This is a genomic window from Nitrospiraceae bacterium (genome assembly GCA_020632595.1).
GTDB lineage: Bacteria > Nitrospirota > Nitrospiria > Nitrospirales > UBA8639 > Nitrospira_E.
This window is the reverse complement of record JACKFF010000006.1, coordinates 230686-277077: the sequence shown is the minus strand read 5'-3', so window position 1 is coordinate 277077 and position 46392 is coordinate 230686. Positions and strand designations below refer to the sequence as shown.

Annotated in this window: 35 protein-coding genes and 1 pseudogene (1 of these 36 only partly in view); 31 read left to right on the top strand and 5 right to left on the bottom strand. The window is 52.7% G+C overall.

Annotated elements, in window-relative coordinates; translation table 11 throughout:
* Positions 1 to 348: 348 nt before the first annotated feature.
* Entirely contained in the window at positions 349 to 1089 is a 741-nt protein-coding gene (locus H6750_13270; protein MCB9775274.1) for a TSUP family transporter, read from the bottom strand.
* 247 nt (positions 1090 to 1336) lie between these two features.
* On the opposite strand from H6750_13270, the gene H6750_13265 reads away from it, so the two are divergent.
* Complete coding sequence (locus tag H6750_13265) at positions 1337 to 1546, top strand: AbrB/MazE/SpoVT family DNA-binding domain-containing protein (protein MCB9775273.1); 210 nt, start codon at positions 1337 to 1339, stop codon at positions 1544 to 1546.
* Between the two features lie 8 nt (positions 1547 to 1554).
* The gene (locus H6750_13260; protein ID MCB9775272.1) at positions 1555 to 1914 is read left to right on the top strand and encodes a type II toxin-antitoxin system VapC family toxin; all 360 of its coding nucleotides are present in this window, start codon (positions 1555 to 1557) and stop codon (positions 1912 to 1914) included.
* 958 nt (positions 1915 to 2872) lie between these two features.
* On the opposite strand, the gene H6750_13255 is transcribed toward H6750_13260, so the two are convergent.
* Together H6750_13255 and H6750_13250 are read right to left on the bottom strand one after the other, a co-directional pair.
* Positions 2873 to 3505 carry a DUF3015 family protein gene (locus H6750_13255; GenBank protein MCB9775271.1) on the bottom strand — a complete coding sequence of 211 codons (633 nt, stop codon included), beginning with the start codon at positions 3503 to 3505 and terminating at the stop codon, positions 2873 to 2875.
* 362 nt (positions 3506 to 3867) lie between these two features.
* Complete coding sequence (locus tag H6750_13250; protein ID MCB9775270.1) at positions 3868 to 4287, bottom strand: DUF1499 domain-containing protein; 420 nt, start codon at positions 4285 to 4287, stop codon at positions 3868 to 3870.
* 537 nt (positions 4288 to 4824) lie between these two features.
* Between H6750_13250 and H6750_13245 the strand changes: the two genes are divergently transcribed.
* The 18 genes from H6750_13245 (at position 4825) to zwf (ending at position 29071) form a co-directional block, all read left to right on the top strand.
* Positions 4825 to 5247 (top strand): DUF4398 domain-containing protein, encoded by a 423-nt coding sequence (locus H6750_13245; protein MCB9775269.1) that lies wholly within the window; start codon positions 4825 to 4827, stop codon positions 5245 to 5247.
* Between the two features lie 272 nt (positions 5248 to 5519).
* Positions 5520 to 6383 (top strand): mechanosensitive ion channel family protein, encoded by an 864-nt coding sequence (locus H6750_13240; protein ID MCB9775268.1) that lies wholly within the window; start codon positions 5520 to 5522, stop codon positions 6381 to 6383.
* 184 nt (positions 6384 to 6567) lie between these two features.
* Positions 6568 to 9900 (top strand): maltose alpha-D-glucosyltransferase, encoded by a 3333-nt coding sequence (treS, locus tag H6750_13235; protein ID MCB9775267.1) that lies wholly within the window; start codon positions 6568 to 6570, stop codon positions 9898 to 9900.
* A gap of 141 nt (positions 9901 to 10041) precedes the next feature.
* Positions 10042 to 12030 (top strand): alpha-1,4-glucan--maltose-1-phosphate maltosyltransferase, encoded by a 1989-nt coding sequence (locus H6750_13230; protein ID MCB9775266.1) that lies wholly within the window; start codon positions 10042 to 10044, stop codon positions 12028 to 12030.
* A 551-nt stretch (positions 12031 to 12581) separates the two neighbouring features.
* Complete coding sequence (locus tag H6750_13225; protein MCB9775265.1) at positions 12582 to 12941, top strand: response regulator; 360 nt, start codon at positions 12582 to 12584, stop codon at positions 12939 to 12941.
* Positions 12942 to 13162: 221 nt separating this feature from the next.
* Positions 13163 to 14578: a Trk family potassium uptake protein gene (locus tag H6750_13220; GenBank protein ID MCB9775264.1), complete on the top strand. Its 1416-nt coding sequence runs from the start codon at positions 13163 to 13165 to the stop codon at positions 14576 to 14578.
* A gap of 1426 nt (positions 14579 to 16004) precedes the next feature.
* On the top strand, positions 16005 to 17303 hold the full coding sequence (locus H6750_13215) for a YfdX family protein (protein ID MCB9775263.1): 1299 nt from the start codon (positions 16005 to 16007) through the stop codon (positions 17301 to 17303).
* A gap of 272 nt (positions 17304 to 17575) precedes the next feature.
* Positions 17576 to 18181: a BON domain-containing protein gene (locus tag H6750_13210; GenBank protein ID MCB9775262.1), complete on the top strand. Its 606-nt coding sequence runs from the start codon at positions 17576 to 17578 to the stop codon at positions 18179 to 18181.
* A 226-nt stretch (positions 18182 to 18407) separates the two neighbouring features.
* Positions 18408 to 19019, top strand: coding sequence for a hypothetical protein (locus H6750_13205; GenBank protein ID MCB9775261.1), 612 nt, complete (start codon positions 18408 to 18410; stop codon positions 19017 to 19019).
* Positions 19020 to 19225: 206 nt separating this feature from the next.
* Positions 19226 to 19645: a CBS domain-containing protein gene (locus tag H6750_13200; GenBank protein MCB9775260.1), complete on the top strand. Its 420-nt coding sequence runs from the start codon at positions 19226 to 19228 to the stop codon at positions 19643 to 19645.
* A 121-nt stretch (positions 19646 to 19766) separates the two neighbouring features.
* Positions 19767 to 19904, top strand: a complete 138-nt coding sequence (locus H6750_13195) for a hypothetical protein (protein ID MCB9775259.1) — start codon at positions 19767 to 19769, stop codon at positions 19902 to 19904.
* Positions 19905 to 19911: 7 nt separating this feature from the next.
* Entirely contained in the window at positions 19912 to 20100 is a 189-nt protein-coding gene (locus H6750_13190; GenBank protein MCB9775258.1) for a hypothetical protein, read from the top strand.
* Between the two features lie 801 nt (positions 20101 to 20901).
* Positions 20902 to 21462: a ubiquinol-cytochrome c reductase iron-sulfur subunit gene (locus tag H6750_13185; protein ID MCB9775257.1), complete on the top strand. Its 561-nt coding sequence runs from the start codon at positions 20902 to 20904 to the stop codon at positions 21460 to 21462.
* An 87-nt stretch (positions 21463 to 21549) separates the two neighbouring features.
* On the top strand, positions 21550 to 22896 hold the full coding sequence (locus H6750_13180) for a cytochrome b N-terminal domain-containing protein (GenBank protein ID MCB9775256.1): 1347 nt from the start codon (positions 21550 to 21552) through the stop codon (positions 22894 to 22896).
* Between the two features lie 42 nt (positions 22897 to 22938).
* Positions 22939 to 24027 (top strand): nitrite reductase, copper-containing, encoded by a 1089-nt coding sequence (gene nirK, locus H6750_13175; GenBank protein MCB9775255.1) that lies wholly within the window; start codon positions 22939 to 22941, stop codon positions 24025 to 24027.
* Between the two features lie 485 nt (positions 24028 to 24512).
* A complete protein-coding gene (gene tkt / locus H6750_13170) occupies positions 24513 to 26597 on the top strand; it encodes a transketolase (GenBank protein MCB9775254.1) in 2085 nt (694 codons plus the stop codon).
* Positions 26598 to 26640: 43 nt separating this feature from the next.
* The gene (gene gnd / locus H6750_13165; GenBank protein ID MCB9775253.1) at positions 26641 to 27663 is read left to right on the top strand and encodes a decarboxylating 6-phosphogluconate dehydrogenase; all 1023 of its coding nucleotides are present in this window, start codon (positions 26641 to 26643) and stop codon (positions 27661 to 27663) included.
* On the top strand, positions 27638 to 29071 hold the full coding sequence (gene zwf, locus H6750_13160) for a glucose-6-phosphate dehydrogenase (protein MCB9775252.1): 1434 nt from the start codon (positions 27638 to 27640) through the stop codon (positions 29069 to 29071). Before gnd ends, zwf begins: the two co-directional genes overlap by 26 nt.
* A gap of 84 nt (positions 29072 to 29155) precedes the next feature.
* Here the strand turns inward: zwf and modA are convergent, their stop codons facing one another.
* Positions 29156 to 29959: a molybdate ABC transporter substrate-binding protein gene (gene modA, locus H6750_13155; protein MCB9775251.1), complete on the bottom strand. Its 804-nt coding sequence runs from the start codon at positions 29957 to 29959 to the stop codon at positions 29156 to 29158.
* Between the two features lie 761 nt (positions 29960 to 30720).
* On the opposite strand from modA, the pseudogene H6750_13150 reads away from it, so the two are divergent.
* The 8 genes and pseudogenes from H6750_13150 to H6750_13115 all read left to right on the top strand — a co-directional run bounded on the left by H6750_13150 (position 30721) and on the right by H6750_13115 (position 43371).
* Positions 30721 to 33913: pseudogene (locus H6750_13150) on the top strand (efflux RND transporter permease subunit).
* A complete protein-coding gene (locus H6750_13145) occupies positions 33906 to 35180 on the top strand; it encodes an efflux RND transporter periplasmic adaptor subunit (GenBank protein ID MCB9775250.1) in 1275 nt (424 codons plus the stop codon). The pseudogene H6750_13150 and the gene H6750_13145 overlap by 8 nt, the downstream one beginning before the upstream one ends.
* A gap of 14 nt (positions 35181 to 35194) precedes the next feature.
* Positions 35195 to 36811: an efflux transporter outer membrane subunit gene (locus H6750_13140; GenBank protein ID MCB9775249.1), complete on the top strand. Its 1617-nt coding sequence runs from the start codon at positions 35195 to 35197 to the stop codon at positions 36809 to 36811.
* A 271-nt stretch (positions 36812 to 37082) separates the two neighbouring features.
* On the top strand, positions 37083 to 38489 hold the full coding sequence (gene sthA / locus H6750_13135; GenBank protein ID MCB9775248.1) for a Si-specific NAD(P)(+) transhydrogenase: 1407 nt from the start codon (positions 37083 to 37085) through the stop codon (positions 38487 to 38489).
* 533 nt (positions 38490 to 39022) lie between these two features.
* Positions 39023 to 40366: a cytochrome ubiquinol oxidase subunit I gene (locus H6750_13130; protein ID MCB9775247.1), complete on the top strand. Its 1344-nt coding sequence runs from the start codon at positions 39023 to 39025 to the stop codon at positions 40364 to 40366.
* An 11-nt stretch (positions 40367 to 40377) separates the two neighbouring features.
* Positions 40378 to 41412, top strand: a complete 1035-nt coding sequence (gene cydB / locus H6750_13125) for a cytochrome d ubiquinol oxidase subunit II (protein MCB9775246.1) — start codon at positions 40378 to 40380, stop codon at positions 41410 to 41412.
* Positions 41413 to 41727: 315 nt separating this feature from the next.
* The gene (locus H6750_13120; GenBank protein MCB9775245.1) at positions 41728 to 42423 is read left to right on the top strand and encodes an HAD family hydrolase; all 696 of its coding nucleotides are present in this window, start codon (positions 41728 to 41730) and stop codon (positions 42421 to 42423) included.
* A gap of 579 nt (positions 42424 to 43002) precedes the next feature.
* Positions 43003 to 43371 carry a hypothetical protein gene (locus H6750_13115; GenBank protein ID MCB9775244.1) on the top strand — a complete coding sequence of 123 codons (369 nt, stop codon included), beginning with the start codon at positions 43003 to 43005 and terminating at the stop codon, positions 43369 to 43371.
* Positions 43372 to 43595: 224 nt separating this feature from the next.
* On the opposite strand, the gene H6750_13110 is transcribed toward H6750_13115, so the two are convergent.
* Positions 43596 to 43754, bottom strand: a complete 159-nt coding sequence (locus tag H6750_13110; GenBank protein MCB9775243.1) for a hypothetical protein — start codon at positions 43752 to 43754, stop codon at positions 43596 to 43598.
* Between the two features lie 847 nt (positions 43755 to 44601).
* Here H6750_13110 and H6750_13105 point away from each other — a divergent pair.
* The 3 genes in view from H6750_13105 to pgi are tightly spaced (at most 9 nt apart) and all read left to right on the top strand, a layout consistent with a single transcriptional unit that may run on beyond the window.
* Positions 44602 to 44769, top strand: a complete 168-nt coding sequence (locus tag H6750_13105; protein MCB9775242.1) for a hypothetical protein — start codon at positions 44602 to 44604, stop codon at positions 44767 to 44769.
* A gap of 9 nt (positions 44770 to 44778) precedes the next feature.
* Positions 44779 to 45879 carry a transaldolase gene (tal, locus tag H6750_13100; protein ID MCB9775241.1) on the top strand — a complete coding sequence of 367 codons (1101 nt, stop codon included), beginning with the start codon at positions 44779 to 44781 and terminating at the stop codon, positions 45877 to 45879.
* Positions 45867 to 46392, top strand: the 5' portion of a protein-coding gene (gene pgi, locus H6750_13095; protein ID MCB9775240.1) for a glucose-6-phosphate isomerase. It continues 1139 nt past the right edge of the window; 526 of the gene's 1665 nt are visible here — the first part of the coding sequence; its start codon is at positions 45867 to 45869; its stop codon lies beyond the right edge, outside the window. The genes tal and pgi overlap by 13 nt, the downstream gene beginning before the upstream one ends.

Genomic DNA, 46392 nt, shown 5'->3' with positions numbered 1-46392 from the left:
AACTCTGAAGAAGGCGGCCCAACTCGCAGAGCCTGCCCTGGGCTTTGTCGAAGGGCTCAAACAGGGTCCGCTAGCGGAGAAGAGCGTCCCTCCTTGGGGCCAGCCGGCAGGCGTCGGAATACAGACGAAATGTTCATACTTGAGTTCCGGCCTTGCATTCACACCTACTCCCAACTCCCTTCCAACCTTCCGCAAAATTTAGAATAGTTAACTTTTCTCTGCGGGTTCTTCTGGGGGAAAAGTTTGAGCCCTTCGGCATGCCTCAGGCCAGGCATCGCGAGTTTGGTCGCCCCACTTTGTTGAACCCCTAGATAATGCTCCTGGGGGGTCACCCATGAGCAGGCTGTCTTAGGCCAGATTGTTCATTAATCCCAATCCGCTGATGAGGACAAGCATGCCTCCTATGACCTGCTTGAACCACTGATCGTTTTTCAAAATCGCATCATGAAATTTGAGTCCGATCACATGGCCGATGGCTGCGATGGGAAGGAGCGTAAGGGCGGTGAGCAGATGCAGCTCGACTCCGAGTATCACGAAGGTACTCATTTTAATCGTGACGATGGTAAACCAGAGAACGTACAACGTGTTACGGAGTTGATTGGTCGCGACATTTTTCATGGTGACCGCAACCATCAGTGGTCCACCGGTCAGTGACGTTCCCGCCACATACCCACCAAGCGCAAGCAACAGCCTGTCGCTCCAACTCTTCTTGCTATTGATGGAAAGATTCAAGAGCCACATCAATCCATACGCGAGTGAGATGGCATAAATAAAGATGAGCAGCCACTCAGTCGGCAACGTAATCAGGCCGAACACACCAATCAAGGTCGTGGGGATGACAAACAGCGTGGCGTGCCGCAAATAGGGCCAATCCACATCGTGAATACCGGTATGTAAGGTCAGAGCCGAAAAAAACAGGAGATGCGATCCGATGACCGGCAACCAAAAGAGTGGTTGGTCATAGAGAAACAGCATGAGTGGTAGTCCGAGCGCCGCACCACCGAACCCAAGCCCGCTGCGTACAAACCCTGTCCAGATAAACAGGACTCCCACGAGGAGTAGCTGAGTGATCGTGAAGTCAAAGAGGATGTTCGTCATGGATCGTGCGTTTCCTGAAAAAAGCCGCCAGCCTTCGCCAAGGCTACGGCAGACAGGCCAAGGGCGTTCCCTGCCTTCTCGCTCGCCGCTGAAGCCAGTTCACGAATCAACGGCCTTAGTGCTGTAAAATTTCTATTGAGATGCGGGGGTTCGGCCCTCCAGGGCCAGAATCAACCCTTGACTGACTGGCGGTATGACGATAGCATGATCGATCATCACTTCGTAAGGAGGCAATTGGATGGCCACAACCACGATTTCACCAAAATTCCAAATTGTGATTCCCAAGGAAGTACGGGAAAAGCTTCACCTGAGTCCTCAACAACGTTTACAGGTGGTAGAAAAAGGAGGAGTCATTACCCTGGTGCCGGAAGTACCACTCAAAAATCTCAAGGGATCACTCAAGGGAATGTCCAAGACAGGCCTTCGTGAAAAGCAGGACCGGCTGTGAAAATCCTGATGGATTCCAGCGGATGGATTGAGTTCTTCACCGAAGGCCCACTCGCCGAACGTTATGCGACCTATTTTACCTCCCGGCATGACCGCATTATCCCAACCATCGTCCTCTATGAAGTGTACAAAAAAATCAAACGGGAAAAGGGAGAAGAGACGGCATTATTGCTTTCGGGACAACTCAGTGCGAGCCATGTCGTTCAGCTCACGGAATCTATCGCCTATTTGGCGGCGGATTTAAGCTTAATGCACGGCTTGGCCATGGCCGATGCCATCATCTACGCCACCGCGAAAGATCAGGACGCGCAAGTGGTTACGGGCGACGCGGACCTGAAGGACTTACCTGGAGTCATCTACGTCAAGTAGGAACACAGTGCCGGGATTCGTCTCGGAGCAGATTGATCCTGCCAAAACAAAGCGAAGAGCAGTTTTTGCATTCACCCATACTCCCAGACCCCTTCCCACAGTCCTGATTGTTCAGAATGATTCACTGTTCTCTGCGGGTTCTTGTGGGACTTGATTTTTAGAGGCCGGGGTTTCGCCCCCGAACGACGAGGTCCTTTTGTTTCGGCAAAAGGACCCAAAACCACTGACGCCCCGTCTGGCCTTATTGAAGAGGAGGGACGCGAACATTTTGAAGAGCGGACCAACTCGCAGGGCTCACACAAGGCCCGCAAGATGCGAAGAGCGTCCCTCCTTGGGGGCCAGCCGGCAGGCGTCGGATCCTTAGGAGACGAACAGTTTAGGGACTTCCAGGAAAAAGCTTGGACTGTAGGAATGTGGAGTGAAGAAGATCGATTCCGGGGTTTCGCCCCCGTACGACGAGGTCCTTTTGTTTCGGCAAAAGGACCCAAAACCATGTTGGCCGTGGCATGACCCTCCGGGTGCCCTCCGCGGTTCACCGACACCGGCGGTGGGCAAACTCGCTGCGCTCACACACTGCCCACCTATTCTCCGGTGCCGGTTGCACTGCTCGGTCATGCCACCAGGCCAGGGGAGCCCAAATGGGAAGAGCGGACCAACTCGCCAGGCTTGTCCTGAGTGTTCGAAGGGCTCAAACAAGGCCCGCTGGCTGAGAAGAACGTCCCTCCTTGAAGCCAGCCGGCAGGCGTCGAACCAAAGCGGATGTACCATTAGGAATTTTTATAACAGAGAGCGGACTTCAGAAGTGACGGAGTGGTCCGGATAATGAACGTCGAATGGTATGTCCTACCCCTTTGTGCGAAATGAAAACGAGAATCAGACGAAAACGATACCGCCGTGTTCAAGACCATGCGGAGACACGCTCAGCCTTTCTAGGCCCTCTAGATATGATCTTCCTTCCCTACGAGTAGGATGACGTCACGCGTAACGTTTTGATCAGGCGTCTAAACGATTCCGGACGGGATGGGCTCTCATCAAAAATATAGGCATGTTGGCGTTGCGCGGATTGCAGGAAACTGTCTCGAGAGTCCGGAGGGACGCCCATTAACTTAGAAAGAGAGACCAGGTATTCTCCGGATCCTCTGGCCATATCCTCTTGCAAATTATCGAAGTTGACGACCACAAACGCGATCTTTTTATGGTCAGGATTAAGCATGCCATCGGCATTGAACCACGCTCCGGGGGTCGTGCTGGAGAGAAATTCTCTGGTGGGCTCGGTGAGGTCGGTTGTCGCTTGGCTGGTTCCATCGGTCAATCTGGTAATCGATTCTGTCGAGGCGTCAGTCAGCTCGGTGGAGGCATCAAACGGGGCTTTGGTCAAATCCACCGTGGCATCGGTTATACATCCCGTGAGAAACCCGCCCATGACCATGGCGATACACAGGCCCTGGAATGCCTGGAAGGGATGCTGCTGCTTCTGGCTTTCACTGATGTCCCCTTCTGCAACAGTGACGGGCAAGAGATAGTGGCCGATTGCCGGTGCTATCCACAGCCTTATAAGAAAACGATAGAGGTGACCAAAATAGTTACTCATGCCCTATTCCCCCTTGATTAGGAAAATGAATGAATAGATGAATTATTAAAAAGTATAGCCAATCACCCTGCTCCCATTCCCTCCCCAAGTTCGCCCTGAAAAGACGGTATTTTGTATGCTTGACTCGCTCGTTGATCATGGTTTGTCAGCACACCTTTCGCAAAATAGATTGAAAGGGACTCAACCATAGACACCTGAGGTCATGGGGGCGCCTGGATGTTTAGCTCCACTGAATCGAAGAGAGGATGGGGAAGCAGATAAGGAAAACCCGGTCGTGAAGAACCTCAAGAAAAGATGATTTTGCTGACTATTTCAAACCATGTCCTGTTCCCACACCCGATCTCGCCTGCATTAGCCAAAACTTAGAGCTTACCCTCCACCATTCTTCGAACTTCTTCCATCCGACTCCGATTCACTCCAAAATCGGAATAGCCCACCCGGGATGCCGACCGGAAATGAATGGTCTTCGTGTCCTCATCAAACAGCAGCTCAACATCATCCACAAAGCGAAACAGGAAACTTCTGACTTCGTAATGAAGATAGCCCTCCTCTTCTTGAACCAACTCGGTGCGACTCATTTCACCGATGATGTGTTTCAATACCGCTTTGGCCTCAGCCATCGTCTTGTTATAACGAAACGGTGCGATCGCATGGGTTTCCGAATCACTAAGAGTGGATACGCAATTTGGACTGTCGGGGCACGGGGCGAGTCGATGATCCTGTACCGGCAATTCTCCTCCTGTTGCGCCATGGGAGAAGATGCCTATGAGGAGGAGCGACATCAGCACCTTTTTCTGAAAAATGGATTTCGTCATACGTGCATGTCCCTTATCACCAAAAATTCCTGGATAGGTCGGGTATCTGCAAATAAGAAAAACATTCTGGCAAAAGGATCTGCGGACATCTCATCAACATTCTCCAAGGTAGAGGAATGATCAAACGTTCCATCTGAGCCGCCTAGCTCAGGTCCACCGAAACAACGCCTCGCGGGTCATTCCCGGAAGGATTACCACTATACCTTGTGTTCCTTCTCCCTCAAAAACCGGACCGGGACAAAGGGTCCAACAATGAGCCAAACTGTCCGGCCCACCGGGACCCTTTCATGAAAAATAGTTGAAAAATCCGGCATCTACCAACCCTTATTTATCATTCCATATTGGCGTAGGATTTGCTTTGTCAGCCAGTGATTACAAGGAAAATCACTCCCGGCCTCCCCCAAGGAAACGTTCAAAAGCAAGGTCCCATTTTTGCGAAAAGAGACCCCCACCATATGGAAATTCATGCCGAGCATTCAGAGGCGTTCCCCTGCGGGAATATGTATGGCCTTGTTCTGCTTGAGTGTCCTGTTGACCGGCTGTCAGGACCCGCCGATCCACGAATTACAGAAAGCCCGTCAAGCGGTGGAACATGCCAGGAGAGAAGGCGCCTTGACCTTCGCACCTGATCTCTACAGTTTAGCGGAAAGTGAGCTGACGATCGGAGAAGAAGAATTTCATGAACAATCCAGAAAAATGTTCTGGGCTCGAGATTATTCTATGGCCACCAGATTAATCATGTTGGCTCAAACGGATGCCCAGCAAGCCCTCTCTCTGACCCAGGAAGAAAAACAGAAATCTTCGAAGTCAGACAGAGATTCTCCACTCCTTCTTTCAGTCCACCGCCACCTCGAGGAGCTTCGTCTGACCAACGGGGGCCTCTTCTTCCAGGGCCGTGAAAGGAGAAATGGTCCTGAAGCACCGTGAATCCTGCCAACCCCTTTGATTAGGAGAACAAATACAGTATGATTTGAGAAGGTTGGTTGTCATTTCTAAACTGATCTGTCTAGTGACGATTCGTGCTCATTCGTTTTTACCCTGAACCGTGAGATTGTGATCCTCTTTCTCCTTCATCTGCCAATTCCTGGCCATACGCCTTTTTCTCAATCGGTCAGATTCCGGATGATGGCTGAGACTCTCAAGCTTCCCCCGTTGATATCAACGCATCTCATTTACACAATGGTCAGAGGGAAATACACGTGGAACCAATTGTAGGTACGACCGGCGACATGGTCATCCGGTATGGCCTGAGTACGTTCTTTCTCTTTTTAATCATTCTGATCGTCAGGATGGGGATCCACCACAGTCTTTTCCGGTCAACCGAGCTTTCCGTGGAAACACGGAGACGGTGGGCGGTCAACCTCAGAAATGGTCTGCTCTTTCTGTTTATCCTTGGGATGATTTTCATTTGGGCGCCGCAACTCCAGACGTTTGCTGTCTCCGTGTTTGCCGTCGCTGTCGCCTTTGTCCTGGCCACCAAGGAAATCATTGACTGCTTGAGCGGATCAGGGCTCCGGGTGCTGACCAAAGCCTATTCGTTGGGGGATCGTATTGAAATCGGGGGCATTCGGGGAAATGTGGTCGACCACAACGCCCTGACCACCACGGTGTTGGAAATCGGACCCGGCCAGACCTCTCACCAATATACCGGCCGGGCCATGGTCATACCCAACAGCTTTATTTTCGATCACCCCTTAACCAATGAAACCTATACCAAAAAATACCGCCTTCATATTGTGACTGTCCCCCTAAGTACCGATGATGATTGGAAAACTGCCGAACGTCTCCTGCTGCAGGCCGGAGAAGAAGAGGCCGCCCCGTTTATCGATGAGGCGAGGACATATCTCAAAAAACTTGAAGGCAAATTATGGCTGGATGCGCCCTCCGTTGAACCACGGGTCACCATTCAGTTGCCTGAGCCAGGCCGCATTAATTTATTACTCCGCGTCCCCTGCCCGACTCAATATCCCTCACGCCTGGAACAAGCGATCCTTCGAAGATTTCTGGCTGAATTTTCCTTTGCTCCCCGCCTGGTTATACAGGAATCTCATTCCTCCCATTAGCAGTGAATTGGCCTTTCCACCGGTTTTTATGGTAAACCCTTGATACTCGTTTTCATCGTTCAGCCTCCTCGCTGAACAGCCATCAATCCAGACATTGCCGAGTTCACGATTCACAACGAAGCTGCACACACCGTGTATGGCCGAGGACGATAACTGAATATCCCGATTCAGGAAAGGCTCATCCATGATTGTCGACACACTCGAGAATGATCCACTCTGGTACAAAGACGCCATTATTTATGAACTCCATGTCCGGGCGTTTTGCGATAGCAATGGGGACGGCATCGGGGATTTCAAAGGGCTTACCCAAAAACTCGATTATCTCCAGGACCTTGGTGTGACGGCCATTTGGCTTTTGCCCTTTTGTTCGTCTCCCCTTCGAGACGATGGCTATGACATTTCCGACTACACCAACATTCATCCGCACTATGGAACCCGACGGGACTTTCAGGCGTTTGTCCGGGAAGCCCATCGTCGCGGATTACGCGTGATTACTGAATTAGTGGTGAATCACACCTCGGATCAACATCCCTGGTTTCAGCGCGCGCGAAAAGCCCCACCCGGCAGCAAATGGCGGAACTGGTACGTGTGGAGTGAGAACCCCGATCTCTATTCCGACACCCGCATTATTTTTAAAGATACCGAACATTCGAATTGGACCTGGGACCCCGTAGCCAAGGCGTATTTCTGGCATCGTTTTTTTTCTCATCAGCCGGACCTGAATTACGACAATCCTGAGGTGCAAAAGGCGATCTTTGAGGTCCTGGATTTCTGGCTGGAACTGGGCGTGGACGGCTTACGCCTGGATGCCGTGCCCTATCTCTTCGAGCGGGAAGGGACCAATTGTGAAAACCTCCCGGAAACGCATGCGTTTCTCAAAACGCTGCGAACGCACGTCGATAAAAAATTTAAAAACCGTTTTTTTCTCGCGGAAGCCAATCAATGGCCGGAAGACGCCGCCGCCTATTTCGGAAAGGGCGATGAATGTCACATGAACTTTCATTTTCCCCTGATGCCCCGCCTGTTCATGTCGATGCAAATGGAAGATCGCTTTCCGATTATCGATATTTTGGAACAGACGCCCGCGATCCCGGAAGCCTGCCAATGGGGGCTCTTTTTACGTAATCACGATGAACTTACCCTTGAAATGGTCACGGATGAAGAACGGGATTACATGTACCGCGTCTTTGCCCATGATAAGCAGGCCAGAATCAATCTGGGAATCCGGCGGCGCTTGACCCCGCTCCTGGGCAATGACCGGAAAAAGATTGAACTCATGTACAGCCTGTTATTTTCAATGCCGGGCACACCGGTCATCTATTACGGGGAAGAAATCGGAATGGGGGATAATTTTTATTTAGGGGACCGGAACGGCGTCCGGACTCCCATGCAATGGAGTGCGGATCGCAATGCCGGATTTTCCTATGGCAATCCGCAAAAACTGTATCTGCCCATTATCATTGACCCTGAATATCATTACGAAGCCGTCAACGTCGAACTCCAACAAAATAATGCCCAGTCCCCCCTCTGGTGGATGAAACGCATCGTCTCCTTGCGAAAACGCTATAAGGTCTTTGGACGAGGATCCATTGAATTCCTGCATCCATCCAATCGGAAAGTCCTGGTCTTCCTCCGGCGGTATCAGGACGAAACCATTCTGGTGGCTGTGAACTTATCCCGGCATGCCCAATGGGTTGAGCTTGATCTCGCTGAATTTAAAGGCCGGCGTCCCCTGACCCTGTTCGGACGGAGTAAATTTCCGGCCATTGGCGATTTGCCGTATCTCCTCACGCTGAGCGGGCACGCCTTTTACTGGTTTTCCCTTGAACCGGTTGAATCTAAACAACTCGAGTCTCAGGGAAAGACGGACCAGGGCCTACCCACCATCACGATCTCTAAAGATTGGGACAACCTCATCCAGAAACGGGAAAAGGTCAAACTGGAAAATATATTACCCCAATACCTGCAAAGCCGGCGGTGGTTTGGCGGCAAAGCCCGCACCATGCAATTTGTGGAAATCACGGAAACGATCCCTCTGCCACAGGAAGATCCTTTGGCTGTCCTCACGCTCATCCGCGTGGAATACACCGAGGGTGAACCGGAGATGTACCTCTTACCCTTGCAGTATCTCCCGGCCGATCGCATGGCCCCCCTGGTGGATTCTCCGGCAGCCCTTGCACGCGTGCGCGTCAAAATAAAAGACGGTGAACAGGAAGGCTTGCTTATCGATGCCATGTGGGATCGGGAATTTCAAAAAATGCTGGCGGAGAGCATTTCCCGAAACCGCCGGTTTAATGGTCCGGCGGGCAATTTGGTGACTCAAGCCACAAGAATCTTTCGACGACAGCTTCTGAAAGAGGTCCCCGCGCTTGAACCAACCCTGTTAAAGGGTGAACAAAGCAACTCCTCGGTCTTGTTTGGACATGACTTCATTTTAAAACTCTACCGCCGGGCCGAAGTCGGCGTGAATCCTGACTTTGAAATCGGACGGTTTTTAACCAATAAAGGGTTTCCGCACATTGCCCCACTGGCAGGATCCATTGAATATCAACGGGACAATGGCGACCTCCTGACATTTGGCATCTTACAGAAATTTATTCAAAACGAAGGCGACGCCTGGAAATATACGTTGGATGAACTCAGTCGATATCTGGAAGAAGCGCTCACCCATCCCACAGCCATCACCGCTTCGTCAATTCCTCAGAAATCGCTGATGGCCCTGGTCGACGAGGAGATTCCGACCGGCGCCCGCGAATGGATTGGCCCCTATCTGGAAGAAGCCCGGTTGTTGGGCCTTCGAACCGGAGAACTGCACGCCGCACTCGCGTCCGATTCCGAAGATCCGGAGTTTAAACCTGAACCGTTCACGGATTTTTACCGAAGGGGTCTGTATCAGAGCATGCTGGGAACGGTTAACATGAACTTTCCGCTTCTTCGCACTCAGGTCAAAGGGCTTCAGGATCCGGTGCAATCCATTGCGAAACACGTATTGGAAGGAGAAGGCCGTTTACGCAAACGTCTGTTAACCATACGGGACCGGAAACTCACCTGCACCCGCATCCGGTGCCATGGCGACTATCATCTCGGGCAGGTGCTCTATACCGGAAAAGATTTCATCATCATCGATTTTGAAGGCGAACCGGCCAGGCCGTTGAATGTCAGACGACTCAAGGAATCCCCCTTGCGCGACGTCGCGGGCATGTTGCGATCCTTTCATTACGCGGCGCAGGCCTCCTCTATTGGATTGGTCGAGGGCGTTCGACCGGAAGACTTTTCCCTACTCGAACCCTGGGCCCGCTATTGGCAAATATGGGTCAGCGTCAGCTACCTCAAGGCGTACCTGTCCGTCAAAGAAGTCCGGGACATTCTGCCCCCGTCATCGGAGGACATCCAAATTTTGCTGAATGGATATTTACTTCAAAAAGCGATCTATGAACTCGGCTATGAACTCAATAACCGCCCCAATTGGGTGCGTATCCCCCTGGATGGCATTCTCCAAATTTTAGAAGTGGACTGATGTTTCGCAAATCGAGCCTTGATCCGGGAGCCCGGCCGACTCATGGCGATCGTCCAGACCTATCAGGCCTTCTTAACGGGGAACCATGGCCAATCGTTATCTGCAGAAATATTTGAAGAGCCACACACGAAGGAGTGCGTCATGTCTACAATTCCCAAATCGTTACAAACCCTGATCATTGAACATATCGAGCCTGAACTGGATGGGGGACGCTATCCGGTCAAACGGATCGTCGGGGAGAACCTGGACGTCACAGCCGACGTGTTCAAGGAAGGACACGACACCATCGGGGCCGTGCTTCGTTACAAATTGCTGGGGCAGAAGGAATGGTCGGAAACCCCCATGCATCATGTCGATAATGACCGATGGGCTGGTTCGTTTCTCCTTGCAGAAAATACCCGATATCTGTACTCCGTGGGAGCCTATGTCAGGAGCTTTGAAACCTGGAGAATTGAACTGACCAAGAAACATGGGGTGCTTCCCGACCTTTCCAGTGAATTATTGGAGGGGGAAGCACAAGTCAAAGAGGCGATGACCAGGGCGAAAGGTCCGGATAAGTCCGAGCTGAAACTCTGGTTGGAAAAGTGGAAGTCGGCTTCCGACCAGGAAGCCCGGATCGCCATCGCCCTGGATCCGATTGTTGCCACGCTCGTCGACCGACACGAACAACGGGCTGCCTGGTCAACCTATGAGAAGGAATTGGAAGTGATTGTCGACCGGGAGCGTGCCCGGTATGGCGCCTGGTATGAAATCTTTCCCCGTTCAGAAGGAACCGTGCCGGGAAAAGGAGGAACATTTAAAGATTGTGAACAACGCCTTCCAGCCATCCGGGATATGGGATTCGATATCCTTTATCTCACCCCTATTCATCCCATCGGAGAGACCAACCGTAAGGGCCGCAACAACAGTTTAAAGGCCAAGCCTGGGGATCCGGGCAGTCCCTGGGCCATCGGCAGTCGGCATGGGGGACACGATGCCGTCGAGCCGGCTCTCGGCACGATGAACGATTTTGACCATTTCCAACAAGCCGTCAGAGACCATGGAATGGAAGTCGCCATCGATTTTGCCATCAATGCCACTCCGGACCATCCCTATGTCACACAACATCCGGAATGGTTCAAACAACGCCCTGACGGGACGATTAAATACGCCGAAAACCCTCCCAAAAAATATGAAGACATTTATGGCTTTGATTTCTATTCCCAAGCCTGGCAAGACATCTGGCAGGAAATGAAGCGGGTCCTTCTCTTTTGGATTGAACATGGAGTCAAAATTTTCCGAGTGGATAATCCCCACACCAAACCCGTGATCTTTTGGGAATGGCTCATTCGGGAAATCCAGTTGGAGCATCCCGATGTCCTGTTTCTGGCAGAAGCCTTCACCCGACCTAAAATGATGCGGGTCCTGGCGAAAGCCGGCTATACCCAGTCCTACACGTATTTTACGTGGCGAAATTCCAAAGGAGAAATGACCGAGTACTTGACCGAATTAACCCGGACTCAAATGCAAGAATATTTCCGGCCGAACTTTTTCGCGAATACTCCGGACATCCTGCCGGAAATTCTCCAACAGGGAGGTCGGCCGGCCTTTAAATTCCGGCTCGTGCTGGCCGCCACGCTCTCCCCGACTTATGGGATCTACAATAGCTATGAACTCTGCGAAAATAAGGCGATTCCGGGAACCGAGGAATATCAGGATTCGGAAAAATATGAAATCCGGCACTGGGATTGGGATCGTCCGGGAAACATCCGTGACTATATCACCCGCATCAACCAGATCCGACGGGATCACCCTGCCCTCCACACCTTCACCAATCTGCAATTCTACCAATCCGACAACGACCACATTCTTTTCTATGGAAAAATGAACGCCGACAAGAGCGACATTCTTCTGTTCGCCGTCAATATGGATCCTTATACCATCCACGAGGCACGTCTGCGAATTCCGATTGAAGCATGCGGCATTGGTGAACAGGACACCTATCAACTCCATGAACTCATTCAAGATTATCGCCATCAAGTCGTGGGGGGTGACTACACCATTCGCTTGGACCCTAACGACGAACCAGCCGCGATTTTCGCACTCCGCCGCCGGACTCGTCGTGAAAGCGACTTTGACTATTTCATGTGACAGAGAACGATCCGCAAGCGTTTTTCCCCCACAATGAAAAATCGGCCCCTGCCAATTCTTGGCAGGGGCCTGAACTTTGACAGAACCTTCATGTGCGCAATGCCCGACAAGCACCTTCTCTCCCCCATAACCGAGAAATTTAGGCACAAACGCCTATGTGCCGCACTTCAGGTCGATCCCCGCGACTCATCTTCAAGGATAATGCGAAACAAAAAAACCCAACTCCTCGGGATGAGTCCGTCTCAGGAGAAAAAATCCAAGCAACAGAAAAGACAGTTTGTCTCCTTTTGAGACAACGTTTCTTTCCTTTTGAAGGCGGTCACATTCACTCCCAGCTTCCGTTTTTGACATTTCTGAATATACCTTTAAATATCCAGCAATTAGGAGTGCCTCCTAGTCTCCCGAAGCCGCCTTCGAGGTATATTGATGGAATGTTACTTGCATTTGTTTTTATTTTCATGCAAATGGCAATTACACCTTGGAGAGATTTAGGAGCACCGAACTCATCGGTCTCCTCTCAGATCCTGCCCAGGAACCAAACCATAATCCTGGTGGAGGATCAATCTGACCTCCGCTGGCTACTGAAACGTAGACTTGAAATAAATGGGTATACCTGTCTGGAAGCGGCAAATGGGAGAGAAGCCTTGTCTCTTATTCAGCAACACCCATCCATTCGTCTGATCCTTTCCGACTATATGATGCCGGAAATGAATGGGCTGCAACGGCTTCACGTCCTTCGACAGGCCCCCATGAATCGAAAAATCCCGTTTATACTCATCACGGCGAGTTGGTCAGATCAGCTCCAGCACCAGGTCATGCGTGCAGGGGCCTTTGCGATCCTGGCCAAGCCTTATCACCACGGGGAACGGGTCCAACTTCTTGAACAAGGATTGTCCACTCAAGCGGCCTGATGCCGACCGCCCAACCGGAAAAGTTTTTCTCAAACACGGTTGGCAAACAGATGCCCCATCATTGCGGTCCTTCCTTTGTTTTCCCTCGAAAGGAGACTGCCATGAAGAAGAGTGTTGAGGAAGCCTTCTCACCCGATTGCCTCCGCTCAGCGGCTTTGAATTTCGAGGGTGTTTCGGATCTGCCCAGGTGAGAAGGTAGGAGAATTCGTTTCTTAGCCTGCATGCTGCCTTCATTACCACTTCTGACTCGTCCAGGCTCGTGGTACCCAACCACCACGATCGGTCGATTTTCTCCCCACGGACAACTATCAGCCGGCCAACTCGTCACATTAGGCGGCCTTGCTTTGATCACTATCGGAACGTTTCTACTGAAGACCCCATGGGCCACCACCCCAGGTAAGTCATTAAGCTTCCTCGACGCCCTCTTTACGGCAACGTCGGCCGTAACGGTGACCGGCCTGATTGTGGCGGATACGGAAAAAGATTTCACCTTATTCGGACAGATTGTCATTTTGACACTCATCCAGTTGGGCGGGTTAGGGTACGCGATGCTCGCGACCGTCATTCTCATCGCTGTGGGACAACGCATCGGACTACGCAACCGCATGATGGTGGCGGAGGCGCTCAGTTCATTGGACTTAGCCGGATCAATTCGTTTTGTCAAAACCATTTTGATCATCACCTTTACCATTGAAGGCGTGGGTGCATCCATACTCGCCGTGCGATTTTCCCAGGAAATGCCCGTATCAGAAGCCTGCTGGCATGGTATTTTTCACGCCATATCCGCTTTTAATAATGCGGGATTTTCAACGTTTTCTCAAAATCTGATCCCTTATCGTGACGATGTCCTTGTGAATGTTTCCATTAGCCTCCTTTTCGTTCTGGGCGGCATCGGGTTTATTGTCTTCCGGGACCTGCTGAGTTATTACCGAAAGGAACGATATCGCATTCAAACCCATACAAGGCTGGCTTTACTCGTTTCGGTAAGCTTATGGGTGGTTGGAACAATAGGATTTTATCTGTTGGAAATGCATAGTCAGGCCACGCTTGGCTCGCAAACTCCTGCAGCGGGAGCCATGGTCGCCGCCTTTCACTCGGGAGCCGCTCGAACAGCAGGATTCAATACGCTGGACCTGAGCCTCCTCCGACCCAGCACATTGTATATGTTGATTTTGCTGATGATCATTGGCGGATCACCGGGAGGAACGGCTGGAGGGATTAAAACCACCACATTCGGCATTGTGTGTCTATCAGTCTGGGCCGTCTTTCGTAAACGACTGGATGTGGAGTTTCACTACCGCAGGATGCCTCTCCATCTCGTTTTGCAAGCTCTGGCAATCATGTTTCTGGCCATTGGAGCAGTCACTACGTTAACCTTTTTTCTCGCCTTAATTGAAAATAAGCCTTTTTTGGCTCTCATGTTTGAAGTGGCCTCCGCATTGGGAACGGTTGGGTTTTCCGTCGGAAACGGAGGCGTCCTCAGTCTCTCCGCGATACTCACTGATTTCGGAAAGATCATTATTCTATGCAGCATGTTCCTGGGAAGATTCGGACCTCTCCTGGTTGGTCTCGTCTCCCTCACTCCACCCGTCCGCATGCTTTACCGTTTTCCTCAAGCCAAAGTTGCAATAGGTTAAATTGAGACGTATGGCAAGACCTGACCAATTGACCGGGAAGATGTCATGCGGGGCCTTCCACCCTACCCCAGTGTAGTCAGCCTGTCCTTCGGGTGAATAGCAACACATTCATCCTCTCCCGTTCATCTCAAGAACTCCGATGCATGATGGGATAGCTCTCATGAACATGGGTGTTCTTCGAGAACTTTGGTGCACGCGGAAAGACCGATCCTTTTCCGATAAATTACTTTAAAGGTCTCACTGCCACTGTAACGGACTCTCAGGCCTCACAATAATTCGCCGAAACCGTCCGTCATGTCATGTTGACTGCCGCAATATGAATTTTCTTGTTCAATGTGTTTTCGCCATCTCTCTCACCTCCCTTGCTCAATCCCCTCTATAGACATGTCCGCCAAGTCGGAATCCACAATAAAAAAGCGAACTCTCCCTGCACCATTCATCACGTTTTGTCTTTCGCACGATCACCTCTCAAGTAATCGTTCCCATGCATCCGGTTTTCGTCAAACAAGATTGAAATGATCTCATTGAGCAAATTCGCTCCGTTCTTCAAGTGCATTTTCGCGCATCCCATAAAGTCTCATGGGCTTCCCGATGAGAAATTTTCCTTGCAAATGTCTTCACGCCGTGAAGGGTTTCATAGTTTTCTCATTGCTTCAAATTTAGAGAAAATATTTTGTTTTCTTTTGATTTGTTTAATTTAATTTTTCCGTGACCGTCCTCCCATACAGGAGGGCCAAAGACGTGTTACCTGTGCATAGCCAACCAGGTTTCCTTGTATTTCGTCGCTTTTCAGAGGATAGCTGCAAGATGAGGGAGGATATTATTTTTTGGCATGTCTTATGCGAGATTCAGTTGATCATGAGAAACAAACCAAGAAAAAAGAGCGGCCATTACTCCAATCTCATTTTTATAACAGGAGGGTACGACGATGAATAGAACCCATGCAGGTATGGCGGCAAATACGCTCACCCTTATCCTCGGAGTCGCCTTGAAAAGGCGTGCTGAGGCTTGAGTGAACCTGCCCAAACAAACCAAGGTCTTGTCCATGCAGGAAGGCGGATTTCCTATCGTCTTACCGTCGCCAACTCTGAGAATGAAGTGGAGGATGGGTATGCCGGAGCCAGAAGATCGGGCACAGTCCGTCAAGCCATTGAATACCCGGAAGAAATGCGGTCCCCGTGCGTTGTCGGGGGATAAGGGTTCAAGAATGAATAGGCAATGGTGCCTCTCCAAATGGGCCAAATTTTAAATAAATAATCGGCACAAACTTGAATGATTCCCACATAGTCCATATTGAAATTCTATTATGCATACAGAGAAATTATGGTACATCGCGATGCCAAATATGAGGTAGATAGAATTCCCCAGCCAGAAAGGCTTCATCCAGAGGTTCAAGAGAACCCTTCATTTTCGAAGAAGGTGAATTATGAAATATCTATTTTATGAATTCATTCTCATTGGTGTATTGCTGACCTCGCTCTTGAGTCCGACCTGGGCATGGGATGGCCATACACGGAAGGACATCGATCACACCGAAGACAAAATTCTTTGTCTTCAACCAGCCACAATGCGTCCCTCGACTGCTGCGAAAGTGCTGTGCGCTATTGGCCGGGCCCGCGAATCGCTCCACCACAAAACCTTCGACCAGGCCACAAACGCCCTCCAGCATGCACGGACCTTGATTGACCTCATCAAATTTGCAGGTCCCACGACGCGGGTCAAGGATCAACTCTGGGAGGTGATGAAAAATTGGGGCTCTGAATCCAGCGAAGAAATCGCCTTGGACCTTATTCCCATTAATCTGAGGCTTACAAATCTTGAGTTTTTTGTGCCGATGGTAGAAGCAAAGGCCCATCTTCATTCCGCATACAAAAGTCTGAACAACAAAGATCGAGCGTCTGCGGAAATCCATCTAGAGGCTCTGAACAATGCCCTGATCGATACGGAAGGGGCCCTTCCGTTAACGGCCACCGAACATCACATCGCCCGGGCCCAGAAGTTGATGGCGCACAACAACATGCAACAAGCGGATGCCGTTCTTGGGAACGCCGAAGCGGGAGCTGAGTTTAAATCCTTACGCGTGGATGTGATTTCAATGGCCCAGGCCAGGAAAAACTTTTGGCCAGGCATGGAAACATACCCGCCCCCGAATGTTCATTCTGAGAAAAATTCCCTAAAGCAGGCGGAGGTCTGGTTAACACGTCATGTACAGGCGCGGGAGGAGAAGGTCCCAGAAAAGAAAACAGCATTGACAGGAATGGTCGCAACCCTGACTGAAAAAGACGAGCAGAAAGGAATAGCGGTAACACCCGTTTTACAAGGCCTCTGGCAAAAAACCACAGCACCAACAGCAGATAAACACACCCAAACGGGAGACAATGGGCAAGCCTTCCGAAACCACAACACGACTACCCTGCCTCTCCAACGCGTTAGGCAACTTACAACAGACCTGACGGAGGCAAATTTTTATTTGACCTATACCGAAATTTTCGAACTCATGACCCATGAAGACCATAAAGCCCGGACGGCCATTGAAAAGGCACAGATGCATCTGATGTCAGCTGAGAAGTTGGCCGATGGCTGGTTAAAGGGGAATATTCAAGCCATCGAACAAGAAAGCGACCTCATCCACAAGGAACTCATGAATGACCAACACTCCAACATGATTCGGTACGCGAAAGTGAAGACTGATGTGCAACAGCTTCTCCAGGAATTGTCCTGGTAAAACCATGCTCATCACGGAAACTCCCTACGCGGTCACATGCAGAGCGAAGAAGATAAAGGAAAATCACGGAGCACTTGAAACGAACGCACCAGCAGTGTCAACAGTGGCACACGGCCAAAACGCCGGAAACACGAAATAATAGCCAAGCGCACCTTCGCAAATACGATTCCTTGACGTTCTACGGAGGAAATGCACATTAACCTGAACCCTTTACGATCAGGACAAGCATCTCAAGCATTCCTTCAGAGGACACAACAGAAAGGAGGGTCATCATGGTGAAAGGAATATATATTTTAAAGTCTCATTTGGATGCGATCGTGTGCTTATCAGGCCCGATGGATTTTGCCGGAGAGAAGACCGCACCTGCGTTTTCGTCCACAGAAGGGGCCATCGATCATACGCGACACCACGAGCCTGTCAAACAGACTGTCAAGAAGCATCTCCGGATGGAAGAGCAACTGCATTCAGAGCTAGTCAATATCGAAGCGTGTCATAGACATGTGGCCTCTTACGGGAACACCAAGACGGAAAAACCCAACGGCCATTCTCCTGGTATAGCCACTTCCTTCAAAAGGGTCGTTGGGGTCACCGACCGAAAGATCGTCTCTCCATCCCGCTCGAAAAATCATCATCTCCAGAACGCGGTGTGGAACTCGTTGCGGGGTGTGGACGTCCTCACCCAACACACGAACACGCTGCACATCCATGCGAAAGATGGAGTCGTAACCCTATCCGGCATGGTTGAAACAAAGCCCCAAAAAGCCGCAGCCGGGAAAGCGGCGGAATCAGTGTCGGGCATTAAAAAGGTTATCAATGCCATTCATGTCAGGATGCTCCCCCTTTGGGACGGAACGGAATTCGTGACGAAAAGAGACTAGAGATCATCTGCGTAGGATGAAGGGTTCGTGTCGATATCGAAGGGACCGACAGATGCGAATCACCAGAAGAAATGCAGGAAGACCGATCTTCCTCTTTCTCCCTCAAAATGAGCGCTTACGAAGCTAACTCATCTGTCTTGGTTGATGAGGACTAACAATTCCATACCAGGGGTTTTCCCTCACCGCATTGGTACGGATGAACGTGAGAAGAAGGAAAGGAATCAACATGATTCAGAACAAGAAGCCTTTTGGATTATTTGTTTTGATGGCATTTCTCGTATGCGCCTTGCGCTCAATCCCCCCATCACTGGCGTTAAGCGAATCCGGCCAGCAGGCACAGATCGCTCGGGGGCTGTTGTTGCCCGGTGAACAGATCATCCTTGGCACCGTCCAACACATCAAGTCGGATGTTATTCAAGTCAATATTGGATACCCGGAGCCATTGTTTCTGTCCTTGAGAGCTGCGGCGAAAAAAGGGATTACGTCCATCCAGCAAGGCGATACACTGAAGATCGTCGTCAGCGATCAGGACCAGCTTATCGATTTTTTTAAAGCGGATTATCCGGGATGGGACAGAGCCCTGAAGGGGCACCTGATTCAACCCCTCATGGGCGACCGACAGTGGGCCGTCATTCAGACTGAAAGAGGGACCAATGAAGCGTACGAGGTGGATGAAAAGACGCGCCATACCGTCATGAACATTCCAGTAGGAGTTCCAGCCGTCTTTCTCCTCAATAAGGAAAACATTCTGATTGATGCCACGTTTGGAAATGAAGGGACGCTATTACATACCTTGGCTCAATGGTCAGAAGAACGGCATCAAATTGTGCATAACTAGTGGAATGGGCAGAACATTCCCAGCTCGACCGTAATCGTTCGTTTCTTGTGAATCTTCGAGGACATGTTGGTGGATACTAAACAACAAGGGTTGACTTTTCAGAGAGGTAAAGGCCCTTTCCGCATTGGCCTTTAGAGCTGAGTTCACGGGTCATTTTGTTACAACCGGAATGTCGTTTTTATTCCTAACTCACTTAAGGAGGAACCATGGATCAGTCACAACCACATTTCACTTCTGTTGGTCAGCTCATCCACACCAATCCCTTACAGTTTGGTGTGGGAACGACATGCATGGAGGTGGCCATTGCCCTGTTGTCTTCCCATTTGTCGGGGGGACCTGTGTTAGATAAGGCCGGAAAATATTTGGGGTTTGTCAGTGAATTTGATCTATTGAAAGCCCTGGATCATTCGCAGGACCTCAGAAAGGTCACCACTCAACAAATTATGTCAAAAGAGCCCTATCTCATCCACAATGACACGACCATTAAAGAGGCAATTGGAATAATGAAAGAGAAGAAACTCCTGAATCTGTGTGTCGAAGAAAATGGGGTTATCAGGAAAACCTTTACCCGTCATGATCTTCTGCGAGGGTATCTTGGCGTGGATTTGGGCATTGATGAGGAATAACCATTTATTTCACATTGGGGAGGCTGGAAGTCTTAGGCGAGGGGCTTTTCTTCCCAATCGAAGCGGCTCAAGGAGAAGAACACGGCCATGGGCCTCATTGGGAACGAAATGAGGGACCGGCATGACAAACGAGATAAAAGAGAAAATCATCCGGCAGTGGGTTAATCCAGAAGTGGCCATCACCGTGGATTTTCTGGATGCCGCGGATTTGAAGGCCCAAGTGACCAAATGCCCCCCAATTAGTCCTTCTTTCCATTGAAACTCACGTGTTTCATTTGTCCCAACACATTTTGGCTCCACTCAGCCAGGTTGAGGTTTTGGAGGATCTGTCGCACTCTACTCAAGGTCCCAAGCAACACCTTCAACGAAAACGATTAATGCTCATCATCAATGAAAAACGGCCACCCATCATGTATTCGGGAATTCGGAAGCGACAGCTTTTTCGCGCTGCATGAGAAAGAACGTGATGAGAACGTGTTCGAAGGCATGCATCAAAACCCGGGGCCCTGCCTGGAAATATTTTCAAGAATCCGAAGTTTGGAGAAGTTGGCTTATGTCGTCACGTTAAGGTGATTCATCCTACCCTTCACATGTCCTTCTTCGCGAGTGGGAGGTAGGGCGTTCTCCCATGCGAATTTCACGAACGCGTCAAGATGGGGAAACCGGTGATAGTCGCCATGAGTGTGGGATCATGGATCAAGGCAAATGTTGAAATGGTCAGAAACTATTTAAAGAGCAAACCCGAGGTTTTAGTCAACGCGCATCGCGCCAACGACTCGTGGGCCCCGTCCCTCACCATTGTCAATATGAAGAAGCTATTTGTATTGCGTATTGGATGGCCCATCTTCCCCGATAGTTGTTTTAGGGCAGCGGCAATCGCCCGCTTGCTGATAGCAAACGGGGCGAAGAACATGCATCTGCACAGAGAGGATGCCTACCAGTGGCCCTTTCATCAGGACACGACCCGGCGTGGTGCCATGCGAAAGAACAGGTTCGTTACCCCCTACGTTGACTGGGAAAGAGCCCTGGCCCCGAGCAGTCGGGTCAACCCATCCTCGGCTGGTCGGGGGAATTTGAAGATCATGGCATAGCAGGGAAAATCGAATAGTTGCAGAAGTCGCTAAACCAGGATGAGGATGTATTCAGGAGACATGAACAGAATCAGTGAGCCCAGCGGGTGAGTTGCGCACAGACGAAATCCTGCATGGCAAGTGAACATGAGTTGGTAAAGACACGAATGAAAGGAGGTTGCAGAAATGACATCCCCAAGCCCGCCCTATGACCCGGACAATCTCTCTTCCCCGAGGGAATCACCACCGCAGGGTACGCGGCGCAGTTTTTTTTCCTGGATGATCGGGGCTGCCATGAGTGTGATCAGTTTGGGCCTGGCGTTTCCCTTGACCAGCTATGTGATCTCCCCTGCCCTGAAACGCCGAAAGGACTCGTGGGCCGAGGTCGGACCGACAGGTGAATTGCGAACGGGGGAACCGGAAGAATTGGAGTATGCCAGCACCATCAAGGATGGGTGGCGGACGATTAAGGCGAAAAAAGCGATTTGGGCGGTGAAGCAACCGGCAGGCGAGATTGTCGTTTTCTCCCCCATATGTCCCCATTTAGGCTGCGGGTTTCGATGGGATGCAGGAGCCAAGGCATTCAAATGTCCCTGCCACGGCAGCGTCTATGACGTGACCGGCAAGGTCTTGGCCGGACCGGCGCCCCGGTCGTTGGATGTGTTGCCGTCCAAAGTGGAGCAGGGAAACCTGATGGTGATCTATAAGCAGTTCAAGTCGGGTCTCGACCATCCGGTCGAATTGTAACGGAGGCTGACAAAGTTTTTGGCAGCATGAGGTCAGGCCATTGCGTCACGATTCCCAAACGGACGAAACCCAGAAAGGAGGGAACCAATGGCAGGCAAGCTCTATAAGTGGTTCGACGATCGACTGAAGCTCAAGCCTCTGGAACGTACTCTTCTGGATGAACCCATTCCCGGCGGGGCAAGCTGGATTTATGTCTTTGGTTCGGCCACCCTCTTTCTCTTCTGCCTCCAGGCCACAACGGGAATGTTTTTAGCTCTGTATTACGTTCCCTCCCCGGATACCGCTTATGACACCGTGCAGTTCATTCAGCATGAGGTGTCGTTTGGCTGGTTCGTCCGGGGGCTGCACCATTGGGGCGCGTCGGCGGTGATGGTGGCAATCGGGCTTCACCTGCTGCAAGTCTATCTCTATGGCGCGTATAAGCGGCCCCGCGAACTGATGTGGGTAGTGGGGGTGGGTTTATTGCTCCTGATGATGGGGTTTGGATTTACCGGGTATCTCTTGCCCTGGGATCAGAACGCCTATTGGGCGACACAGGTCGGAACCAATATGGTCGCCTCCATCCCGTTGATCGGCGATGTGCTTGTGCGTGTGCTGCGAGGGGGAGACACCCTTGGGGCGCTCACGCTCTCCAGGTTTTTTGCCATCCACACGTTATTCTTACCTTTCTTTATAATCTTCGGCATCGTCTTGCACCTGTTCATCTTGCGCCGTGTCGGTCCGGCCGGTCCGTGGAACATTGAACAAGCCAGACAACGGAGCGAAGCGTTTTATCCACGACAGGTCTATATGGACGCAATCGTGATGCTGGGCGTATTTCTCACGGTCGCCCTATTGGCCTTAACAGTGGAGTTCCCTCTGGCTGATCGTGCCGATCCCGCCGACCACACATTTACCCCGGTCCCCGAATGGTATTTCCTCTTTTTCTATCAGTTGTTGAAATATATGTCCGGGCCGTTGGAACCGCTTGCGACGTGGGTGCTGCCGGGACTCTTCATCTTGGGACTGCTGCTGTGGCCGTTCCTCGACCGCACCCCGGAGCGGCAACCGAGTTCCCGACCGATGGCTCTGGCGGCGGGAGGAGCTTTTTTACTCCTGGTGTTCTCACTATTGGGAGTCTCGCTGTGGGGTTTACACACAACCCCCAAAACAGATCCCTCGGTCGCTCGGGGGAAGGTCTTGTTTGCCCAACACCACTGCATGGCCTGTCACCGGATTCACGGAGAAGGCGGAAAGGTCGGACCGGACCTCTCCTATGTGGCGGATCAACGCCCTGATCGTCAGTGGCACATGCGGCACTTGCGCGACCCCCAATCCGTCTCTCCGGGTTCCATCATGCCGGCCTTCCCATTGGACGAAAAGGATCTGAACGACCTGATTAGCTACTTACTGACTCTGAAAAGCGGAACAAAGACCGCACCGGGCGTGCGTTGAGCACACCACGATGAGCCCAAGAGGGGGAGATGCATCATGAACATGCAAAAATTTTGGCCGCTCATTCTCCTGACTGCCTCATTATTATGGGGTTGCCCAAATGATGACCAGGAATCCGGAATTGGCAACACATCGACAGGTCCGGAGACTGCCGGTTCTCCCGCTGCCTCTGCAACAACCATATCATCTCCAACCCAGGGCTCAAACATTGTACATTCTCCGAACGACCTCCCCCCGTCCATCGGGAAACGCGCGCCTCAACATGTTCGTGTGGATCTGGAAGCTCATGAGATCGAAGGCCAATTGGCTGACGGCACCACCTATACCTATATGACTTTTAATAAACAGGTGCCCGGTCCCTTGATCCGAATCCGTGTGAACGATACGGTCGAACTCCACCTCAAGAATCTTTCGACGAGTCAATTGACCCATTCGATTGATCTCCATGCTGTCACCGGTCCGGGTGGAGGATCGGTTTTGACTCAAGCGCCTCCCGGCCAGGAAAAAACCGTCACATTTCAAGCCATCAAGCCAGGCTTGTTTGTGTACCACTGTGCGACGGCGATGGTGGCGGAACATATCACCAGCGGAATGTATGGGATGATTCTTGTCGAGCCGGGTGCAGGCCTTCCGCATGTCGATCATGAGTTTTATGTCATGCAGGGAGAACTGTACACGGACCGGCCGTTCGGCGAATACGGCCTACAGAGATTGAGTCGGACCAAACTGCTGGCCGAGACACCAGACTATCTGGTGTTTAATGGGGCGGTAGGAGCGCTTACGACACAGCAGCCTTTGAAAGCGAAGGTCGGTGAAACCATCCGCATCCTCTTCGGGGTGGGCGGCCCCAATCTGATCTCTTCCTTCCACATCATCGGGGAGCACTTGGACCGGCTGTACAATTTGGCTTCCCTAACCAGCCCGCCGCTGACCACTGTCCAGACAGCCCTGGTGCCGCCGGGAGGCGCCGCCATGATCGAACTGAAGTTGGAAGTCCCGGGGCGGTATTTGCTCGTGGATCATGCGCTGTCCCGAATGGAGAAGGGTCTGCTCGGCTTTCTCCAGGTCGAAGGACCTGCGCATCCTGAACTTTTTCACGAAGGTGGAGCGGACCACTCATCCGCGCACTGACTCCCCTGCGGGCAGAACATAGGTAGCATATCAGATCGATCGATTTGCCTTACGAGAGGTTGGTCTGGAATATCAGTTGATGAAAACCGTCCTTCAAATTGACACATAGAACCATTGCGGCACGGCCGGTTACGAATTTGATCTTCCGTTTGATCATCGGTTAAATAAGACAAGGCATGAAGGACGAGGATATTCAATATGAGGAGGGCATCCAAAAGAGTGGAAGGATTAAAACGGCTGAGTTGTCGCGGGTCACCTGACGCAATCACCCTTGTCATGGAAAGACCGCCAGGAGCACTCTTATTGATCGGGGTTTTTTGAGATGTCCTGGAAATACTCCAACCTCGAGGCACCCGGTAGACATCGGTAAAGAAGACCCTGAAGAAAAAGACATCAAAATAATCTCTCACCTGACCGGATGGTCTGCTCCCTTACGAATTCGTGGAGGTAGGGCCACCAAAGGAAGTCTGCAAGGAAAACGTACGATGAATACTACACATTCAACAACTCTGAGTTCGTCCCAATTGGAGCAATTATCGATCAATACGATTCGCTTTTTGTCGGTGGATGCGGTGCAAAAGGCCAACAGTGGTCACCCAGGCCTCCCCCTGGGCGCGGCCCCGATGGCCTATGTCCTGTGGACACGATTTCTTCAACATAACCCCTCCAATCCTCATTGGTTCAATCGAGACCGATTCGTGCTGTCGGCCGGCCACGGATCGATGCTGCTGTACAGCTTGCTCTATCTCACCGGCTATGATTTGCCGCTCGAACAGATCAAACAGTTTCGCCAATGGGGCAGCCTCACGCCGGGTCATCCCGAGCGAGGTATAACTCCCGGCGTGGAAACCACCACAGGCCCGCTCGGTCAGGGATTCGGCAATGGAGTGGGCATGGCCATCGCCGAAGCGTATCTTGCCGGTCGTTACAATCGGCCCGGGTTCGAGGTTATTCATCATTACACCTACGGGCTGGTCAGCGACGGTGACCTGATGGAAGGCGTGGCGGCCGAAACCGCGTCGCTTGCGGGTCATTTGAAGCTGGGCAAGCTGATCTATCTGTACGACGATAATCGGATCACGCTCGCCGCATCCACCCAGCTCACGTTCACCGAAGACCGCGCCCAACGATTTGAGGCGTATGGCTGGCACACGCAAACGATCGACGACGGCAACGACGTAAACGCCATCGACCACGCCATCCATGCTGCACGTCAGGACACAGACCGACCCTCACTGATCCTTGTGCGGACTCATATTGGGTATGGTTCTCCCCACAAACAAGACACCTTTGCCGCGCATGGCTCCCCGCTCGGCGAAGAGGAGGTGAAACTGACGAAACAGAACCTCGGCTGGCCTATTGACCCGCCATTTCTTGTCCCGGGTGCAGTTGAGCAGCATTATCGACAAGCCATTGACCAGGGTTGCCAAACGGAAGCGAAATGGCACGAAACCTTTGCGGCATATGAAAAACAATATCCGGACCTTGCCCGCGAACTTCGCTCACTCATCAAAGGCGAATTACCACAAGGCTGGGACGCGCACATCCCGCAATTCCCCGTCGATAGCAAAGGCCTGGCCACCCGCATGGCCTCGGGAAAAATCATGGACGCAATCAGCAGGACACTCCCTGGCCTGATCGGTGGCTCGGCGGACTTGAATCCGTCCACCTTCACGGAACTGAACGAAGCAGGCAACTTTGGGCATTCCTCCATGGCAGTCGGTGATCTGCAAGGATCCGCTGGCGGCGAATGGAGTTATGCCGGCCGCAACATCCAGTTCGGGGTTCGCGAACATGGAATGGGTGCGATCATGAACGGCCTGGCCACACATGGAGGCACCCTCCCATTCGGAGCGACGTTTCTGACCTTCTCCGATTACATGCGACCGCCGATTCGCCTCGCCGCGCTGATGGGGTTACATGTAGTCTATGTGTTCACCCATGACAGCCTTGCACTGGGTGAAGACGGACCAACCCATCAATCTGTGGAACATGTCGCCAGTCTGCGGGCGATTCCCAACCTGATCGTTATCCGTCCCGGCGATGCCAACGAAACGGCAGCGGCGTGGCGCGTAGCAATTGAAACTCGGGACCGGCCTGTGGCCTTGATCCTGACACGGCAATCTGTGCCGACGCTCGACCGCACACGGTTTTCCTCAACGGAGGGCCTGCAGCAGGGCGGATACATTCTGGCTGATTCCCCGAATGGGCATCCTGATCTGATTCTGATCGCCAGCGGCTCTGAAGTCTCACTAATCGTGGAAGCGCAACAGAAACTACTGGAACAAAAGATCCAGGTGCGCCTCGTCTCGATGCCGAGTTGGGAACTGTTCGAAGCCCAGCCACCGGAATACCGCAACACGGTGTTACCGGCGGCGATTAGTGCGAGACTTGCGGTAGAGGCCGGAGTGACACAGGGTTGGTCTCGCTATGTCGGCCAGCATGGCGATGTGCTCGGAGTGGATCATTTTGGCGCATCGGCCCCCGGCCAAATTGTGATGCGAGAGTATGGCTTCACCGTCGAGAACGTATGCAGGCGGGCTCTGGCTCTCCTGGAGGCGCCGCGTTAAAAGTGGGGAGACACGGAGATCCATTACAGGAAGGAGAGACACGATGCAACTTGGCATGATTGGTCTTGGGCGAATGGGCGCGAACCTTGTCCGCAGGCTGACAAAAGAGGGCCATACGTGTGTGGTCTACGATAAATATCCGGCTGCCGTAAAGAAGCTTGCGGGCCATCGTGTCCAGGGCGCAGCCTCGCTCAAGCAGTTCATCGCGAAGCTGATCAAGCCGCGGGCGGTTTGGGTAATGGTGCCCGCCGGCGTGACCGGCGAGACCATCGAGCAACTGGCTTCGCTCATGGAAGCCGGAGACATCATCATCGACGGCGGAAATAGTTACTACCGTGACGATCTGGAGCGAGGCAAGATGCTCAAGATGAAGGGCATGCACTATGTTGATTGCGGCACCAGCGGGGGAGTATTCGGGCTCGAGCGAGGCTATTGCCTGATGATCGGCGGAGAGAAGGATATCGTCAAGCACTTGGAACCCATCTTCAAGACCATCGCGCCGGGAATCAAGGCAGCGCCACGAACCCAGGGGAGGAGCGGCGCCTCCATTCCCGCCGAACAGGGTTATCTGCACTGCGGCCCAACCGGTTCAGGACACTTTGTGAAAATGGTCCACAACGGAATTGAGTATGGCATCATGGCGGCCTATGCTGAAGGCCTCAACATCCTCAAACACGCCGACGTCGGACTGCGCCACCGGGAGCAAGACGCCGAAACGACTCCGCTCCGTGACCCGGAGGCCTATCAGTACCAGATCGACGTGGGCCAAGTCGCCGAGGTATGGCGTCGGGGCAGCGTGGTGGCCTCATGGCTGCTGGATTTGACGGCGGCCGCGCTGGTTAAGGATTCGGAGCTTACTGGATTTTCAGGGCGAGTATCAGATTCCGGGGAAGGGCGCTGGACGGCGCTGGCTGCGATTGACGAGGGCGTACCGGCCCCGGTGATCAACGCAGCTCTCTTCGGTCGATTTGAGTCCAGAGGGGAGGCCGACTACGCCAATCGACTCCTCTCCGCCATGCGAAAGCAGTTTGGCGGACATGATGAGAAGAAGGAAAGAGGAAGCTGAGATGAGCAGGAGCAAAGGCAATGAGACGCGGTCCGACGCTCTGGTATTCTTCGGAATATCCGGAGATCTGGCGCATAAAAAGATTTTTCCTGCGCTCTATGCAATGGCGAAACACAAGGCGCTGAGGGTGCCACTGATCGGCGTCGCAGCCCCACATTGGAGCCTGGCGCAATTACGTAAACACGCGAAAGATAGCATCAGGCAGGCCGGCAGGATCGATGACCGTGCCGCCCTCAGCCATCTGCTTTCTCATATGCAGTACGTCGGCGGCGATTACAATGACCCGGCCACCTTCCTTGCGCTCAAACAGGCACTAGGCAGTGCCCGACGCCCGGCGCACTACCTCGCCATTCCACCAGCCTTATTTGCGACCGTCATCAAAGGGCTCAATGCCGCAGGTCTGGCCGATCAAGCGCGGATTATCGTTGAAAAGCCGTTTGGGCGCGACCTGGCCTCGGCGCGCAGCCTCAACCGCATCGCACGATCTGCATTCCCGGAGGACTCGATCTTCCGTATCGACCACTTCCTTGGGAAAGAAGAGATCATGAATATCCTTTATTTTCGTTTCGCCAATTCGTTTCTGGAACCGATCTGGAACCGCAACTGTGTCGCCAGCATCCAGATCACCATGTCCGAGGAATTCGGCGTGGAGGATCGTGGTGCGTTTTACGAAACCGCCGGCTGTCTACGCGACGTCGTCCAGAACCACCTCTTTCAGATCGTCTCGCTGCTGGCCATGGAGCCTCCGGCCTATCAGGGCTATGGTGCGGTCCACAACGAAAAAGCGAAGGTGTTTCAGGCCATGCGACCCCTACGGCCGAACGATGTCGTACGCGGCCAGTATGCGGGCTACCGGAAAGAGCGCGGCGTGTCGAGGGACTCGGACGTGGAGACCTTTTGCGCCCTGCGGTTATTTATCGACTCGTGGCGCTGGCAGGGAGTGCCGTGGTATCTACGATCGGGAAAATGCCTGGCGACTACAGCGGCGGAAATTCTGGTGGAATTAAAGCCGCCACCGCAACGCCTGTTCGACGATTCACAACCGACGGTCGGACGAGCCAATTATCTCCGGTTTCGCCTCTCCCCCAACTCCGCCGTCGCACTCGCCGCGCGCGTCAAGCGCGCTGGAAAGGAGTTCATCGGCGACCAGCAAGAACTCTATCTGCTTGAAGAGCAATCGGGAAAGGAAGGGCCCTATGAGCGGCTGTTAGCTGATGCCATGGCGGGCAACGGCGCACTTTTTACCCGTGAGGACGCAGTAGAGGCCGCTTGGACGGTGGTGGACTCAGTCCTGAAGACGCACCACCCAGTCCGTCCCTACAAACGTGGCAGCTGGGGGCCGAAAGAAGCTCATGCACTCATCGAAACACACGGAGGGTGGCATAATCCCGCCGGTTTGCAAGCATAACGAATCGGCCTTCAGCTCTCGTGGAACACCGGACTCACTTGAGCCAGCTCCGAAAATTTCTTGAATGAGTTCTGGCCAAGGATGTCACCCATTCGATGACACGGAATCAAAGCTATGATCAAACCCATATTTGAGTAAGAGTTTTTGTACGCGAGGACTCATAATGTAATCGAAAAATTCTTTTGCCACATTCAAGGATGCCTTCCGACAGGTCCACACCACCGCTTCCCCTAACCGGACTGGTATTGGCGTGCTGCCAGGAGTTTCATCAATGATGCGCACATCAGGATTGTTAATCGCATCTACCCGATAGACGATGCCCAGGTCTGCCTTCCCCGTGTGAATCAAGTTCATGATATCCCCAGCGTGCTCTGCTTGGAGAAGCTTGAACCGACTCTTATACGCAGGATCGAATTTCGTGAGTGCCCGGACCGTGATTTCCCCCAACGACGAAGTTTTTGGATTTCCCAAGACCATGCGGGTGGCTCTATTGGGCTGAGCCTCGTGAAAGGCAACCGGCATGATGCGTGAAGTCGCCGACATGACCAGTACGAGACTGGTCTGCGCATAGATCCGAGGCCCTCCGTTGAGAGTCAGCCCCTTGTGTTGGAGTTTTTCAACCTCCTCTACCGCCGCTGGAAGGAACAAATCGATCGCTGCCCCCTGTTCAATTTGTTTCCGCATAGTTTGCGACGGACCGTACACAACCTTAACGGCCGCATCATATTCTTTCTCAAACATCGGCACAATTTCCTGTAATGCCGACCTCAAACTTGGAGCAGCCCCAATCGTCAGAGCTTCAGCTTGAACAGTCGTTCCAATTCCCACAATACCAAAGATGCTCCCTACCAGGGCTATCGCCATACCAAGCTTCCGACTTCCCATCATGATTCTCCACTTTCCAACCCTCGCATCAGGGGTCTTACCATAGAATGAATAAATAATGAGGCTGAATCAATTCTCAAACAGAGAAATTTGGAGAGATGATTTCTGCGTGGGCATTTGCATGCCCACATGGACCCCTCCATACATCTTGGGCGAATCTCTGAGACCGGCTAGTTGCCCGTCCACTATCAAATTCATCGCTCTATCAGCCACCTTTCTGACGTCATGCGTCCATGAAGTAGACAATTTCCATAAATCTAATCGCCCTCTTACGCTCCAACGATTAGGGCCCAGCAGAACATCACAGCTTCTTATCATACCCTTCGACTTTCTCAATACCTGATTGAATTAACTTTGAGTAGTAGCAAAATCAATACCCACTGTGAGATTCAGGAAATGGAATACAGAAAGCCGGTTCTCCTTGACATTTCTAACGAATTCTCTACTATATTTTCCCTAACCTCCTGAGGCGGACATTCCATTATGTGAGGTTTCGCACATTGCGCTCAGTGCAAAAACCACTCCGCATTCTTCAATCAGTGCTGTTCAAAAGTTCCGACGCAGAGCTGATGGCGACGATAACTCGCGCGCGCGCGGCCGTGACTGACCTGTGCTATCGAGGCAATCCAATGTGGTAAGAATTTTGCTTGGCGCTAGAGGGACTATTTTGATCAGTGGATGATTCCGGATCACAGAAATCAAAGAGTTAGCAAAGTGATGTTCAACATGACAGAAACTCAACCTGTTTTGGGGAGGCTTCGTGCATGAATCAGATCGTTCTCATTGCCCTGCGACGCCCGTATACTTTCGTGGTGATGACCATCCTCATCGTACTCTTGGGGGTTATGACGGTGCGCCACATGCCGACCGACATCTTTCCGGATATTACGATTCCCGTCACATCAGTGGTCTGGATCTATTCCGGCATGCTGCCACAGCAGGTAGAAGGGCGTATCACCTATCTGTTCGAACGCTTCCTGACTTCGACGGTGGAAGGCATCAAGTATATACATAGCCACTCATACTTCGGCAGTAGCATCACGAATATTTTCCTCCAGGATGGAGTCGACGTGGGCAGGGCCGAAGCGGATATCGTAGGTATTGCACAGAATGTCGTCAATGCGCTTCCGCCCGATATTTCGCCGCCCATGGTCATGCGTCTCGCACCATCCTCTATACCGGTGGCCATGCTTCAAATCAGCTCCGATCACATGACGCCGGCAGAGCTGTATAATCTCGTCTACATGCGAATCCGCCCCCTGCTCGTGACCGTACCGGGCATCGTCCTGCCACACCCATACGGCGGCCAGGATATGCAGGTCATGGTCAACCTCGATCAGCAGAAATTACTTGCCCGTCAACTCACTCCGGCGGACATTCACAAAGCGCTTATGCAGCAATACCTCGTGCTACCTTCCGGCGACATCAAGATCAAGGAGACCGACTGGATCGTCCTGACAAACGCCTCACCGTTGAAAATTGAGGATTTCGCCGATTTTCCGATCAAGCGTGAAGGTAACGCATTCGTCTACCTTCGCGACGTGGCCACCGTGCGCCTCATGGGGCGTGTGCAACAAAACGCGGTACTGGTGAAGGGCAAACAGACCGTCATCCTCGTCGCAATGAAGAGCACCGAAGCCTCGACCCTTGACGTCGTCAATGGCATCAAGAAGATGATCCCACGCGCCGAGCAGGTTTCTCCGGAGGGGGTGGAGATCAAGCTCATCGACGATGCCTCGACGTTTGTGAAAGATTCGATTTCGGATGTCTTGCATGAAATGCTCATGGCCGGAGGGCTGGTCGGCATCATCGTGCTGTTGCTGCTTGGTTCATGGCGGGCCACCGTCATCGTCTGGACCTCTATCCCGCTGTCTATTCTGACCGCCATCATTGGTCTGCATCTGCTCGAAGAGACGATCAATGTCATGACCTTGGGCGGGTTGGCGCTGGCCGTCGGCATTCTGGTCGACGATGCGACCGTGATGATCGAGAATATCGATCGCCATATCGAAATGGGCAAACCGCTCGAACAGGCCATCATCGACGCTGCCAACGAGATCGTTGTCCCGACCCTCGTCGCCACCCTCTGCATCGCCATCGTCTGGCTCCCGCTTTTCGAGCTTGGCGGCGTCGCAGGCTACCTGTTCAAACCCATGGCGGAGGCGGTCATCATTGCCATGCTGGCGTCCTTCATCCTGTCACGAACACTCGTGCCGACCATGGCGAAATATATGCTGAAGGATCACCATGTCGCAACCACATGAACCTCACGGGGAGTCCGGCCCTGAATCATCAGCGAACATCTTCGTCCGCTTTCAGAACGGATTCGAACGTGGCTTCAACCGGTTCCGCGGGCGTTATAGTGCGATACTCGAACAGGTGATTGCCAACCGGCAGGCCTTCGTCGCGACCTCTCTGGCCATCGCCGTCGCTTCTATGTCTCTCTTTTTCTTCCTCGGACGGGATTATTTTCCCGAGATCAGGTCGAACGTCATGACGATGCATATGCGGGCGCCGCTCGGGACACGCATTGAGGTATCAGGACGCATTGCCACTCTGGTCTCCAATAGCATCCAGGAGTTGTTGCCGGGCAAAGTTGAAAACATTGTGAGTAATTGCGGCCTGCCGGTCGGACCGCATAACCTCGCCTTCATTCCAACGCCAACGATCGGCTCCCAGGATTGTGACTTGACTATCCTCTTGAATGATGAAAAATCCCCGGTCTGGGACTATAGGCGAATTCTCCGAAAGGGCTTGAGAGAGCGCTATCCAGGAACCGAATTCACCTTCCAACCGTCCGATCTGACCGCAAAAATCCTCAACTTTGGGGCCCCTGCGCCGATCGATGTGCAAATCAACGGCCCGGACATGTACCCCAACTATGAGTTCGCCCGTAAATTGGTGGGCAAATTTCGGGAGATTCCCGGTGCCGCAGACGTGGTGATCCAGCAGACGATGCGCACGCCGACCCTCATGGTCGAAGGCAACCGCACGTTCGGACTCGGAGTCAACAGATCCCTTAAGGAAATGGCCGACAACTTACTCATGACGACCGCCGGAAGCCAACAGACCGACCAAATCTATTGGCTCGATCCCAGTACCGGCATGTCTTACCTGATTAATGTCTATACACCGCAGCCCCAGATCAACAGCGTGAATAGTCTCAAGACTATTCCGGTCGAGTCCGCGAGCGACTCGCAAGATCCGGAGGGGCAGGAAGTGCAGCTCCTCGGCAATTTGGCCGACATTACGGCAACGGGTACGCCTGGCGTAATCACGCACGGAAACATTATGCCGCTGTTTAACATCTATGTATCCGCCGAAGGACGGGACCTCGGTGGCGTTTTAGCAGATGTCCAAAAGGTCGCCAAAAGCATGGAGGACGAGAAGCCGCGTACCGCTGAGCTTGAAATCCACGGCCAGGCATCATTGATGCACGATGCGTATTTCGAGCTGATCTTCGGACTCGTCGCTGCAGTCGTGCTGATCTATCTGCTGATTGTCGTCAACTTCCAATCCTGGCTGGATCCTTTCATCATTATTACAGCCCTACCCGGCGCACTGGCGGGCATCGCATGGGCATTGTTCCTGACCCATACCCGGCTATCGGAGCCGGCCCTGACAGGCGCCATTATGACCATGGGCACGGCAACCGCCAATTCAATCCTTGTTGTGTCCTATGCGCGCGATAGGCTCAAGGAGCATGGCGATGCACTGCAGGCCGCAATGGAAGCCGGAGTGACCCGCTTCCGACCCGTGCTCATGACAGCCTCGGCCATGATTTTCGGGATGGTCCCCATGGCGACAGGATATTCCACAAATGCGCCTCTCGGGCGAGCCGTCATCGGGGGCTTGCTCGTTGCCACCGTCTTTACCCTATTGTTTGTGCCCTGCGTTTACGCGATGATCTATAACAGGCGAGCGGCTCGCCAGAAGGACCATGCATACAATGAGTAAGATCCTGCGTGGAAGGCTCGTAATGATCTCCGTAGCCCTCCTGTGTATCTTCTACCTCGGCTATCGGGTTTATGAGAGCAAAAGTGACGCCTCTTTGCTTCGCCAGCAGACGCACGAAAACGCCATCCCCACCGTGGCAGTCATCCACGCAAAGCCGGTACCGCCGACTGAGACCATTACGCTCCCCGGCACTATTGAGGCGTGGTTTCAGGCTCCGATCTACGCGCAGGTCTCCGGCTATGTGAAGATGTGGTACAAGGACTACGGTGCGCTGGTGAAAAAAGGCGATATCCTCGCGGAAATCAACGCGCCCGCTCTCGACGCCCAATATCACCAAGCGAAAGCGGATCTGGAGTCGGTGCGCGCCATCTATTCCCTCGCCGAAATCACAGCCAAGCGCTGGCTGGCACTGCGCAAAAATCATGCAGTATCCGAGCAGTCGATTTCAGTGAAGGTGGCGGAAGCGAAAGCCGAATTGGCAAAGGTCAGAGCAGCGGAGCAGAACGTCAGGAACTTCGAGGCCCTTATTCGGTTCAAAACCATTGTCGCACCCTATGACGGAGTGGTAACCGTCCGCAACATCAATGTCGGCGACTACGTCAATAAGGAAGGAACGATCAGTTCCCCCGGCTCGGTCAGCAATCTCTTTACCGTGGCCGACGTAAGTCTGCTGCGCCTCTTTGTCTCCGTGCCGGAGTCCTTCGGGCCCTTCCTCCAGCCGGGACTAACAGCCGACGTGACGGTTCCACAATTGCCGGATCGTCATTTCACCGCCAAATTCCTGACCGTCGCACGTGGATTCGACGTCAGCACACGTACCGCGATAACCGTCTTCACGATCGAAAACGAAGACAGGGCTCTCTGGCCAGGCTCCTATGCCCAAGTCCACCTCACGGCGCCGGTGGATCGGAAAGTGTTCACGATTCCATCCACCGCATTAGTGTTCCAGGAGCACGGCACGCAAGTGGCCGTGGTGGGGGAGGACGACCGGGTGCACTTTAACTCCATTACCGTAAGCAAACTCCTCGATAACGCCGTCGAAGTGGCCGAGGGAGTTTCCACCCTCGACCGCATCGTGAACAATCCGAGCGCCGCGTTGCTGGAAGGGGACACGGTGCGCATCGTGACGCCCGCACCCGGTTATGACCTTATCAATACCAGCGGCCCGCCACCGACGGACGCGCCGGCACCAACCGGCGGCCCGCTGCCCGCAGGCGCGCCGGCGCCAAAAGAGTCTCAGATATCAAAGGAACACACTTCATCATGAGAGTCGCTGCATCTATGATAAGCGAACGTTTACCATTGAGACTGGAAGATGGGCGTATCTTACTGTCCCATGCGTGGCGCTGCAGCCTGTTTCTGCTGACACTCAATTTACCGGCTTGTAATTGGTTCCCGGCCGTCGATTTGGCGCCCGACTATGAACCGCCGCAATACGTCGTCCCGGCCTCATGGAAAGGGGCAAGTCCCTTCGTCGAGGCGAAGCCGTCGGATGATGAATTACGCCCGGATTGGTGGCAACTCTTTAACGATCCAATTCTGAATAGTCTTGAAGAACAAGCCATGGCAGCCAATCCGGATCTTCAGGCCGCCGCAGAACGCTTCGTTCAGGCTCGCGATATGATGATGAGGGCCCGATCGCAGTACCTTCCTCACGCCGGTTTGGGGTTCGGTGCCTCGAACAATAGGCAATCCGACAATAGTCTGTTTCGCGGCATTGGGGAGAACAACCGCGAAGCGGCCATTACCACCGGAGGTCTCGCATCCTGGGAACCCGATTTTTGGTCCGCGCTTCGCAATGCCGCGCGGGCCGAACTCTACCGGGCCGAGGAGCGAGCCGCGGACTATGGTCTGGCACGACTCAGCCTGCAGGCGGAAATTGGGGCAAACTATTTTACACTCCGCGGATTCGACGCGCAGACGGCGATCTATACCCAATCGATTGCCCTCTATAGAAACGTGCTCAAACTCGTCAATGCCCAGTTCGCCGGCGCGATCGCATCGGCGCTCGACGTCGCCCGTGTCGAATCCCTCCTGTTCAGCACGGAGACGAAATTAGCCCAAATTCAAGGCCAACGCCAAGTCACGGAACAGGCCATCGCCATTCTCGTGAACATGACGCCGAGCAGTTTTACAATCAATCCGGTCGATGACCTTCAAGTAGCGGATTTTGCCATTCCTAAAACCATTCCTTCCACCTTGCTTGAGCGTCGGCCAGACATCGCCGGAATGGAACGCCGAATGGCACAAGCCAACCGGAGCATCGGTATCGCCCGCGCCGCTTTTTTCCCCGATGTGAGATTCTCGGCAGGTGGCGGGTTCGAAGATACCGGTTTCAGTCTCATCAAGCTTGCCAGTAGTTTCTGGTCCTACGGGTCCACTGTTTCGCTGCCGCTCTTCCAGGGGGGGTATCGCCGTGCCCAATTACAGCAGGCCTGGTCCGCCTATCGCGAGACGGAAGATCGATACCGTTCGACCGTGCTGAACGCCTTTCGCGAAGTTGAGAACTACTTGAGCCTGACTAACAGGCTGACCCTTGCGGCCAATCGTCAGGGCGCCACCGTCGGAGCTACGCTCAAGACGCAAAATTTGACCACGGAACTCTATCAGGGCGGGCTGGCTTCCAGCCTTGAACTCATTTATGCGCAGGTCGCCACGCTCGAAGCACGTATCGAATTAGTGCAGATCAAGGCCGAACTGCTGAGAGCCTCGGTTGCCCTCATCCGTGCGCTCGGCGGAGGCTGGAACCGGAACCAATTGCCCACCGACGAACAAATTCAACCCTTCGAGACGTTCCAATATGTGGATCTCGACAAACCGCCGCCCGCCGGAGGAATCGATGTCAACGCTGGCAATAACTCGGTGAACAATGATTTAACGACACCTGTCCTTCCTTAACCGTGCCTCGCACCGGGTATACCCGGTACGAGAGCCATGGCCACATGGAGCCTAGCTTTTTTAAAAGATTCGAATAAACGATGGGATATCGGAAAACGGGACCATGAATACCACATTATAAAGGAACAATGGACAACTCATTTTTAAGGCACAAAATTTTCACCCTGGGGACGGAATGGAAAAGGGGGCGTCTGACATCTTCAATCTCGAAAAAGGTGTTTTGTATTAAATAATTCTTCTGTAAATAGGGCTTGATATATTTTGGATCCAGATGAGCAACCAATTCGACTTTGATCTCTTATGCATCGGCAGCGGTCCGGCAGGACAACGAGCGGCGATTCAAGCCGCTAAGTTCAGGAAGCGGGTGGGAGTGGTTGAACGTCGCCAGTGCGCGGGCGGCGTGTGTATAGAACTGGGGACCATTCCCAGCAAAACCTTACGCGAGGCCGTGCTATCCTTCATGGCCACCAACCATCCGTTCGTCCAACAAACAAGAAGGAGGGAACGGCACCGTCCCACAGCGGAACAACTTTTTTCCCGTGTGCAACTTGTCCGAAGCCGGGAAATCGATGTCGTGGAGGATCAGCTTTGGAGGAATGATATCGAACTCATTTCCGGCGAAGCCTCCTTCACCGATGGCCATACCCTTGTCATTCGCACAGAACACGAGACAAAAACCGTCACGGCTGAGAATATTCTGCTTGCAGTTGGAACCGTAGCCGCCCCGCCGCCTGGTACCAGCGTAGATGGTGAAATCATTGTCACCAGTGACGAGATGGTCCACCTCACATCTCTGCCCAAAAGATTAGTGGTGGTCGGAGGGGGCGTGATCGGGATGGAGTATGCCTCCATGTTTGCCGCACTTGAAATCGATGTGACTCTGGTAGACAAACGCGAGCACTTGCTTGAATTCCTGGATAACGAAATTGTTGAGGAACTCATTCATCAATTGAGAAACCGGGATGTGACCTTCCGATTGGGAGAAACCGTGGAGAAATTGACCATAGCTGAAGGTCCGCCCAAACAAGCGGTGATACAACTGGAGTCCGGGAAGCGGCTTGTGTCCGACATGGTCCTGTATTCCGCTGGAAGAATCGGCGCAACCGATCAATTGAATCTAGCCGGGGCTGGGTTGACCGCGGATGAGCGAGGACGGATTGCGGTTGATCAAGACTTTCGAACGCAAATTCCCCATATCTTCGCCGCCGGGGATGTGATTGGGTTCCCTAGTCTCGCCTCCACCTCCGCCGCGCAAGGCCGACGGGCGGCCTGTCATGCCTTCGGGGTCAGTGCCGGTCCCATGGATACACACTTTCCCTTCGGCATTTACGCCATTCCGGAAATTTCCATGATCGGCGCGCATGAACATGAGCTAACCGAGAAAAAAATCCCTTATGAAACCGGGGTGGCTCGCTATAAGGAAATTGCCCGGGGTCAAATTATGGGAGATGACAGTGGGTTGCTCAAGATGCTGTTTCATCGTGAGACCCGAAAGCTTCTCGGTGTCCATGTGATCGGCACTGGTGCCACGGAACTCATCCATATCGGGCAAGCGGTCCTGGAATTAGGGGGCGGACTGGATTATTTTCTTGACCGCATCTTCAATTATCCGACACTTGCGGAATGTTACAAGGTGGCCGCCTTAAATGCCTATAATAAACTTTCACAAATAGGATAGCGCCCTTGGACGATGGTGATCGCCAACAAACCCCCTTCATATTTATTTCACATTGGACGGTTGTTTTTCAACACATTCCCATGAATCAAATTAGTTTTTCACTCACCAGGATGACCTTGCGTTTTCACACATAGAAATCAGAGGGGTATCCTTAAATGGCGCAACCCAAATTCATACGGGTAGATTTCCCTCTTTTCCGAGGCCAGAAGGCTGGAGTTATCTTGAGCCGGAGATACTCCTCATCACGATAGCCACAGGCCCGTGAATGAATCACAGTATCCTGGGGTTTGTCCGCACGTTCGTTCATGGGCAATAATGGTTTATGACCTCATTCGCCATTTCCCCGCGCTAGGCACCAAGGTACAATCGGTTAGTCTATAGGTCGGATTTTAGGCCATCCACTCCAGCTCCTTCACTCCACCTGCTGGATGTGTGACTAAGGCGGCAACACGGTTAAGGAAGGGGCTTAAAAAAAATTTCAGCCCACCGAATCGCATTCCTGAACATCCCTTGGTTCAGTTCGAAAGAATTCAATGGCCAGCGCGCTACTTTATGACCGTCTGCAATTCGCCTTCACGGTCACCTTTCATTATCTCTTTCCACAATTGACGATGGGGCTGGCCTTGCTGCTGCTTTACCTGCGGAGCCGGGCTCTCGCTTCCGGTGACAACCATTACCATGAAGTTGCCCGGTTTTGGACAAAAATTTTTGGTTTGAGTTTTGCCTTTGGTGTCGTAACCGGCATTCCCTTAGAATTCCAGTTCGGCACCAATTGGGCGAAATTCTCCAACTTTGCCGGCGGCGTAATCGGCCAGACGCTGGCCATGGAAGGCCTGTTTGCGTTTACTCTGGAATCGTCATTCCTTGGCATCTTGCTATTCGGGGAGAACCGATTCAGCCCACAGGTACAATGGGCCGCAATGCTGATGCTTTTTCTTGGATCCTGGCTTTCCGGCTATTTTATTCTGGCGACGAATGCCTGGATGCAACATCCGGTCGCCTATACGGTGGCCCCGGACGGACGATTGTTCGTGGATAGTCTTTCCGGTCTGCTCACGAATCCTTGGCTGTTCTGGCAATATGCTCACAACATGACGGCCGCAGTCGTCACGGCCTCGTTCGTGATGGCGGCAGTCGGTTCGTTCTACCTCTTATCCGGCCTGCACGCGCCATATGCGAAGACGTTCCTCCGTACCGGCGTGGTGACCGGCGCCATCGCCACGGCGTTGATGATCTTCCCGACAGGCCACGAGAACGCCAGACAGGTCTTTGAACATCAACCGATCAAAGGCGCCGCATTCGAAGGTCTCTTCAAAACCAAGCGTGGCGCGGGCATGTTGCTCGTCGGTCAACCGAATATGGAAACCCTGACGATCGACAATCCGCTCGTCGTGCCGGATGCATTGAGTCTTGTGCTCTTTAACGAGCTTTACGCCACGGTGAAAGGGCTGGATGCGTTTCCACGCACAGAGTGGCCCGACAATGTCGTGCTGCTATACTATGCTTACCATATCATGGCCGGGCTTGGAACCATGCTGGCAACGGTAATGGCATTGGCATTGCTCTGGCTCTGGCGTGGGGGATTGTTTTCCGCGAACTGGCTGCTCTGGCTGCTCATGCTTGCCGCACCGCTTCCCTATCTGGCCACAACGGCCGGCTGGATGACCGCCGAACTCGGCCGCCAGCCTTGGCTGGTGTATGGCCTGCTCCGCACGGTCGACGGCAACTCACCACTGGTCCATTCGGGCAACACACTGTTTACGTTGCTCGGATTTCTCGGAATCTATCTTGTGTTGGGACTGCTTTTCCTTTTCCTGATGGCTGAAACAATAAGACATGGCCCGGCAAGCTCCCTCCCTGAATCTGCGAAGCGCTAGGAACCGGCAAGATGGAAACCTTCTGGTATGTCGCCGTCACATTGATGCTGGCTATTTATGTCGTCCTTGACGGATTCGACTTCGGCCTTGGCATCATCTATGGCTTCGCCGCCAAAACCGAAGCAGACCGCCGTAAGGCCTTGGCCGCCATCGGCCCCATCTGGAACGGCAACGAAGTGTGGCTGATCGCTGCAGGTGGTCTGTTATTCTTCGCTTTCCCCAAGGCCTATTCGGCAGGGTTCAGCGGTTTTTATCTGGCCTTACATCTGGTCCTGTGGCTGCTGATTGCCCGTGGACTCGCACTCGAACTCCGTTCGCATGTGAATCACGCACTCTGGCGGCAGTTTTGCGATGTGGCGTTTGCCGGAGCGAGCCTCTTCCTGGCTTTCGTGTTCGGAGTGGCCTTGGGCAACCTCATTCGCGGGGTGCCCTTGAATGCCGAAGGGTATTTCTTCGTGGCCCTCTGGACAAATTTCATGACAGGCCCGGAGCCGGGCATACTGGATTGGTTTACCATACTCATTGGAGCCACAAGCATAGCGATCCTCGCCATGCACGGTGCCAATTTCCTGGTCATGAAAACGAAAGGCCAGTTACAAAACCGGGCGCGACACGCAAGCTGGTTGGCTGGATCAGCCGTGGTTATTCTGGTCGGGTTGGCTCTGACGTCCGTCCCCATTGTCCAACCGGCATTTTATCTTAATTATGCCGCCCATCCCATTGGATATGTCTTCCCCATCCTCAGTATGGCGGCGTTGTTGTCGGCTGTCGAAATACGAAGGCGCAATTGGGATGCGGGAGCGTTTTCCGCGACGAGTCTGTTGATATTGACAATGCTGGCCAGCACAGCCTGGGGGGCATATCCGAACATTCTGATTGCAACGAATGATCCGGCTAACAGCTTGACCGTGACCAACGCCACCGCCGGCGCCTATGGCATGCAGATCGGACTCTGGTGGTTTCTGGTTGGATTCATTCTGCTCATTGGCTATCAAGTCTGCGCGCATCAAGCATTCCGCGGAAAGGTCAAGCTCGGCGGACATTAAGTCTGCCCGCTTGAAGTTCGGCCTTCACATCGCTTTGCGATCAGGATTTCCCGACGACCAACCTCTGAGCAGGAAACCGCCACGCACACGTACCCCAAAGGTCGCCACAATCTCCAAATGGAAATATTGCCGACACATCGACACTTCTCGATCTGTGTCATCCCTGAATGTGGTACCTCCCTGGCTCTGGAAAGTTGGACAGATCCTGAAGAGGAATTGTACGATCTCCTTGACAAAGAAAGAAGTTACCAAAGTCAGAGGCGCTCATCGAGACAGATGAAGGTTGAGATATCCCATGCCGGAAAGGATACAAGCATGACTGTCTCGGAGGAAGTGGTCTTCCTATTGGATGTGGATAATACCCTATTGGATAACGACCACATCGGCTCTGACCTAAGCCATCATCTCGCGCAAGAGTTTGGGGGGAAAAACCGGGATCGATACTGGGACATTTTTGAGACGTTGAGAAAGGAACTCGGTTACGCAGACTATCTGGGGGCTTTGCAACGCTACCGTGTTGAAACCATGAATGACCCGCGCTTGCTGATGATGTCTTCATTTCTGGTTGACTATCCATTCGCCGAACGCCTTTATCCTGGCGCGCTCGACCTTCTGGCCCATCTTGACCATCGGGGCCGGACGGTCATCCTCTCGGATGGTGATGTGGTCTTTCAGCCGCGCAAGATCCAACGGTCGGGATTGTGGGATGCGGTCAAGGGTCGGGTGTTGATTTACCTGCACAAGGAACACATGCTCGCCGACGTCGAGCGACGTTATCCAGCTCGACATTACGTCATGATAGACGACAAGCTTCGCATTCTAAGAGCCATGAAACAGGTCTGGGGAGATCGCCTGACAACGATCTCTCCCCGCCAGGGCCATTACGCGCTGGATCAAAAAAATCTCACGGCCTATCCCCCGGCTGACCTTACGGTTGAGCGCATCGGCGAACTGGTCAAATATGATCTCCCCGCCTTGCTCGGCATAGTCGACACCCGCCCTACAGAATAGGAGATGCCATAAAGGCCATCCAAAAGCTGTCATACCGGCTCGATTCGGCAATACCCCAAAAACGTTCAACATCCTTCACGCACTCCTGAATCTGCACATCCTATATTCGGACAATTCGCTCTACACTGATTTAATTGTTCTGAATATTCCTTGTAGGTATTCACCTACTTACAATCATACGCGTTCATAGTTCCTTTGCATCTAGATCGGCCTAAAAACTACGGAAATTTTTCTTATATCAATCAATAATTTTCTGCACGTGGGTCCGCCGCTTCACAAAAGGGCATAGGCTCAACACGCATTATGCCTCTATCCCAATGGTTAGAAGGAGCAAAAAATCATTTCCAAATTTGCAGTGAAGTCCGATCCTCTACCATCCCCTAAAAAAGAGGCGCCACAATGAATAGAACTTATTAGTGGAAATGAAGTAAAGAATGTGTATGTCGGGACCAAATTCGGGAGAGGTATTCCGGACATCGCCCATCCTACTGATAGTGTCCCGCCGGTCAAGAAACCGGGAAGAATGGGGATGGGCAGGATCTAACAGACAAATCCATTTCATTCTCAAGGAGGTTCGTGATGAACGTTATGAAAATTATGGTTGGTGTTGTCGGTATCAGTCTTCTACTTGGAACAGGAGCATTTGCCGAGATGGTTGGCGGTGAGCCCGGGACCTCGAAAACCCCTAAAAGTAACGTACCTGATCACATTCAACGAAGCTCACCTTCTGGAGAAGCCGCCCTCCCCGGTGGAAGCGGACCAGGTGACCACAGTGATGCCTTAACGGGAATGAAACATGAAAAGGCTGTAAAGAAAGGCCACGCCGAACTCGAAAAAAACGTCAACAAAACTAAGGGCGGCGGCGCGGCGATGGCAGCCGAGGAATTGCAAGGAAAGGGAAGTTCCGCCCAAAGTGCCAAAAAAGGCGCCAAGAAAAAACCACATTAATATTGAGAGGGAGAAAATTTGGCGGTGTGATGGCAAGACACCAAGGCTTCAGAGTGAGGTCCTGCCAGACCACCACACAAAACAAAGGTAGGGCAGTGTTCCCATATGCCCTTTAGCTTGGCCAAGGTTGAAATAATCCAGACTCCTGAGGATGCACGGGAAAAAAATCGAAGCCCTTCCCAAAAGATGCAACTTTTTCTGTTAGATCCCTCATAATCCAATCATTAATGTAAGTGGGGAAGCGAGTGGCCGAAATACACGTAAAGAATTTGCCGGAAGCGGATACCGGTATCACGGGTGAGCCCATCCGCGAACGGGTTACATATGGTCTCCTCACCTTGAGCGGCATGGTCGATAGCGGCCATACGGATAAGAGCCCCCATGAAAGTGATCCAACAGCTATCCGGCCAATTCAATTCGAAAAACACTTGCCAACGCTATCCAGAAATCCTTCAGGAACAACCGAATCAGCTAATCTCATTTAAAGAAATTATGGTGTTCTCATTGCCCGGAGGGCTCAGCCGACCACTGGGTGGGCTGTAACCCTCACGCTGTTTGCGGTCCCGCAGTTGAAAGGCACGTCTTAACCGGGATAGGCGTGGCAAATATGCACGCGTTTTTTTGAAGTCCCTCCATCTGGCTCCTGAGAATGGTGAGGACAGCCAGGATAAGATGACAAAAGGGGCTCTCAATGAGCGGTAGCGCACCATGCATAGGTGCGAAGTCACTCATAGGGAGGAAATCATTTCAGAGGTTATCGAAAAGATATTTAAAAAACGTGGAATTTCGTCACACCCCCATTGAAGGGTTGGTCCCAAATTAGGACAAGCTTGCTTTCATCCATGTAAATCCATTCACCTACTAACCCTTAGATTCTCCTTCCAGTAAAGGCGAATGAACGTGATTGCCGTTTTTGTTTGGAATCAATATCCTCTCTGGGCTGAACCGTCAGAGGGCGACAACCCCACTCTTCCTGGCATATCCTATGCATCTCGATTAGCAGCATGCCCAATCTTAAAAAAAGGTGCTGTGCCAATTCTTTATCTCACGAGCCATTAGTTTGCAGAGCATTTATTTCCTTGTACGCTCAACATCTTTGTGACCCTGCGAGAGGCAATGTGATATTCCGCCAGGTAGAATCCAACGATCGGAACTGTGGGATGGTCTCTTGAGCCGTATGCTGATTGATGTGCACAAGGAGCAGATGCTCCAAGACATGGAGCAGCACTTATGTCGTCATTACATCCTGGTGACAACAATCTACGCATTCTGGCGACGAAAAAAGATGCTTCGGATAATCGATTGACGACAGGCTTTCCACATCAGAGCCGAGACGCATTCGAATCCGGGAATATCGCCGCCCGCGAGGAGGCCCCACCGCCCCCCACATTGCGGTAAGGAGAAACAATGAACGCGACACAACAATTTTACGACCTTGGGCAAAGCCTCTGGCTCGACAACATCACACGGGAGTTGCTGACCAGCGGCACCCTCAGCCGCTGCATCAATGAATTTGCGGTGACGGGGCTCACCTCTAATCCTACGATTTTCGATCACGCGATCAAAGAAGGAGCCCATTATGCTGACGCCATCCGCCAGAAAGCATTCGCCGGCAAATCGGGCGAAGACTTGTTCTTCGAACTCGCCATGGAAGATTTGGTACAAGCGGCCGATCTGTTTCGGCCGGTCCACGATGCCACCGGTAGCCTCGACGGGTGGGTGTCGTTGGAGGTCTCTCCTTTGCTCGCGGACGACACAGCGGCCACCATCACGGCGGCAGCACAACTGCATGCGCGCGCCCAATGCCCTAATCTATTCATCAGGATTCCTGGTACGATCGCAGACCTTCCCGCGATCGAGGAATCGATCTTTGCGGGCGTGCCCGTCAATGTCACACTGCTGTTCTCGCATGAGCAGTATATCGCGGCGGCCGAAGCGTATATGTGCGCCATTGGGCGGCGAATCGCCACAGGGCTCGACCCAAAAATCCAGTCGGTGGCATCAATCTTTGTCAGTCGCTGGGACGTGGCGGTCAAGAACAGGGGGCCGGCTTCGTTGCGCAACCGTCTTGGCATGGCCATCGCCATGGGCACCTACAAAGCCTATCGCGATCTATTGGCAGACAAACGCTGGCAAAATCTTGTTGCAGCCGGAGCATGCCCACAACGACTGCTCTGGGCCAGTACGGGGACCAAGGATCCGGCAGCCCCGAACGTTCTGTACGTCGAGGCTCTGGCAGCCCCGGATACCATCAACACGATGCCGGAAAAGACTCTCCTCGCCTTTGCCGGTCATGGGAGGGTAAGTAATGTCCTCCGCGTCCACGGTGGCGACGCTGAGGCGGTACTGGCGGAATTTGCCGGCGCCGGCATCGATTATGAGACACTGGCCCGAGACCTCCAGCGCGAAGGAACGGCAGCCTTTGCCAAGTCCTGGCACGATCTGATGAACCAAATTTCCGCAAAATTTTCCACGATAACAAAGGTCGCATCAGCATGGGCCGCGTGAAATCGACCACTCACACGGCCCGACCGGTGCTGACCAGGCGACCCCTATGGAAAGCCCTGGCCGCGCACTATAAAACGATCCGCAGTCCGCATTTGCGCCAGCTTTTTTCCGACGATCCCCATCGGGGGGAGCGACTGACCACCGAAGCCGCTGGCATATACCTTGACTATTCAAAAAATCGCATCACCGATGAAACGATAGGCCTTCTCCTTCAACCTGCCGGAGACTGCGGGCTGCGTGAGCGAATCGCTGCCATGTTCTCCGGTGAGGAGATCAATGTGGCAGAAAGGCGCGCCGTCCTACACACGGCTCTGCGCGTGCCTGAGACCAAACGGATTCTCGTCAAGGGGGTCAATAACGTCTCTGAGGTACATGGGGTTCTGGACCGTATAACGGAATTCTCACGCCAGATCCGCAACGGCCAATGGCGCGGATACACCGGCAAACGGATACGCCACGTGGTCAATATCGGCATCGGCGGTGCCGACCTCGGTCCGGTGATGGCCTACGAAG

Excerpts from the sequence above, each read along its gene's own strand:
- H6750_13265 (MCB9775273.1), top strand. The coding sequence starts at position 1,337 with ATGGCCACAACCACGATTTCACCAAAATTCCAAATTGTGATTCCCAAG.
- H6750_13260 (MCB9775272.1), top strand. The coding sequence starts at position 1,555 with ATGGATTCCAGCGGATGGATTGAGTTCTTCACCGAAGGCCCACTCGCC.
- H6750_13255 (MCB9775271.1), bottom strand. The coding sequence starts at position 3,505 with ATGAGTAACTATTTTGGTCACCTCTATCGTTTTCTTATAAGGCTGTGG.
- H6750_13250 (MCB9775270.1), bottom strand. The coding sequence starts at position 4,287 with ATGTCGCTCCTCCTCATAGGCATCTTCTCCCATGGCGCAACAGGAGGA.
- H6750_13245 (MCB9775269.1), top strand. The coding sequence starts at position 4,825 with ATGGCCTTGTTCTGCTTGAGTGTCCTGTTGACCGGCTGTCAGGACCCG.
- treS (MCB9775267.1), top strand. The coding sequence starts at position 6,568 with ATGATTGTCGACACACTCGAGAATGATCCACTCTGGTACAAAGACGCC.
- H6750_13230 (MCB9775266.1), top strand. The coding sequence starts at position 10,042 with ATGTCTACAATTCCCAAATCGTTACAAACCCTGATCATTGAACATATC.
- H6750_13220 (MCB9775264.1), top strand. The coding sequence starts at position 13,163 with ATGCTGCCTTCATTACCACTTCTGACTCGTCCAGGCTCGTGGTACCCA.
- H6750_13215 (MCB9775263.1), top strand. The coding sequence starts at position 16,005 with ATGAAATATCTATTTTATGAATTCATTCTCATTGGTGTATTGCTGACC.
- H6750_13210 (MCB9775262.1), top strand. The coding sequence starts at position 17,576 with ATGGTGAAAGGAATATATATTTTAAAGTCTCATTTGGATGCGATCGTG.
- H6750_13205 (MCB9775261.1), top strand. The coding sequence starts at position 18,408 with ATGATTCAGAACAAGAAGCCTTTTGGATTATTTGTTTTGATGGCATTT.
- H6750_13200 (MCB9775260.1), top strand. The coding sequence starts at position 19,226 with ATGGATCAGTCACAACCACATTTCACTTCTGTTGGTCAGCTCATCCAC.
- H6750_13195 (MCB9775259.1), top strand. The coding sequence starts at position 19,767 with ATGACAAACGAGATAAAAGAGAAAATCATCCGGCAGTGGGTTAATCCA.
- H6750_13185 (MCB9775257.1), top strand. The coding sequence starts at position 20,902 with ATGACATCCCCAAGCCCGCCCTATGACCCGGACAATCTCTCTTCCCCG.
- H6750_13180 (MCB9775256.1), top strand. The coding sequence starts at position 21,550 with ATGGCAGGCAAGCTCTATAAGTGGTTCGACGATCGACTGAAGCTCAAG.
- nirK (MCB9775255.1), top strand. The coding sequence starts at position 22,939 with ATGCAAAAATTTTGGCCGCTCATTCTCCTGACTGCCTCATTATTATGG.
- tkt (MCB9775254.1), top strand. The coding sequence starts at position 24,513 with ATGAATACTACACATTCAACAACTCTGAGTTCGTCCCAATTGGAGCAA.
- gnd (MCB9775253.1), top strand. The coding sequence starts at position 26,641 with ATGCAACTTGGCATGATTGGTCTTGGGCGAATGGGCGCGAACCTTGTC.
- zwf (MCB9775252.1), top strand. The coding sequence starts at position 27,638 with ATGAGAAGAAGGAAAGAGGAAGCTGAGATGAGCAGGAGCAAAGGCAAT.
- modA (MCB9775251.1), bottom strand. The coding sequence starts at position 29,959 with ATGATGGGAAGTCGGAAGCTTGGTATGGCGATAGCCCTGGTAGGGAGC.
- H6750_13145 (MCB9775250.1), top strand. The coding sequence starts at position 33,906 with ATGAGTAAGATCCTGCGTGGAAGGCTCGTAATGATCTCCGTAGCCCTC.
- H6750_13140 (MCB9775249.1), top strand. The coding sequence starts at position 35,195 with ATGATAAGCGAACGTTTACCATTGAGACTGGAAGATGGGCGTATCTTA.
- sthA (MCB9775248.1), top strand. The coding sequence starts at position 37,083 with ATGAGCAACCAATTCGACTTTGATCTCTTATGCATCGGCAGCGGTCCG.
- H6750_13130 (MCB9775247.1), top strand. The coding sequence starts at position 39,023 with ATGGCCAGCGCGCTACTTTATGACCGTCTGCAATTCGCCTTCACGGTC.
- cydB (MCB9775246.1), top strand. The coding sequence starts at position 40,378 with ATGGAAACCTTCTGGTATGTCGCCGTCACATTGATGCTGGCTATTTAT.
- H6750_13120 (MCB9775245.1), top strand. The coding sequence starts at position 41,728 with ATGACTGTCTCGGAGGAAGTGGTCTTCCTATTGGATGTGGATAATACC.
- H6750_13115 (MCB9775244.1), top strand. The coding sequence starts at position 43,003 with ATGAACGTTATGAAAATTATGGTTGGTGTTGTCGGTATCAGTCTTCTA.
- H6750_13110 (MCB9775243.1), bottom strand. The coding sequence starts at position 43,754 with ATGGGGGCTCTTATCCGTATGGCCGCTATCGACCATGCCGCTCAAGGT.
- H6750_13105 (MCB9775242.1), top strand. The coding sequence starts at position 44,602 with ATGTCGTCATTACATCCTGGTGACAACAATCTACGCATTCTGGCGACG.
- tal (MCB9775241.1), top strand. The coding sequence starts at position 44,779 with ATGAACGCGACACAACAATTTTACGACCTTGGGCAAAGCCTCTGGCTC.